At 38.0% G+C, this 57,671-nt stretch carries 61 protein-coding genes, 1 tRNA gene and 1 riboswitch (2 of these 63 only partly in view); of the genes, 50 read left to right on the forward strand and 12 right to left on the reverse strand.

Annotated features, from left to right (window positions below; genetic code table 11):
* From recA to phoU, 10 genes are all read left to right on the forward strand, one after another.
* Window positions 1-159 carry the 3' portion of a recombinase RecA gene (gene recA, locus RHP64_RS02880; RefSeq protein ID WP_011679405.1) on the forward strand. 999 nt of this gene lie to the left of the window's left edge, so only the last 159 of its 1,158 coding nucleotides appear in the window; its start codon lies off the left edge, out of view; its stop codon occupies window positions 157-159.
* Window positions 160-241: 82 nt separating this feature from the next.
* On the forward strand, window positions 242-934 hold the full coding sequence (locus tag RHP64_RS02885) for a response regulator transcription factor (protein ID WP_011679406.1): 693 nt from the start codon (window positions 242-244) through the stop codon (window positions 932-934).
* Between the two features lie 239 nt (window positions 935-1,173).
* Window positions 1,174-2,082, forward strand: coding sequence for a phosphate ABC transporter substrate-binding protein (locus tag RHP64_RS02890; RefSeq protein ID WP_025267870.1), 909 nt, complete (start codon window positions 1,174-1,176; stop codon window positions 2,080-2,082).
* Between the two features lie 83 nt (window positions 2,083-2,165).
* On the forward strand, window positions 2,166-3,506 hold the full coding sequence (locus RHP64_RS02895; protein WP_025267871.1) for a sensor histidine kinase: 1,341 nt from the start codon (window positions 2,166-2,168) through the stop codon (window positions 3,504-3,506).
* Window positions 3,507-3,647: 141 nt separating this feature from the next.
* Entirely contained in the window at window positions 3,648-4,529 is an 882-nt protein-coding gene (locus tag RHP64_RS02900; protein WP_014324427.1) for a phosphate ABC transporter substrate-binding protein PstS family protein, read from the forward strand.
* A 52-nt stretch (window positions 4,530-4,581) separates the two neighbouring features.
* A complete protein-coding gene (gene pstC, locus RHP64_RS02905; protein WP_011679411.1) occupies window positions 4,582-5,505 on the forward strand; it encodes a phosphate ABC transporter permease subunit PstC in 924 nt (307 codons plus the stop codon).
* A complete protein-coding gene (gene pstA / locus RHP64_RS02910) occupies window positions 5,505-6,389 on the forward strand; it encodes a phosphate ABC transporter permease PstA (protein ID WP_010291776.1) in 885 nt (294 codons plus the stop codon). The genes pstC and pstA overlap by 1 nt, the downstream gene beginning before the upstream one ends.
* Before the next feature lie 7 nt (window positions 6,390-6,396).
* A complete protein-coding gene (gene pstB, locus RHP64_RS02915) occupies window positions 6,397-7,239 on the forward strand; it encodes a phosphate ABC transporter ATP-binding protein PstB (RefSeq protein ID WP_011679412.1) in 843 nt (280 codons plus the stop codon).
* Entirely contained in the window at window positions 7,236-8,006 is a 771-nt protein-coding gene (gene pstB / locus RHP64_RS02920; RefSeq protein ID WP_011679413.1) for a phosphate ABC transporter ATP-binding protein PstB, read from the forward strand. Before pstB (RHP64_RS02915) ends, pstB (RHP64_RS02920) begins: the two co-directional genes overlap by 4 nt.
* A 58-nt stretch (window positions 8,007-8,064) precedes the next feature.
* Window positions 8,065-8,739, forward strand: a complete 675-nt coding sequence (phoU, locus tag RHP64_RS02925; protein ID WP_004164468.1) for a phosphate signaling complex protein PhoU — start codon at window positions 8,065-8,067, stop codon at window positions 8,737-8,739.
* Window positions 8,740-8,826: 87 nt separating this feature from the next.
* Here phoU and RHP64_RS02930 read toward each other — a convergent pair whose 3' ends face one another.
* Window positions 8,827-9,927: an SLC13 family permease gene (locus RHP64_RS02930; protein ID WP_025267872.1), complete on the reverse strand. Its 1,101-nt coding sequence runs from the start codon at window positions 9,925-9,927 to the stop codon at window positions 8,827-8,829.
* Window positions 9,928-10,307: 380 nt separating this feature from the next.
* On the opposite strand from RHP64_RS02930, the gene RHP64_RS02935 reads away from it, so the two are divergent.
* From RHP64_RS02935 to trxB, 5 genes are all read left to right on the forward strand, one after another.
* Window positions 10,308-10,664: a phage holin family protein gene (locus RHP64_RS02935; protein WP_004164465.1), complete on the forward strand. Its 357-nt coding sequence runs from the start codon at window positions 10,308-10,310 to the stop codon at window positions 10,662-10,664.
* A gap of 1 nt (window position 10,665) precedes the next feature.
* On the forward strand, window positions 10,666-11,631 hold the full coding sequence (gene hprK / locus RHP64_RS02940; protein WP_004164464.1) for an HPr(Ser) kinase/phosphatase: 966 nt from the start codon (window positions 10,666-10,668) through the stop codon (window positions 11,629-11,631).
* Window positions 11,624-12,634, forward strand: coding sequence for an NAD(P)H-dependent glycerol-3-phosphate dehydrogenase (locus RHP64_RS02945; RefSeq protein WP_011679415.1), 1,011 nt, complete (start codon window positions 11,624-11,626; stop codon window positions 12,632-12,634). Before hprK ends, RHP64_RS02945 begins: the two co-directional genes overlap by 8 nt.
* A gap of 23 nt (window positions 12,635-12,657) precedes the next feature.
* Window positions 12,658-13,533 carry a UTP--glucose-1-phosphate uridylyltransferase GalU gene (galU, locus tag RHP64_RS02950; RefSeq protein WP_010285820.1) on the forward strand — a complete coding sequence of 292 codons (876 nt, stop codon included), beginning with the start codon at window positions 12,658-12,660 and terminating at the stop codon, window positions 13,531-13,533.
* 113 nt (window positions 13,534-13,646) lie between these two features.
* Window positions 13,647-14,600: a thioredoxin-disulfide reductase gene (trxB, locus tag RHP64_RS02955; RefSeq protein ID WP_011679416.1), complete on the forward strand. Its 954-nt coding sequence runs from the start codon at window positions 13,647-13,649 to the stop codon at window positions 14,598-14,600.
* Window positions 14,601-14,649: 49 nt separating this feature from the next.
* On the opposite strand, the gene RHP64_RS02960 is transcribed toward trxB, so the two are convergent.
* The 3 genes from RHP64_RS02960 to RHP64_RS02970 are packed head-to-tail and all read right to left on the reverse strand — an operon-like array spanning window position 14,650 to window position 16,840.
* Entirely contained in the window at window positions 14,650-15,033 is a 384-nt protein-coding gene (locus RHP64_RS02960; RefSeq protein WP_011679417.1) for a VOC family protein, read from the reverse strand.
* 50 nt (window positions 15,034-15,083) lie between these two features.
* The gene (locus tag RHP64_RS02965) at window positions 15,084-15,821 is read right to left on the reverse strand and encodes a DUF6198 family protein (protein WP_011679418.1); all 738 of its coding nucleotides are present in this window, start codon (window positions 15,819-15,821) and stop codon (window positions 15,084-15,086) included.
* A gap of 2 nt (window positions 15,822-15,823) precedes the next feature.
* Entirely contained in the window at window positions 15,824-16,840 is a 1,017-nt protein-coding gene (locus tag RHP64_RS02970) for a zinc-dependent alcohol dehydrogenase family protein (protein ID WP_011679419.1), read from the reverse strand.
* 146 nt (window positions 16,841-16,986) lie between these two features.
* Between RHP64_RS02970 and RHP64_RS02975 the strand changes: the two genes are divergently transcribed.
* The 4 genes from RHP64_RS02975 to rplS all read left to right on the forward strand — a co-directional run bounded on the left by RHP64_RS02975 (window position 16,987) and on the right by rplS (window position 20,902).
* Window positions 16,987-17,967: a LacI family DNA-binding transcriptional regulator gene (locus tag RHP64_RS02975; RefSeq protein WP_462785061.1), complete on the forward strand. Its 981-nt coding sequence runs from the start codon at window positions 16,987-16,989 to the stop codon at window positions 17,965-17,967.
* Window positions 17,968-18,016: 49 nt separating this feature from the next.
* Window positions 18,017-18,676 carry a DedA family protein gene (locus RHP64_RS02980; protein ID WP_025267874.1) on the forward strand — a complete coding sequence of 220 codons (660 nt, stop codon included), beginning with the start codon at window positions 18,017-18,019 and terminating at the stop codon, window positions 18,674-18,676.
* A gap of 42 nt (window positions 18,677-18,718) precedes the next feature.
* Window positions 18,719-20,419, forward strand: coding sequence for a phospho-sugar mutase (locus RHP64_RS02985; protein WP_014324435.1), 1,701 nt, complete (start codon window positions 18,719-18,721; stop codon window positions 20,417-20,419).
* A 123-nt stretch (window positions 20,420-20,542) separates the two neighbouring features.
* Window positions 20,543-20,902, forward strand: a complete 360-nt coding sequence (gene rplS / locus RHP64_RS02990) for a 50S ribosomal protein L19 (RefSeq protein ID WP_004164446.1) — start codon at window positions 20,543-20,545, stop codon at window positions 20,900-20,902.
* Window positions 20,903-21,250: 348 nt separating this feature from the next.
* On the opposite strand, the gene RHP64_RS02995 is transcribed toward rplS, so the two are convergent.
* On the reverse strand, window positions 21,251-21,964 hold the full coding sequence (locus RHP64_RS02995) for a YslB family protein (protein ID WP_011679423.1): 714 nt from the start codon (window positions 21,962-21,964) through the stop codon (window positions 21,251-21,253).
* Window positions 21,965-22,012: 48 nt separating this feature from the next.
* Between RHP64_RS02995 and racE the strand changes: the two genes are divergently transcribed.
* From racE to RHP64_RS03040, 9 genes are all read left to right on the forward strand, one after another.
* A complete protein-coding gene (gene racE, locus RHP64_RS03000) occupies window positions 22,013-22,888 on the forward strand; it encodes a glutamate racemase (protein WP_011679424.1) in 876 nt (291 codons plus the stop codon).
* Window positions 22,885-23,490: an XTP/dITP diphosphatase gene (locus RHP64_RS03005; RefSeq protein ID WP_025267875.1), complete on the forward strand. Its 606-nt coding sequence runs from the start codon at window positions 22,885-22,887 to the stop codon at window positions 23,488-23,490. Before racE ends, RHP64_RS03005 begins: the two co-directional genes overlap by 4 nt.
* Window positions 23,490-24,026, forward strand: coding sequence for a YfcE family phosphodiesterase (locus RHP64_RS03010; protein WP_014324436.1), 537 nt, complete (start codon window positions 23,490-23,492; stop codon window positions 24,024-24,026). The genes RHP64_RS03005 and RHP64_RS03010 overlap by 1 nt, the downstream gene beginning before the upstream one ends.
* Window positions 24,027-24,161: 135 nt before the next feature.
* Window positions 24,162-25,217, forward strand: coding sequence for a Holliday junction branch migration DNA helicase RuvB (ruvB, locus tag RHP64_RS03015; RefSeq protein WP_011679427.1), 1,056 nt, complete (start codon window positions 24,162-24,164; stop codon window positions 25,215-25,217).
* A complete protein-coding gene (locus RHP64_RS03020) occupies window positions 25,214-26,071 on the forward strand; it encodes a metallophosphoesterase family protein (RefSeq protein WP_014324437.1) in 858 nt (285 codons plus the stop codon). The genes ruvB and RHP64_RS03020 overlap by 4 nt, the downstream gene beginning before the upstream one ends.
* 109 nt (window positions 26,072-26,180) lie before the next feature.
* A complete protein-coding gene (queA, locus tag RHP64_RS03025) occupies window positions 26,181-27,242 on the forward strand; it encodes a tRNA preQ1(34) S-adenosylmethionine ribosyltransferase-isomerase QueA (RefSeq protein ID WP_025267876.1) in 1,062 nt (353 codons plus the stop codon).
* 109 nt (window positions 27,243-27,351) lie between these two features.
* Complete coding sequence (locus RHP64_RS03030; RefSeq protein WP_223317043.1) at window positions 27,352-28,470, forward strand: glycerophosphodiester phosphodiesterase; 1,119 nt, start codon at window positions 27,352-27,354, stop codon at window positions 28,468-28,470.
* Window positions 28,471-28,545: 75 nt separating this feature from the next.
* Window positions 28,546-29,136 carry a Holliday junction branch migration protein RuvA gene (gene ruvA, locus RHP64_RS03035; protein ID WP_011679431.1) on the forward strand — a complete coding sequence of 197 codons (591 nt, stop codon included), beginning with the start codon at window positions 28,546-28,548 and terminating at the stop codon, window positions 29,134-29,136.
* Between the two features lie 240 nt (window positions 29,137-29,376).
* Window positions 29,377-30,009, forward strand: coding sequence for a deoxynucleoside kinase (locus tag RHP64_RS03040; RefSeq protein ID WP_004164424.1), 633 nt, complete (start codon window positions 29,377-29,379; stop codon window positions 30,007-30,009).
* A gap of 34 nt (window positions 30,010-30,043) precedes the next feature.
* Here the strand turns inward: RHP64_RS03040 and mscL are convergent, their stop codons facing one another.
* Window positions 30,044-30,427: a large-conductance mechanosensitive channel protein MscL gene (gene mscL / locus RHP64_RS03045; protein WP_011679432.1), complete on the reverse strand. Its 384-nt coding sequence runs from the start codon at window positions 30,425-30,427 to the stop codon at window positions 30,044-30,046.
* A 171-nt stretch (window positions 30,428-30,598) separates the two neighbouring features.
* On the opposite strand from mscL, the gene RHP64_RS03050 reads away from it, so the two are divergent.
* From RHP64_RS03050 to RHP64_RS03060, 3 genes are all read left to right on the forward strand, one after another.
* Window positions 30,599-32,074, forward strand: coding sequence for an ABC transporter permease (locus RHP64_RS03050; protein ID WP_014324441.1), 1,476 nt, complete (start codon window positions 30,599-30,601; stop codon window positions 32,072-32,074).
* Window positions 32,075-32,134: 60 nt separating this feature from the next.
* Window positions 32,135-32,797, forward strand: a complete 663-nt coding sequence (locus RHP64_RS03055) for an ABC transporter ATP-binding protein (protein ID WP_011679434.1) — start codon at window positions 32,135-32,137, stop codon at window positions 32,795-32,797.
* A gap of 105 nt (window positions 32,798-32,902) precedes the next feature.
* The gene (locus RHP64_RS03060) at window positions 32,903-33,517 is read left to right on the forward strand and encodes an ECF transporter S component (RefSeq protein ID WP_011679435.1); all 615 of its coding nucleotides are present in this window, start codon (window positions 32,903-32,905) and stop codon (window positions 33,515-33,517) included.
* A 32-nt stretch (window positions 33,518-33,549) separates the two neighbouring features.
* Here the strand turns inward: RHP64_RS03060 and RHP64_RS03065 are convergent.
* Window positions 33,550-33,622, reverse strand: a tRNA-Arg gene (locus RHP64_RS03065).
* A gap of 106 nt (window positions 33,623-33,728) precedes the next feature.
* Here RHP64_RS03065 and RHP64_RS03070 point away from each other — a divergent pair.
* The gene (locus RHP64_RS03070; protein WP_004164419.1) at window positions 33,729-34,343 is read left to right on the forward strand and encodes an ECF transporter S component; all 615 of its coding nucleotides are present in this window, start codon (window positions 33,729-33,731) and stop codon (window positions 34,341-34,343) included.
* Window positions 34,344-34,380: 37 nt separating this feature from the next.
* Here the strand turns inward: RHP64_RS03070 and RHP64_RS03075 are convergent, their stop codons facing one another.
* Window positions 34,381-35,058 carry a cell wall anchor protein gene (locus RHP64_RS03075; protein ID WP_102753142.1) on the reverse strand — a complete coding sequence of 226 codons (678 nt, stop codon included), beginning with the start codon at window positions 35,056-35,058 and terminating at the stop codon, window positions 34,381-34,383.
* A gap of 264 nt (window positions 35,059-35,322) precedes the next feature.
* On the opposite strand from RHP64_RS03075, the gene RHP64_RS03080 reads away from it, so the two are divergent.
* From RHP64_RS03080 to tuf, 3 genes are all read left to right on the forward strand, one after another.
* Complete coding sequence (locus RHP64_RS03080; RefSeq protein WP_025267878.1) at window positions 35,323-37,152, forward strand: ribonuclease J; 1,830 nt, start codon at window positions 35,323-35,325, stop codon at window positions 37,150-37,152.
* 105 nt (window positions 37,153-37,257) lie between these two features.
* Entirely contained in the window at window positions 37,258-38,181 is a 924-nt protein-coding gene (locus tag RHP64_RS03085; protein ID WP_025267879.1) for a hypothetical protein, read from the forward strand.
* A gap of 163 nt (window positions 38,182-38,344) precedes the next feature.
* Window positions 38,345-39,532 carry an elongation factor Tu gene (gene tuf, locus RHP64_RS03090; RefSeq protein WP_014324446.1) on the forward strand — a complete coding sequence of 396 codons (1,188 nt, stop codon included), beginning with the start codon at window positions 38,345-38,347 and terminating at the stop codon, window positions 39,530-39,532.
* A 45-nt stretch (window positions 39,533-39,577) separates the two neighbouring features.
* Here the strand turns inward: tuf and RHP64_RS03095 are convergent, their stop codons facing one another.
* A complete protein-coding gene (locus tag RHP64_RS03095; protein WP_014324447.1) occupies window positions 39,578-39,712 on the reverse strand; it encodes a hypothetical protein in 135 nt (44 codons plus the stop codon).
* A 137-nt stretch (window positions 39,713-39,849) separates the two neighbouring features.
* Between RHP64_RS03095 and RHP64_RS03100 the strand changes: the two genes are divergently transcribed.
* The 3 genes from RHP64_RS03100 (at window position 39,850) to RHP64_RS03110 (ending at window position 41,798) form a co-directional block, all read left to right on the forward strand.
* Window positions 39,850-40,584 carry an amino acid ABC transporter ATP-binding protein gene (locus tag RHP64_RS03100; protein ID WP_014324448.1) on the forward strand — a complete coding sequence of 245 codons (735 nt, stop codon included), beginning with the start codon at window positions 39,850-39,852 and terminating at the stop codon, window positions 40,582-40,584.
* Window positions 40,585-40,593: 9 nt separating this feature from the next.
* Window positions 40,594-41,283 carry a ribose-5-phosphate isomerase RpiA gene (rpiA, locus tag RHP64_RS03105; protein ID WP_025267880.1) on the forward strand — a complete coding sequence of 230 codons (690 nt, stop codon included), beginning with the start codon at window positions 40,594-40,596 and terminating at the stop codon, window positions 41,281-41,283.
* Between the two features lie 74 nt (window positions 41,284-41,357).
* Window positions 41,358-41,798: a universal stress protein gene (locus RHP64_RS03110; RefSeq protein ID WP_011679442.1), complete on the forward strand. Its 441-nt coding sequence runs from the start codon at window positions 41,358-41,360 to the stop codon at window positions 41,796-41,798.
* 36 nt (window positions 41,799-41,834) lie between these two features.
* On the opposite strand, the gene RHP64_RS03115 is transcribed toward RHP64_RS03110, so the two are convergent.
* The 3 genes from RHP64_RS03115 to RHP64_RS03125 are packed head-to-tail and all read right to left on the reverse strand — an operon-like array spanning window position 41,835 to window position 43,745.
* The gene (locus tag RHP64_RS03115) at window positions 41,835-42,584 is read right to left on the reverse strand and encodes a peptidylprolyl isomerase (RefSeq protein WP_025267881.1); all 750 of its coding nucleotides are present in this window, start codon (window positions 42,582-42,584) and stop codon (window positions 41,835-41,837) included.
* Between the two features lie 2 nt (window positions 42,585-42,586).
* Entirely contained in the window at window positions 42,587-43,108 is a 522-nt protein-coding gene (locus RHP64_RS03120; RefSeq protein ID WP_025267882.1) for a hypothetical protein, read from the reverse strand.
* On the reverse strand, window positions 43,092-43,745 hold the full coding sequence (locus tag RHP64_RS03125; RefSeq protein WP_025267883.1) for a phosphatase PAP2 family protein: 654 nt from the start codon (window positions 43,743-43,745) through the stop codon (window positions 43,092-43,094). Before RHP64_RS03125 ends, RHP64_RS03120 begins: the two co-directional genes overlap by 17 nt.
* 340 nt (window positions 43,746-44,085) lie before the next feature.
* Here RHP64_RS03125 and leuS point away from each other — a divergent pair, with 340 nt between their 5' ends.
* The 12 genes from leuS to RHP64_RS03185 form a co-directional block, all read left to right on the forward strand.
* Window positions 44,086-46,512: a leucine--tRNA ligase gene (gene leuS, locus RHP64_RS03130; RefSeq protein WP_014324452.1), complete on the forward strand. Its 2,427-nt coding sequence runs from the start codon at window positions 44,086-44,088 to the stop codon at window positions 46,510-46,512.
* A 95-nt stretch (window positions 46,513-46,607) separates the two neighbouring features.
* Window positions 46,608-48,551 carry a putative polysaccharide biosynthesis protein gene (locus tag RHP64_RS03135; protein ID WP_025267884.1) on the forward strand — a complete coding sequence of 648 codons (1,944 nt, stop codon included), beginning with the start codon at window positions 46,608-46,610 and terminating at the stop codon, window positions 48,549-48,551.
* Window positions 48,552-48,684: 133 nt separating this feature from the next.
* On the forward strand, window positions 48,685-49,533 hold the full coding sequence (locus RHP64_RS03140) for a hypothetical protein (protein WP_011679447.1): 849 nt from the start codon (window positions 48,685-48,687) through the stop codon (window positions 49,531-49,533).
* 1 nt (window position 49,534) lies between these two features.
* A complete protein-coding gene (locus RHP64_RS03145) occupies window positions 49,535-50,449 on the forward strand; it encodes a hypothetical protein (RefSeq protein ID WP_014324454.1) in 915 nt (304 codons plus the stop codon).
* Between the two features lie 36 nt (window positions 50,450-50,485).
* Window positions 50,486-51,034 carry a LemA family protein gene (locus RHP64_RS03150; RefSeq protein WP_011679449.1) on the forward strand — a complete coding sequence of 183 codons (549 nt, stop codon included), beginning with the start codon at window positions 50,486-50,488 and terminating at the stop codon, window positions 51,032-51,034.
* Window positions 51,034-51,927, forward strand: a complete 894-nt coding sequence (gene htpX, locus RHP64_RS03155) for a zinc metalloprotease HtpX (protein WP_011679450.1) — start codon at window positions 51,034-51,036, stop codon at window positions 51,925-51,927. Before RHP64_RS03150 ends, htpX begins: the two co-directional genes overlap by 1 nt.
* A gap of 111 nt (window positions 51,928-52,038) precedes the next feature.
* Window positions 52,039-53,016, forward strand: coding sequence for a YitT family protein (locus RHP64_RS03160; protein ID WP_011679451.1), 978 nt, complete (start codon window positions 52,039-52,041; stop codon window positions 53,014-53,016).
* Between the two features lie 27 nt (window positions 53,017-53,043).
* A complete protein-coding gene (locus tag RHP64_RS03165; protein WP_004164395.1) occupies window positions 53,044-53,229 on the forward strand; it encodes a 2-hydroxymuconate tautomerase in 186 nt (61 codons plus the stop codon).
* Between the two features lie 201 nt (window positions 53,230-53,430).
* On the forward strand, window positions 53,431-54,888 hold the full coding sequence (locus RHP64_RS03170; protein WP_025267885.1) for an NlpC/P60 family protein: 1,458 nt from the start codon (window positions 53,431-53,433) through the stop codon (window positions 54,886-54,888).
* A 533-nt stretch (window positions 54,889-55,421) separates the two neighbouring features.
* Window positions 55,422-55,652, forward strand: coding sequence for a CsbD family protein (locus RHP64_RS03175; RefSeq protein WP_011679453.1), 231 nt, complete (start codon window positions 55,422-55,424; stop codon window positions 55,650-55,652).
* 183 nt (window positions 55,653-55,835) lie between these two features.
* Window positions 55,836-55,932, forward strand: a riboswitch (purine riboswitch).
* Window positions 55,933-56,155: 223 nt separating this feature from the next.
* Window positions 56,156-57,298 (forward strand): IMP dehydrogenase, encoded by a 1,143-nt coding sequence (gene guaB / locus RHP64_RS03180; protein ID WP_025267887.1) that lies wholly within the window; start codon window positions 56,156-56,158, stop codon window positions 57,296-57,298.
* Between the two features lie 42 nt (window positions 57,299-57,340).
* Window positions 57,341-57,671: the start of an IMP dehydrogenase gene (locus tag RHP64_RS03185; protein WP_025267888.1), read on the forward strand. It continues 656 nt past the right edge of the window; the window shows 331 of its 987 coding nt (coding positions 1-331); the start codon lies at window positions 57,341-57,343; the stop codon falls past the right edge of the window.

The following is a 57,671-nucleotide window of genomic DNA, read 5'->3' on the forward strand; positions in this document are numbered from 1 at the left end:
TATGTCAAGGTGCGTCAAGCATATGGTATTGATTCTAATGCGAATGGTACTGCCGTTTCAAATACGGAGGCTCAAGCAGAAAAATCTGATGAGCAAATTAATCTGCCGGATTTGGATACAACGACTGATGATTCTTTAACGGACGAACCAATTGTATAAATTACGTAAATATTGAGAAAAACGTTAGGTCGTTTTTCTTTTTTTTGTTACAATGCAAGTATAGAAACGCATGGAGATAGACATGACTAAGATACTTGTTGTTGATGATGAAACGGCAATTGCAACGCTGCTGCAATACAATTTGCAACAGAATGGTTACGAAGTAACAGTTGCATCGGATGGTTTATCCGCTTATCAAAAGGCAAAAGAGCAACAATTCAATGCAATATTGTTGGATCTAATGCTGCCAGAAATGGATGGCATGACCGTTTTAAAGCAGTTACGTCAAGATAAAGTTAGCACACCAATAATTTTGGTGACTGCAAAAGGGGATGAGTTTGATCGTGTGCTTGGCTTAGAATTAGGTGCAGATGATTATATCACTAAGCCTTTCAGCCCTCGAGAAGTTGTAGCAAGACTAAAAGCTGTATTACGTCGTTCACAAGTTAGTACAGATACCAACAAAACGGACGAAATGGTTATTTCTATACAAGATTTGCTCATCAATGATAGCAAAAAAACAGTTATGAAAGAAAATATTGTTTTGTCCTTAACGCCACGGGAATATGATTTATTATTATATTTTGCACAGCGATTGGGACGTGTAATTGATCGTGAAACAATTTTGACGGCTGTGTGGGGATATGAATATACTGGCGAAAGCCGTATGGTAGATATGCATATCAGTAACTTACGAGATAAGATTGAGTCAAATCCAAAGGCGCCTAAAATATTGAAAACAGTTCGCGGATTTGGATATACTATGACGAATTAGTGTTTTCATAAGACATATGTGGCGTTATTATAGTAAATGGCAAACTGTAGACATAGCGTCGAAGGTGAGCCATTTTTGTTTTGTAAATTTTTCTTTACACGCATTTACAAGAATGCGACCAAATTGTGGCGTGTTTCATAACATAACTCCCGTAATATATAAGTTGTAAACAAGGAGCGGCACCCAAGAGCCTCTACTACAACCTTGTTTCACTACATATTTCTAAGGGAGAAATCTTCATGAACAAAAAGATTGTAGGAATTATTGGTGGTATAGTGGTCATTGCGGCTGGAATAGCCTTGTATACTTCTGCTAATGATAAGTCCAGCGATAATAAAACAAGTACGACGTCATCTTCTAATGTTAGTGGAAAAGTGTTATCGTTAGGATCAACAGCATTACAGCCTTTAGCAGAGCAAGTTGCTAAGTCATTCCAAGAGAAAAATCCTAATGTAACAATTACAGTGCAAGGTGGTGGATCGGGTGCCGGGTTAAGTCAAGTATCTGATGGATCAGCACAAATTGGTAACTCAGATGTGTTTGCTGAAGAAAAAGATGGTATTGACGCCACTAAACTAGTGGATCATAAAGTAGCTGTGGTTGGTATTGCGCCAGTTGTGAATAGTGATGTGCAGATCACGAGTTTAACAAAAGAACAGTTGCGTAATATTTTTACTGGTAAGGTAACAAATTGGAAAGAAGTTGGTGGTAACGATGAAAAAATTGTCGTTATCAATCGTGCAACTGGGTCAGGAACACGGGCTGTTTTTGAAAAAAGTATCTTGGACGGTCAGGATGCTGTACAAGCGACCGAACAAGATTCCAATGGCACGGTGCAAAAGATTGTCAAAACAACACCAGGATCGATTTCGTACCTGGCATTTGCTTACCTCGACTCTGACGGTATTAAGGCACTGGACTTAAATAAAGTTCATCCTAATAAACAAAATGTTGAAGATAATTCATGGCCAATTTGGGCTTACGAACACATGTACACTAAGGGGAAGCCAACTGGGGCTACTAAGTCATTCTTAGAGTACTTCACGACCAAAGAGGTTCAAAAAAATATTGTACCTAAGCTAGGATACATTGGATTAACAGATATGAAAGTCACTCGCGATGCAAGTGGTAAAGTGACAGATAAATAAGTATATTTGATAAGGACAAGCAGAGTGCTTGTTTTTTTGTGCGTTACCGTTATGCAAATTCAAAACCATGATAGAATAAACTTATGAAGAAAAGAATTGGCAAAATAACCAGTATATATAGTCTAAATATTTTATTATTATTTATAGTAACTCGAGTGATACACGTGTCTCATAATCAGATCTACATATTAGTTATTATATTTTTTGTTGTAGCTAATTTTGAAGTATGGTTTTTAAATTTTTGGCAAAACAAAGAAACAGCAGAATTAACAATTATGAAGAATAGAATGATTGCTACTTCAGCTGGAGAAACACCACGGGGTGTTTTAGCAGAACCAACATCTCCATACTACGAATTATTAGAACAATTCAATGAATTACAAAGTTATGTTCGCCATTCGCAATATAGTGCCAATCGTGAAATAAATAATTATCAGACATTATTGGCCAGCTTACCAGTTGGGGTCATTAATGTTAGTCGTCATCATATGATAGATGTTTTCAATCAAACCGCTGCCGATATGCTTGGTGTAGAGATGCCAGAAGTACCAATTTTAGACAGTTTAGTGATTCGTCAGTTTACTTTGTCAGAAATCATTAATCATACCTTTAATACTAATCAAAGGCAGCATTCCATTTTGAACTTGATGATTGATGGCGAGGCGCGACAATATGATGTTAGCACATTATTTCATCAATCTGGATCAAATGCAGAAGTGATGGTTATGTTGTATGATTTGACAGAGGTATTGAAATTAGAGCGCATGCAAGCCGATTTTTTGGCAAATGCTTCGCATGAGTTTAAAACACCGTTGACTGCAATAACAGGATTTGTTGAGACGTTACAGGGTGACGCAGGGGCGGATGAAGAAACGAGAACCCAATTTTTGCAAATTGTGGCGGATGAGGCAAAACGTTTGTCAGCACTGGTTAATGACATATTGTCTTTGTCACGTATGCAACACAAAGTGGATGAAAAAATATCTAATTTGCAAATTTCAGCCATTGTTGAACAACAATTAGAAAAAATTGATACTAAAACGGTTACGGTACACAATGATATTGCACCGGACTTCAGTGTGTCAGGTATTGCTAGCGATGTGTCTACTATCGTCCAAAATTTATTAACTAATTCGGTTAAGTATAATAAAACAGACGGTGAAGTTTGGATATCAGCATATAAAGACACGCAACAATGGCAAATAAAAGTTAGTGATTCGGGTATTGGTATTCCGTTAAACCAGCAGTCTCGTATATTTGAGCGCTTCTATCGTGGTGACGAATCAAGACAACGTAAAATAGCAAGTGGTACTGGATTGGGGCTCGCTATTGTCAATGAGATTGTGAACCAACATAATGGGGAAATCAATATTAAATCACAGGTAGGTGTCGGTACGACAATCAGTGTTATTCTACCCTTGTAGAAACGCGTCAAAACATTAAAATTGATGTTTTTTTGTATGAAAACATCATGCTCTTTACACAATCTTTACATAAAAGCGTTTTGACATTTACATAAGTTTAAGATAATAAATATGTAGTAGTAAATCTTGGGAGGCATTAACATGTCGAAATCATATCGCGGTTCAATCGTATTCACGATTGTAGCCGTGGCAGTTGCTGCAGCGCTTGGAACAGCGTATGCAATGCGCGATAAAAGTGCGTCAAATACGTCGATCACTGCAGTTGGGTCAACGGCTTTACAACCGCTGGTTGAAGCTGCTGGCGAGGAATACGCTAAAGACAATCTTGGTACCTTCATCAACGTTCAAGGCGGTGGAACAGGTACAGGGTTAAGTCAGGTGTCGCAAGGCGCTGTTGACATTGGTAATTCTGATGTATTTGCTGAAGAAAAAGACGGTATTGATGCCAAAGAGTTAGTAGATCATCAAGTCGCAGTTGTCGGCATTGCGCCACTATTGAACAAACACAATGGTGTCAAAAATTTGACAACTAAACAACTCATTGCTGTTTTTACTGGAAAGGTAACGAATTGGAAAGAGGTTGGTGGTAATGATCAAAAAATTGTCATCATTAACCGTGCGGCCGGATCAGGGACACGAGCCACTTTTGAACAATGGGGATTGAATGGCGCACAAAGTACTGAGGCACAGGAACAAGATTCTTCAGGAATGGTTCGTTCAATTGTCAGCACGACACCAGGGGCTATCTCATATGCAGCCTTTGGTTATATTGATGACAGTGTGGTAGCGGCTAAAGTTAATGGTGTAAAACCTACTAAACAGAATGTCGTTTCTGGAAAATATGCTATTTGGTCATATGAACATGTTTACACCAAAGGAAAACCATCCGAACCTGTAGCTAAGTTTTTAAAGTATTTAACTTCCAAAAAGGTTCAATCAACACTTGTATCGAAACTAGGATACATATCAATTCATGACATGAAGATTAGTCGTGACGTAAATGGTCAAGTGACTAGAAAATAAACATATTTCTTGTTCGAAAATATCATATTTCGACATGCACCTTGGAGAAAAAATGGATAACATTACAAAAAAACTTATGCAGAGATCTGAATCCACGCATAAGGACACGTTTGGACGTGCTGTTAGTTTAACGGCATTAGCCTTGATTGGTATTGTGGTCGTGGCAATTTTCGCCTTTGTTCTGAGTCGCGGACTTTCAACATTCTTTAGAGATGGCGTTAATGTTAAAGACTTTCTATTTGGAACAACTTGGAATCCGTCTGTAACCAACCCGGCAACAAAGCAGCCTTATATTGGTGCATTACCAATGATCATTGGTTCATTTTTAGTAACCTTTTTAGCTGCGGTAGTTGCTACGCCATTTGCGATTGGAACATCTTTGTTTATGACTGAAATAGCGCAAAAACGCGGGGCAAAAATTATGCAACCAATTATTGAATTGCTGGTTGGTATTCCCTCAGTTGTCTATGGGTTCATTGGTTTAACTGTCGTCGTTCCTTTTATACGAAATATAACTGGTGGCTCTGGTTTTGGTATTTTATCTGGAACAATAGTTTTGTTTGTTATGATATTACCAACTATCACCTCGATGACCGTGGACACATTAAAATCAGTTCCGCGTTATTACCGAGAATCTGCTTTAGCAATTGGTGCTACACGTTGGCAAATGATTTATAAAGTTGTTTTGCGTTCAGCAACACCTGGTATTATGACAGCGATTGTGTTTGGCATGGCACGTGCATTTGGTGAAGCCCTAGCTGTTCAAATGGTTATTGGTAATGCTGCATTAATGCCTACAGGCTTAACTACTCCAGCATCTACCTTAACGTCTGTTTTGACCATGGGTATTGGAAACACGGTTATGGGCTCACTACAAAATGATGTTTTGTGGACTCTGGCAATGATTCTATTACTGATGTCATTGGTATTTAATTTGATTGTTCGTGCAATTGGACGTAGAGGAGCGATGAAATAATGAATGCAAAAACTGCTGATAAAATTGCAACAGGCGTTATTTACGCTATTTCTGGCATTGTCGCTTTAATTTTGTTTGCGATGCTAGCTTTTATTCTTGTACAAGGCGTACCACATTTATCATGGCACTTCTTAACTTCTCCAGCACGTGCATTTGAAGCAGGCGGTGGTATTGGAATACAACTTTTTAATTCTTTCTACTTGTTAATTTTAGCCATGTTGATTAGCTTTCCCATTGCGTTGGGTGCAGCAATTTATCTTAATGAATATGCGCAAAAAAATCATTTTACAGCAATTATACGTACAGCTATCGAAATATTAAGTTCTTTGCCTTCTGTTGTTGTTGGTTTGTTTGGATTCTTACTTTTTGTTGTACAATTTAAATTAGGTTTTTCTATTTTGTCTGGTGCAATTGCATTAACATTGTTTAATCTACCTCTTTTGACACGTTCAATCGAAACGAGTTTAGCACAAATTCCTGATTTACAGCGTGAAGCAGGTGCGGCACTTGGCTTGTCACGATGGGAAACGGTTTTGCATGTTATTTTGCCTGCAGCCGTTCCATCAATTGTGACGGGTGTTGTTCTATCGGCTGGACGAGTATTTGGTGAAGCTGCAGCCTTAATTTATACTGCAGGACAATCTGCTCCAGCTTTGAATTTTGCCGACTGGAATCCATTCAACATTTCGAGCCCTTTGAATCCAATGCGACCAGCAGAGACACTAGCTGTACATATTTGGAAAATTAATTCTGAAGGTATTATGCCTGATGTTAGTGCCGTGTCAGCAGGAGCTTCTGCTGTTTTGATTATTGTTGTGTTGCTATTCAACTTTAGCGCACGAAAATTAGGTATGAAGCTTTACAAGAAGTTAACGAGTGCGTGAGGCCATTATGATAAATTCAAATACAGATCTTAAACCAGCTAGTGAGTTCATTAGAGAAAATGCACCAGAGCGGTTTATTTATAAAATGGATACCGAAAAACATGAAATTGCTCTGTCCACACATGACTTGCAAGTGTTTTATGGTGATAATCTTGCCTTGAGCGAAGGCGACCTGCAGTTTGAGCGTTATAAAATTACGAGCTTGGTTGGCGCTTCAGGATCCGGGAAATCAACATTTTTACGTTCACTAAACCGTATGAATGATGGTGTTGCTACCGTTAATGGGAACATTATGTATCGCGGTTTGGACATTAATACCAAGAAAATTGATGTTTATGAAATGCGTCGACATATCGGCATGGTATTTCAACGTCCCAATCCTTTTGCCAAGTCAATTTATGACAATATAACTTTTGCACTAACTAGCCGAGGTAATTACACTAAGCAGCAACTAGATGAAGTAGTTGAAACCAGCTTGAAACAAGCTGCTTTATGGGATCAAGTTAAGGATGAACTAAATAAATCCGCATTAGCATTATCCGGTGGTCAAGCACAGCGATTGGTGATCGCTCGTGCGTTGGCATTGAAGCCTGATATTTTGTTGTTAGATGAGCCTTCGAGTGCGCTAGATCCTATATCATCCGCTCAGGTTGAAGACACGCTACTTAAATTAAAAGATCAATATACAATTATTATTGTTACTCACAACATGCAACAGGCAGCCCGAATTAGTGACTATACAGCATTCTTTCATATGGGCAAGGTCATTGAATACGATCTAACACGAAAAATATTTACGCGACCAAAAGTAGCACTTACAAACGATTACATATCAGGTAACTTTGGATGACAGATAATAAAGAAAAAACAATTTTATCAACCCGCGATGTACATCTGTGGTACGGTAAAAAAGAGGCGTTGCATGGTATTGACTTAGATTTTCCAGAGAAGGGCATTACTGCGTTAATCGGCCCTTCGGGATCAGGAAAGTCAACATACTTACGTGCAATTAATCGTATGCATGATTTAGAAGATAATGTGACGGTGACAGGGTCTTTCAAATTCAAAGATACGGATATTTATGCACCCACAACCGATACGGTTGACCTACGCAAACGTATTGGTATGGTCTTTCAACAGCCTAATCCATTTCCGTTTTCAACTTATGAAAATGTGGCATTTGGCTTGCGACTTGCTGGGGTCAAAGATAAAGCTGTTTTAGATGAAGCGGTAGAAAAAGCTTTGAAGCAATCTTCTGTTTGGGATGAAGTGAAAGATAATTTGCACAAGTCAGCTCTTGGATTATCCGGTGGTCAACAGCAACGTGTCTCCATTGCACGTGTTTTGGCTACATCCCCAGAACTTTTATTGTTAGACGAACCTACATCTGCGTTAGATCCAGTGTCTAGTCACAACATTGAAGAAACTTTGTTAAAATTGCGCGACGATTATGCAATGATTATTGTGACACATTCGATGTCACAAGCATCACGAATTTCTGATCGTACTGCATTTTTCTTGAGTGGTGACTTAATTGAAGTTGATGAGACAAAGCATATCTTCTTGGATCCAGCAAAAAAAGAAACACAAGATTACGTTTCAGGTCGTTTTGGCTAATTTACACAATTTGGATACAGAACAGTTATAATATAATAAAGTTAAAGGAGGTTTCACTATGCGTCGATTATTTGATGAAGAATTAGCAGATTTAGATAGCTCATTTACAGAAATGGGTATGCTGGTTTCACAAACTATTCAAAAAGCTGTGCAATCATTCGTGGACCACGATCGTGAAGGGGCTCGTAAGATCCTAGAAAATGACCACCAAATTAATGAGCGCGAGGCAGCTATTGAAAAGAAAACTTTCGAAATGATAGCTTTGTATCAGCCAGTAACCACTGATTTACGTGAAATTGTTACTATCTTAAAGGCTGTATCAGTGCTTGAACGTATGGGAGACCAAGCACGTAATATTGCAAATTCAACAATACGTGTTAAAGGCACGAAGCACATTGCTAGTGTTGAACAAGAACTGGGCGAAATGGGCGAGATGGTTGCTACTATGGTTTCAGAGGTCATGGATTACTATGTGAAAAATGATGCTCTTGGTGCTGAAGCGATTGCTGATAAAAACAGTGTGCTTACGCAAAGTGCTGCTAAAGTTCGAACAGATTCTGTTAATGGTATGAAAGAGGACGCCGAATTGGTAGACTCAGCAGCAGATTACTTAGTAATTGCAGGATACTTGAAGCGAATTGGTGATTACACGACAGATATTGCTGAGTGGATCGTGTACAAGAGAACAGGAAAAATTATTGAATTAAATCCTGGCTATAATTTCTTTATATAAAATTTGTTTAGTTAAAAGGCACGACAACTATGTCATGCCTTTTAATTTGCTATTAATTTGAGAAAAAAATAAAGTTTTGAATCATAGTTATAGCAAAACGATTCCCACCACAATGAATAGGACTAGAAAAATCATATTGACTAGGGTAAAGGTTTTGAAGAATTGAAAGTTTGAACGATTTTGCGAATAGCCAGCGTATTGCCTTAAGGCCAGTAAGTTAGCTAAGGAGGCAATAATAGTGCCTAGACCACCAACGCTGACACCTAAAAATAATGCATAGACATGGTTTGTGAATTTGGATAATAATACAGCAGCAGGGACATTACTAATCAATTGACTTGTGACGATAGCCGATATAAAAGTTGATAAAGCATTATTTGTATGGTTAGTGATCAGCCCGCTAACAAAGTTAATACGACTAATCGCGCCAACAATTATGAAAAAATTAATGAACGTCAGTATGACTGCATAATCAACGCGCTTAAATATTTTTTTACTAAGCGTCAACCCACTTAGGAGGCTAATAAGCAGAGATATTATTACAGGAATGACTGATAGTATACCCAATAACACCACTATACTTGCTAGTAGTAGCCACACTGTTTTTGTTCGGTTTATGGATATTATATTTGAACTTTGTTTTTCAATCTGTTTATTTTTAATAAACAAAACAGAGAAAAGCAAAGTGATCAGTGAGATTAAACCAAAAGGAATGCTCATTCCTAAAAAATCAATGACACTTAACTTATAAAAAGAAACAATATATATGTTTTGTGGATTACCAAAAGGTGTGAATGAACTGCCAAGGTTAGCGTAGATGGTTAACAAGCTAATAGCGAATATTTTAGGAAATGGGATGCGTTTACTAATATTAAAGAAAATGGGGATAAGCGTCAGAATAGCTACATCGTTTGTAAATAACATCGAACCAAAGAACGAACAGAGTAAAAGGACTAGAAAAACTAAGCGTGTAGAATGGCACTTTGAAACGATGTAATTGGCAATAAATTTTAAAATTCCTAAATCTTGATAGATGGCAATAATAATTAACAAGGATGATAAGGAAATAATGGTTTTAAAGTCGATGTCTGTTGATTTCACCTGACCAAAGCATAAAGATAAGATGGACAATATGAGCGTTATGAAAAATGTTTTATCAGTTAAAATGCGTTTCAATGTGTTAATCATAGATTATTGTGCCCCGATGTAACAAGGAAATAAGTTAGTCGTTTCATAAGGAGTTCTCCGTATGCTTTCAAGTGATGTCGTTATTTCATGCCACTGCTAGTTTTACGTCATCACAATGTGATAGTCAAAAAGTGGATTGATAGCACGACTAATTACAATAGTACCAAATCTGCAAGAGCATAAACACAGTTAGGCTAAATTTAATTAAATACTAAGTATCACAGATGATTATTAGATAACAAAGTAAGTAAGTATTTTGGATAGTTACTTTCAAGTACATTTGACAAACTATCTAGGATATTTGTTATAATGGAATTATTGAAAGCTTACCATATCAATATGGTAAACGTTTTCAAAAATTATAAGTAATGGAGAATTTAATGCGATTTATTGTTCGTTTAGCGATAAACATGCTGACCTTTCTACTTTTATCAATGATTTTTCCATCAGGATTCAGAGTAGATAGCTGGGGTGCAGCTTTGTTGGCAGCATTTGTATTATCGATATTGAATGCTATCATTAAACCAATTTTAACAATTTTAACGTTACCATTAACAATTTTGACATTTGGCTTTTTTGCTATTGTTGTTAATGCAATGTTATTGGAAGTGACTGCTGATCTTGTTGGCGGATTTGAATTTTCAAGTTTTGGCTGGGCAATGATTATTGCACTTATTGTTTCCATTATTAACACGTTTTTGACAAAAGATTTGCATGTGCAAGTAGAAAGACATTAAAATGGCACAAAATTCAGTAACAGTAAAACAATTAGTAGAAAATACCCGACTAAAGATTGTTGCCGGTGAACAGTATCTAGACCGAGAAATTACTACTGCAGATATTTCTCGCCCTGGATTAGAAATGACAGGTTATTTCAATTACTATGCGCCAGAAAGAATTCAGTTGCTTGGTATTACTGAAACATCGTTTTCTGAGCGTATGAGTCATGATGAATTACTATTAGTATTTCGTCGCATGGCGGATGAAAAAACGCCGGCATTCGTTATTTCAACTGGATTACCAATAAGTGATGAATTAAATCAAGCAGCTGATGAAGCACATATTCCGATTTTGTCATCAACCTTAACATCCTCACGAATTTTATCCAACATGACATATTATTTGGGTGGTGAACTCGCGCCACGTAAAAATGTGCACGGTGTTTTGATTGATGTTCATGGATTAGGCGTTTTAATTACTGGCGACGCGGGAATTGGTAAGACAGAATCAGCCTTGGAATTAATTCAACAAGGGAAAGCACGTTTGGTCGCTGATGATCGTGTCGATATTTATCAAGAAGATGAAGAGAGGCTGATTGGAGAGCCAAACGGTGTATTACGTAACATGATGGAAGTGCGTGGTGTCGGAATAATTGATGTTCAGCAAGTTTATGGTGCTGTATCTGTTCGATCACATGCTACAATTGCGTTAAACATCCATTTATCTAATGGTAAAATTGGTGAAGCTAATTTTGACCGCTTAGGTGACGATAATGACTCCTTAGAAATTTTGGGTGTTAAGATTAAGCGAATGGTTGTGCCGGTGACGCCTGGTAGAAATACTGCAAGTGTGATTGATGCAGCCTCGGTCAAGTTCCGTACGGCGAATATGGGCATTGATGCGCTGAAAACATTGGAAGAGCGTATGACTGCTGAAATGGAAAAGAATGAAAAAATTGATGCAGGGGACGAAAAAAATGACTAAAATAGCCGTATTGGGCGGTGGCTCTTGGGGCACTGCGTTGGCAAACGTTGCTGCAGAAAATAATAATGATGTGCGTCTGTGGACACGTACTGCGACACAAGCGGATGAAATAAACAGTCAACATACCAACCAAAAGTATTTGCCAGACGCAAAGTTATCATCTGAGTTAATGGCAACCAGTAACATGGCCTTGGCAGTGATGGATGCTGAAATTGTTTTGACAGTTGTTCCTACTAAAGTTGTACGAGAAGTTGCACGTCAGCTAGCTGACGTGTTAAATAAGCAAGATCACCAGGTGATTTTGGCGCATGCTACTAAAGGACTAGAGCAAGTAACCTATAAGCGTGTGTCGGAAATGCTTGCCGAAGAAGTACCTGCAAAGTACCGTTCCACGTTGGCAATGATTTCTGGCCCATCGCATGCAGAAGATGTTATCAAGCATGACTTGACATCTGTATCGATTGCTTCTGAAAATGAAGAGGCTGCCAAATTACTACAGCAGGTATTTGCCAATAGTTCATTTAGACCTTATACGAATCATGATTTGTTAGGATCAGAATTGGCAGCGGCTTTAAAGAATATTATCGCCATCGGATCAGGTGCGTTAATAGGATTAGGTTATGGCGCTAATGCACAGGCTGCTTTGCTGACACGTGGTTTATCGGAAATGCGCGCCCTAGGTCAAGCAATGGGCGCCCAACCAGAAACGTTTTTAGGACTTGCAGGCATTGGTGATTTGATTGTTACTGGCATGTCACCAAACTCCAGAAATTACCGTGCTGGGAAACAGTTAGGTGAAGGAAAGAGTTTGCAAGAGATTCAAGATGACATGGGCATGGTTATTGAGGGTGTTAGCACTACAAAAGCAGTATATGAATTTTCGCAACATCATCATGTGGAAATGCCTATAACAGCCGGTATTTATCGCATATTATATGAAAATGAGCCATTACGCGATGTAATTAGCGACCTAATGAGTCGTCCGTTGCGCAGTGAAGATTAGAAAAAATAAAGAGGAAAAAAATCATGAAACCAGTACGTAAAGCTATTATTCCAGCAGCAGGATTGGGCACACGTTTTTTGCCAGCAACTAAGGCATTAGCTAAAGAAATGTTGCCAATCGTTGACACACCAACGATTGAATACATCGTGCGTGAAGCGATTGAATCTGGCATTGAAGATATCGTTATTGTTGATGGTAAATCAAAGCGTTCCATCGAGGATCATTTTGATTCTAACCCAGAATTAGAGAATAATTTACGTGAAAAAGGAAAGGATGAATTATTAAAGCTTGTTGAGGAAACAACAGATATTAATATGTATTTCATCCGTCAATCACATCCCAAGGGTCTCGGTGATGCTGTACTGACTGCTAAAGCGTTTATCGGTGACGAACCGTTTGTGGTTTTGCTGGGTGATGACTTGATGCAAGATGAAGTACCGTTGACAAAACAATTGATCCAACGTTATGAGGAAACTGGTGAATCAACGTTAGCTGTTATGAAAGTACCTCACGATCAAGTATCAGAATACGGTGTAATAGATCCAGCCGCGCAAGTTGATAAAGGTGGACTATATCGTGTAAAGAGCTTCGTTGAAAAGCCAAAGCCTGAAGATGCACCTTCAGACCTAGCGATTATTGGCCGGTACCTTTTGACACCTGAAATTTTCGAAGAACTAGAAAATACAAAACCTGGTAAAGGAAATGAAATTCAATTGACTGACGCTATTGATTCATTGAACAACCGTCAACACGTATATGCTCATGAATTTAAGGGTAGCCGTTATGATATTGGTTCAAAAATTGGCTTCTTGGAAACAAACATTGAATTTGGTTTAAAGCATCCGCAAACAAAAGATGCATTACGTGCTTATATTAAAGAATTGGCATCAAAGTTGTAATTTAAAAACAGGAGAAATACTTCCTGTTTTTTTAAATAAGATGGTTATGCTCGACAAGGGGTACATAATCGAGTACAATTAGTGTTAACAAAAAGTAAGTAAAGGGGTAAAATATGTCAGAAGAACTCAAGGAATATGATGTGGTCGTTATTGGGGCTGGACCAGCGGGAATGACTGCAGCCACATATGCTTCAAGAGCTAATTTATCAGTATTAATGTTGGATCGTGGTATTTATGGCGGCCAAATGAATAATACAGCTGAGGTGGAAAATTACCCTGGGTTTGATTCGATTTTGGGACCAGATTTAGCTGAAAAGATGTATTCTTCGTCAACACAATTTGGTGCTGAATATGGTTTTGGATCAGTAGAAAGTATTGAAGTTGAAGATTATAGAAAAATAATTCACACAGACATGGGGACTTATGCTGCTAAAGCAATAATTATCGCAACTGGGTCAGAGCATATCCACTTAGATGTAACGGGTGAAGATAAGTATCAGGGTCGTGGTGTAAGTTATTGTGCGGTGTGTGATGGTGCATTTTTCCGAGACGAGGATGTTCTAGTTATTGGTGGTGGTGATTCGGCTATCGAAGAAGGTTTATACCTAACTAATTTAGCAAAATCAGTGACAGTACTTCATCGTCGTGACAAATTACGCGCGCAACAAATTATCCAAAATCGTGCATTTGATAACTCTAAAATGAAATTTGAGTGGCATACTGAAGTGGTGGCTATTACTGGTGACGATGACAAAGTTACAGGCGTTGACGTTATCAATAACCAGACAAATGAAAAGCGTCATATTGATGCTTCAGGTGTGTTCATTTATGTAGGATTAAAGGCAAATACGCAAGGCTTTGAAAATCTCAATATTACTGATCCAGAAGGATGGATTGTAACAGACGATAAGATGCAAACGAGTATTCCCGGTGTTTTTGCTGTCGGCGATGTTCGTGTAAAAGATTTGAGGCAAATAACTACTGCTGTCGGCGATGGTAGTTTGGCTGGTCAGGGTGTATACGATTATATAAGCAGCTTGCCCGCTACTGAAAAGATTGCAGAATAAGCTAAAAAAAAAAACGATGACCAAGAGTCATCGTTTTTTTTTATTTTAATTATTTAACGATTTCACAGAATTCTACGATAACGCCATCAGGTCCTTGAAGATTAAAGAACTTGATTCCTTTATCCCAAAATGGTAAATGTTGTACTTCTGAATCAATCAGAGTGAAGCCTTCAGCCTTAGCGGCATCAAAAGCGGCATCTGCATCAGTAGTGTCCATTGAAATATGGTTAATAGCTCCTGGCTTACCAGCAACTTCGTCACCGCTCCATGTTTCGATCACTAGATTTTCACGTTGCATAAAGATGACATTTCCGGCAGGAAAATCACCAGTCTTTTTAAAACCTAATTTGGTCCAAAATGCTTCAGATTGTTCTAGTGAAGATGATGGAATACCAACGTGTTGTAAACCTGAGTAATAATCAGCAAAAGCCATAATTTTTTCCTCCAAAATTAATATTTTTCATACCAAACAATGAGTTTATCTTATTCACCAACATCAACAGCTTGGTGATCTAAATTACGAAATACTAGTTTGTCAGCAATTCCAGTTATTCCGCCTTGGAAAAGAAAGGCGAAGAGCGTTCCTAAGCCAAAATTATACAGATTTGGGAAAGTAATAATAAACGCAATAATGGCAAAAATTGTTGGTGGAATGTATGAGGCCCACATTGCTTTGAAAGCAGAGCCCTTAAAATACTTAAAACGCAAAATTTGCATCAAATCATCTGCTGGATGCAAAACCAAATTCACACGTTGATATATTGAAATAGCAGTACCAATAAGGGCAACTCCTACGAAGTTAATCACGATGTACAAAATGACCATTGGCAATGACTTTGCATCAGGCATAATTTGATTAAAAATGTTTGAAAACCATTGAATGAAAATTGAAAAAGGTAGCATGAATATAAAGTTACCTAAAATTCTTTTCCAATCAAGCTTCTTCATCAAAAATGCATTTAAGAAGGAGATTAACATACCAAGAACTAGAAAAGCCCAGAATAATGCTAGAGAATTATTTCCTAGAATCGCGTGACCTAAGTTAGCTTCTGCTGCTGTCCAGTATGCAGAACCAAGAAAGGCAGGGTGAATATGATCAGAGGTAACTAATGTTAAGACATTACCCATGGCATTGATAACTAGCGAAATAGTAAAGTAGGTAATCGACAAACTCATTGAAATAGTTCTAGAGCTTTTCGTCTTTGTCTCGTTTTGAGTCATAATTATGCCTCTTCGCCGCCAACCTTCACAACAGCCTTAGATACGACACCTAACTTACCGTTAACAAAGTCGTCAACAGTCTTATAGTCTAATTCGTGTGACATCAATGCTTCAACATTCAACTTACCAGATGATAGCAGAGCCAATGAATCTTCAAATGCGTTAGGGTTGATAAATGAACCTTGAATAGTTAACTGCTTTTGGAATACTTCATAAGTGTTCATTTGGAACTTGGCGTCAGGACCACCAACACCAAACATCAATACTTGAGCGCCACGAGCTGATGCTTCAATAGCAGCTTCTTGTGTTTGTGGTAGACCAACGGCTTCAATAATGACATCATATTCACCTTCAGGGATCTTGTCACCCTTCATTGTGTTGTATGTGTTCTTTACGCCAAACTTTTCCTTGTTCATTGCCAACTTTTCGTCAACAATACCAGCCAAGTCAACTTGGTGAATACCATATGCTTGCAAGATTTGAACGAATAATTCGCCCATGAATCCATCCCCAATTACCAAAGCCTTTTGGTAAGGGGTAACCTTCAACAATTGAATACCGTGAACGGCACATGAAATTGGTTCAACAACAGCAGCTGACTTTAATGAAACGTTATCAGGAATTGGATAAACAACAGATGCAGGTGCAGTGAAGAATTCTTCAAAGCCACCATCACGTGTCACACCAACAGCTGACAAGTTTTCGCATAATTCAGGGCGTGCAGTACGGCAGTACTTGCATTGTCCACAATAAATGTTAGGGTCAACAGTTACGCGGTCACCAACTTTAACGTTAGTAACAGCAGAACCGATTTCTGCAACAACACCTGAGTTCTCATGACCAAGAACGATTGGAGGAACAGCATCAGCTGAACCTGGCAAACCAGCGTATAGTGCGTGATCAGTTCCACAAATACCAGCAAACGCTGTGTGAATCAAAACTTCATTTGGCAAAACCTTTGGACGGTCAATGTCCTTTACTTCTAATTTCTTAGTTCCGGTTAGAACAAGTGCTTCCATGATTAATTCTCCTTTTTTGTGACAAAAGTAACTTACGGTGACTATGCTAAACCTTTGGCATTATAAAGTCAAGTCTCAGGCCAAATTAATTTTCGATTATAAGGCTGTTGGTGTGATAAAATAATATAAGACTATGGAGGTATGTAATGGTTGCAAAATTAAGTGATGTCGCAGCGCTAGCTGGTGTTTCTGTGACAACAGTATCACGTGTTATTAACAGCTATGGTTCTTTGAGCCAAAAAACAATTGATAAGGTCCATGCTGCAATGCGTGAACTACATTATCAACCAAATGCAATGGCACGTTCATTACAAGGTAAATCATCACAATTTATAGGTTTGATTCTACCTAATATGGAAAACCCATTTTTTACTGCACTAGCCAATGAAATCGAACAGTTATTGTTCTTAAAAGGTTATAAAGTTATTATTGCAGCATCAGCAAATAATGTTGAAAAAGAGCAGCAATACTTGCAAATGCTCGCTGCTAATCAAGTTGAAGGTATAATAACTTCTTCACACAATCTAGATATTGAAGAGTATCAGAATACTTATTTACCGATTGTCTCTTATGATCGATATCTATCAGATGATATTCCTATCGTTTCTGAAGACAATGAGGAAGGAGGCTACCTTGCTGGTAAGTACTTGCTTTCAACAGGTGCTCGACGCCTATTAATACTGAGCGATGATGATGGCTCGAAATCACCTACACATATTCGCTATGATGGTTTTTTGAGAGCGACAAAAGACTCTTCAGCCAAGGTGTTCCAAGAAAACTTTAACTTGGAAGGGTTTGCTTCCAAAGAAGATCTCGATAAAATGATTAACTACGTTATAAAAGACAATATTGATGGTGTTTTTGCTTACAATGATGTTGGTGCAATTCAATTACAAAACGCACTTAGAAAAATCGGCAAACGTGTTCCAGAAGATGTAAAAATTATAGGTTACGATGGTACACCAATCGTTCGTCAGCTACACCCTGATTTGCCAACAGTCGTACAACCAGTGAAGCAGGCGGCGAAAGTTTTGATTGACGTATTGTTTGCGGTAATAGAAAATCCTGGAGAAAAGCCACAAAATAATGAATTACTTGGTGTTGAGTTATTTCAACCCGAGCAATAAGTGATTTTGTTACACTTTTTTCAAAAGAATATGACATTTTGGAGGGGAAATGTTTATAAATACATTAGCAACGATACCGGGGTGGATTACCCATCTAATTGGTAGCGACACTGAATTTTCTATATCAACTTTCATTGTGATGTTTTTACTAATTTTTGTTGAGACGGCTGGTATTCTGACAGGATTTATTCCCGGAGATGCTATTTTGATTACGGTCGGTGGCTTGGCAGGGACACATCACAATATTTTTGAATTAGGACTAGTTATTTTAGTTTTCGCCTTTGCATCCTTTTTGGGGGATGGTGTTAATTACTGGTTTGGCGCCTATATCACAAAGCAATTTGGTAAAATTCCAATTATTAAAAAACATGTACATGGTGAGTTAGTTGAACAAATCGCAGGCAATTTTCATCCAAAACGCTGGTTGTTATTTATTGTCTTGGGACGTTTTTTACCTTTTATTCGTGTTGCGGTGCCACTATTAGCTCACCGTTTAGGGTTAGCATTTTTAAATTACTTAAGGATGTCAGCCTTTGCTAGTTTTCTGTGGTCACTAGTCATGGTTTCAATAGGTTATTTTATTGGTCATCTTGAAATTCCAAGACGAATTTCAATTGCCTTAATCATTATAATGGCTGTAGTATTTATAGTGATTTTACGCAGTCCTAAATGTCGGCAACGCATTATTCAATTGTTTATTCGAAAATAAATTTGTTATAATTTAAGAAATTACGAAAGAAGAAGGTAAATCATGAGTTATAAAGAAGCACTTACAAAATGGCAAGAAGCGACTTTACCAGATTATTTGGCTGCTGATTTAGAAAAATACACACCAGACCAGCAGGAAGACGCTTTTTATCAAAATCTAAGTTTTGGTACAGCTGGAATGCGCGGTGTATTGGGTGCAGGGACAAACCGCATGAATGTTTTCACAGTTCGTCAAGTAACTGAAGCTTTGGCGCGTTACATTGATGAGCAAGGATCAGATGCAAAAAAGCGTGGCGTAGCAATCAGTTTTGATTCGCGTCATTTTTCTCCTGAATTTGCTTCAAATGCGGCACAAGTATTGTCGGCACACGGAATTAAGAGTTTCCTTTTTAGTTCGTTGCGTCCAACACCAGAATTGTCATTTACTGTACGTGAATTACACGCTTTCGCCGGCATTATGATCACTGCATCACATAATCCTAAAGAATATAACGGTTACAAGGTTTATGGAGAAGATGGTGGTCAAATGGTTCCAGAAGCAGTTGATGCTGTGGTTAATGAACTGGCGAACATTACTGATATTTTTAATATTGCATTAGATGAAGACAACAAAAATGTACAAATTATTGATGATGAAATTGATAATAAATATTTGAAGAAGATGGAAACAGTGACGGTTAACGCTGACCTTGTTGCCAAAGAGGGTGCTTCGCTAAAGTTTGTTTATTCACCGCTACACGGAACAGGGCAATACATTGGTGAAAAAGCATTGCAGCAGGCAGGTTTCACAAATTACACAATTGTAAAAGAACAAGCTGTTATTGATGGTGATTTTCCAACGGTTAAAAAACCTAATCCGGAAGATGCTGCCGCGTTATCATTAGCTATTGAATATGCTAAGCGTGATGGGGCAGATGCTGTTGTAGCAACAGATCCTGACGCTGATCGTATGGGGGCTGCTGTTAAACTAGCGGATGGTACATTCCAAATTTTGACAGGAAATCAAATTGCCGCTGTGTTGGTTAACTACTTATTAACAGCTAAAAAAGACACAAACACTTTGCCAACTAATGGGTCGATTGTGACATCAATTGTATCGTCACGCTTTGCGTCAAAGGTTGCTGAAAGCTTTGGTGTTGAAACAGCTGATGTGTTAACTGGGTTTAAATATATTGCAGCTACAATTGATCAATTTGAGGAAACAAAATCCAATACATTTCTGTTTGGTTTTGAAGAAAGTTTTGGCTACTTGGTCAAGCCATTCTCTCATGATAAAGATGCCATTCAAGCATTGGTATTATTTGCAGAGGTAGCTGCATACTACAAGTCACAAGGGAAGACTTTCGCAGATGGATTGTATGAATTATTTGAGAAATTTGGATACTTTGAAGAGAAAACAATTAGCTTAGATTTCCCAGGAATTCATGGCAATGATGAAATGGCGGCAATTATAGCTGGCTTTCGTGATAACCAACCCGCTGAAATTGGCGGAGTAAAAGTTGCACGCGTGCAAGACTTTTCAACCTCAGTCGAAACAAACAAAGATGGATCAACGGCTAAGTTATCTCAACCAAAAGCAAATGTGTTAAAGTATTGGTTGGATGATGGTTCTTGGGTGGCCTTACGACCATCAGGCACAGAACCTAAGCTAAAGTTCTACATTGGGGTTGAATCTGACTCACAACAAGAATCACAAGCTAAAATTGATATTATTTCCGCCGATTTAATGAAGCGCGCAAAATAATACTAGACATAAAAATTATAATTTGCTATAATTACTGTTGGCTATCAAAGCCCACATTAACGATAATCCGCTGTGCGTTTAGCCTAAGGGCAAGTGTATGATTGTCGATCAGGAGAATGACCAATGCGTCAAAATACTATTTTAGAAAACGTTACATCAGCACAATTACGTACTGACATTCCTGCTTTCCGTGCAGGAGACACTGTTAAGGTGTATGCCAAGATCGTTGAAGGTTCACGTGAACGTGTTCAGTTGTTTGAAGGTGTTGTTATTAAGCGCAAGGGCGCTGGCATCCAAGCAACTTATACAGTTCGTAAGATTTCTTCAGGTGTTGGTGTGGAACGTACATTCCCATTACACTCACCACGTGTTGAAAAGATTGAAGTTACTCGCTTTGGTCAAGTACGCCGTGCAAAGTTGTACTACTTGCGTGCTTTGCAAGGTAAGGCAGCTCGTATTAAAGAACGTCGCCGCGACGTTTAAGGTATGTAAAAGGTATTTCTTCGGAGATGCTTTTTTTGTTAATTATTCCTTAAAAAGTTATTTACTTCACTAAATATTATGTCATTGTCGCGTAATACTTTTGTCAAAATCAAGACACATTATTACGAATGAATTAGTCTATAATAGACATATACTCAAATAACATTTGAGTTTCATTACTTCCCCCAGTAATGCATCAATCAGCTCCCCCAATTGTTGATTGATACACCGATAACTTATGTTATCAACCCCCTGACCAACCCCCCTCTTCGGTCAGGGGTTTTTTGTTTGCAAAAAAGTATCGAAATGTAATAAAAAACCGCTAACGCTGTCGTTAACGGTTTTTTATTATTTAAAAGGGGACTGTGAGTTTTCTGTAGATGTTGGCACATTAAATGGATCAATTTCTTCACCAGATAAAGCACTTAACCCAGAACTTTCTTCTGTAGGCATGACGGTTTCATCAAACTTAAAAGCTAACAAGGAGTCTGTGATAGACTGTTCACGTGAAATATCGTCGTTATCGCGTACTTCCACAACGGTAGCTTTTTCTGTTGTAGCATGTGTTCGATCTAAGAAAGAATCTCGTGCAGCTGCACGTTGCCTAAGATCATCAACATTAACTGTTTCAGATAGGTCAGTGATTACTTCAAAAGAAACGCCTTCGTTTTTCTTCAAATACTTGAAATTGGCTTCTGCAATGGCACCAGTTTGTACTTCAAGCTGTTGTGCTAAAAAGCCGGCCTCTAAACTAAAATCAGCATTTTTATTTAACGCAAGACGTTGTCGCACTAAATCGCCAGTTAATTCCCAACGTTGGTTCTTGCTATTTTGTGATTTAATTTCTAAATCACCAAAGGCAGCGTTGGCAAAAAACTCTTTTACTGTCGACAGTGTGTCAGTTGGAAACTGACGTGCAATTTCTTTACCGGCCCAGTATAAAATATGCGGATAGTCTTCTTGAAGTAAATTCTTTAAGAGACCGTCCCGTAGCAAACTGAGTGCAAAACTGTTTACTTGAAAGTTTGTTTGTAAAATTTTATCGTAATCGTTGATATCCATGGTTGACGAAAATCCTTTCATTTCATTATACACAAAATTAGTGCTCAAATGCTTGCATTTTTTATTATCCTCGTCATAATTAATTATATGATAAAAAATAATCCTATTGGGCTAGTTGACTCTGGTATTGGTGGCCTAACTGTTGTCAAAGAATCCCAGAAGCAATTACCGAACGAACAATTAATTTATATTGGTGATACGGCACGTATGCCATATGGACCGCGCTCCGAAAAAGAAGTTATTGACTATACTTTTCAAATGGCTCATTATCTGGTAAATGAGCAAAATATCAAAATGTTGGTCATTGCTTGTAATACTGCCACTGCTAGAGCTTTATCACAATTACGAGAACAATTATGTATTCCAGTCATTGGTGTCATTCAACCAGGCGCAGAAGCGGCCGTTTCAATTAGTCAAAATAAAAAAATTGGATTGATTGCAACTCAAGGCACTGTCGAATCGCAAGTCTACAATGAAAAAATGTTAGCAATTGACAATAATGTTCAGATTACTTCGCAAGCTGAGCCTGAATTTGTTACTTTAGTGGAAAATAATCTCTATCAGAGTGATGAAGCCCGCGAGGTAATTGCCCATCATTTGAGTGCCTTCAAAGAGGCAAATATTGACACGCTAATCTTGGGGTGTACTCATTTTCCATTACTGACGCCTTTTATTCAAGAAGCAGTCGGATCGGATGTTACACTAGTTGATTCTGGCGCCAAGACGGTTGCGGTGATGAAACAATATTTGGATGAACTCGACATTCATTCAGAAGTGAAACACAATCATAGCGATGATATTTATAACACGACAGGTGATAAACTAAAATTCAAAACGATTGCTAGTAGTTGGTTAGCACGAAATCATGAGTTAGATGTGCGCCACCTTAATATTGTTGGGGACCATTTGGAGGAAGAAAAGTGAAGCTAATTATAGCGAGCAATAATGCTCATAAAATAACTGAAATTGAAGCCTTACTGGCGTCAATAAGTATTGACTTACCTGTCGTTTCACTTCAAGAAATAGGGGATGTTCCCGAAATTGTTGAAGATGGGACAACATTTGAAGAAAACGCTGTGAAGAAAGTTGAAACGATTGCTAAAATTGCCCCTAATGATTACATTTTGGCTGATGACTCTGGTATGTCAGTGGATGCTTTAAATGGTGAACCTGGAGTTTATTCAGCACGTTATGCTGGCGATCACGATGATCAAGCAAATATTGATAAAGTTTTGCAAAAGTTAGCTAAGGTTCCTAACGAGCAGCGAACAGCACACTTCAATAGCGTTATCGCTTTACATAGTCCTAAGGGGTCAAACCTAATAGTTAACGGACAAGTAGATGGCTATATAACAGAAAGTGAACGCGGACAAGATGGATTTGGATATGATCCAATATTTTTTGTACCCAGCATGAACAAAACCTTTGCAGAAATGTCTGCAAGTGAAAAAAATACAATTAGTCATCGTGGTTTAGCACTGCAAGAACTCGGTAAAAAATTACCAGTTTGGTTGAAAGGAGAATAATGGTTAAATTTTTAATTGTTTCAGATATACACAGTGATCGAAAAATTTTAGTAGATATTTTGGCTCAGTGGCGAGATAAAGTTGATGGCATTTTTTACAATGGTGATTCTGAATTGAACGCTGATGATGACATTTTTGCGGGTGTTTCTACGGTAATCGGTAACATGGATGATGATCCTGATTTTGCTGAAGCACGTTCAACGGTTATTGATGGTATAACTTTTTTTCAAACCCACGGTCACCTTTACAATGCGACGGCAATATTAAAATGGGCTAATTTGGATTCGATGAACGAAGCTGCAAATGATGCCCATGCACAAGTTGTTTTGTTTGGTCATACACACAAAGAAGGGGCTGTTTCATATGATCATAAGTTATTTATCAATCCAGGTTCAACAACTCTGCCAAAGGGGTCACGTGCGGACCTTGGTGGAACTTATGCGGTTCTAGAAGTAACAGATGATAAGTATATCGTAACGTTTTACACACGTCAGCATCAGGCCGTTCCTGATTTAACTGTGACAGTAAATCGATAAAATTTTTTAAAACATAAAAACTCCTTTTGTTATAATTTACTTATAAGCTTAGGGAGTTTTTATTACGTCATATTAAACAGTATGATGTTCAAAAACATAACCACATCATCGAACGTGTATAATATAGGACTAGCTATGACAGAAGATAACCCACAATTTAATCAATGGTATGAACAAGACACCGAAGTAGATCATTTATTACGTGACGCAGCTGCCAATGATGAAGAACAGCGTAGTGAATTATCATTACGTCCGCAATTTTTGCGTGAGTATATTGGGCAAGAGGCGTTAAAAGAAGAGTTAAATGTCTATATTTCGGCAGCAAAGCAACGTGAAGAAGCATTGGATCATGTATTGCTTTTTGGACCACCAGGATTAGGTAAAACAACGCTAGCGATGATTATTGCTAATGAGATGAATGTTAATATTAAAACAACATCGGGTCCTGCTATTGAAAAGCCAGGTGATTTGGTAGCATTACTGAATGAACTGGAGCCGGGGGATATCTTGTTTATTGATGAAATACATCGAATTCCTACTAATATTGAGGAAATAATGTATTCAGCAATGGAAGATTATTTTGTTGATATTATGGTTGGTCAGGGGCCAACGGCGCGTCCAGTTCATTTTCCGTTGCCGCCATTTACTTTAATCGGGGCAACCACGCGTCCTGGTATGTTATCCAAGCCACTTCGTGATCGATTTGGCATTATTAACTCGCTACAATACTATACTCCAGAAGAATTACAGCAAATAGTCGTTCGTACGGCAGACATCTTTAATGCACCAATTAAATCGGAAGGTGCATATGAAATATCGCTGCGCTCTCGTGGCACACCTCGTATCGCCAATCGTTTGTTGAAACGCGTCCGTGATTTTGCTCAGGTCGAGGGAAAAGATGCAATTGACAAGAATATTGTGACTATTGGTTTGGATAAATTGCGCGTTGACAATAGAGGTCTTGACGAAACCGATCATAAGCTTTTAGAAACAATGATCGAATATTATAAAGGTGGGCCGGTTGGGTTAAATACAATAGCTGCTAATATTGGTGAAGAGTCAGAAACATTAGAGGCAATGGTTGAACCATATTTATTGCAGATTGGTTTTTTGCAGCGCACACCGCGTGGACGTGTTGTCACTGAAGCGGGGTACACTCATTTAGGGCACGCCTATCAAAGGAAATTATGACAAATTTTATTATTTCAGACACACATTTCAATCATGAAAAAATTCTATATTTTGATAAATCACGGGCAGTATCACTGCAAGCATTAAATATAGAGCCAACGATTGAAAATATGGATCGATATCTGGAGGATACTTGGAACGAAACTGTAACGGATGAGGACACAGTTTATTTTCTTGGCGATTTGGGCATGTTTCGCAAGAAACAGGATTTTGTAGCACAACTTAGTCGTCTAAAAGGTAAAAAAGTGTTTTTTAAAGGGAATCACGATCATTCAGATCAAATTAAAGCAGCAATAAAGACACCTGAAACAAACATTATTGAATATATTGAAACTGCTAAAGCTATAAAAATCAATGGTATTAATGTATGGATGAGCCATTATGCAATTGATTTGCCATACCCCGTTTTATCTGTTCACGGACATATTCATGAAGCAGAATACAAACAAGCTAGTATGGTGAATTTATCGCTTGATTCCTCGTTTATGCAAAAAAGACGTTTCGGCCAACCGCTTACTTTTGATGAACTAACCGAAGAATTGACGGACAGATTGGACAAAATTCAAAATGAATATGCAATTGAGTCCGATAACAAGCGTTATGATCGGTCTGTTGAGCGAGCTTTCGATGAAACGATAACAATTAATAAACCGACTGCTACACAGCGTCATGAATTAGCTTTATTAGTTGATCATTTGAATCAACATGATTTGACATATGCTGATGTCTTGGAGCAACTTGAAATTCCAAATGTAAATAAAGTGTTGACTGCCGATGAACTTGAAAAAGTAGCGCAAACTGGCTTTGAATTCGAAAAGAAAACAGGTCTCAGTGGTAACACCGGCAGTGTATAAAGTGTTTTCTAATTTTTTCATTTGTTAAGCCATTGCAATGGCTTTTTTCTTTGCAAACAAGTATGTTACAATGGAAATTAGATTATTTTTAAAGGGATTCGATATCATTATGGCAGAAGAAAAAAAATATACATTATCAGATTTTGATTATGATTTACCAGAGGCGTTAATTGCACAAACACCGTTGAAGCAACGTGATGCTTCGAGATTATTAGCATTGAACGCTAAAACTGGTGGCTATGAGGATAAACATTTCTATGACATATTAGATTATTTGAATCCTGGGGATGCTATTGTCATGAATAATTCACGTGTTTTACCAGCACGTTTACACGGCGCACGTCCGGAAACTGGTGGACATGCTGAAGTCTTACTACTTCGTCAAGATCATGGTGATGTATGGGAGACGTTAGTTAAACCAGCGAAAAAATCACCCGTTGGGTCAACCATTGTTTTTGGTGATGATATTGAAAATCCGATTATGACCGCAACAGTTGTTGGTGAATTAGAACATGGTGGTCGATATATTGAATTTCATTATGATGGCATTTTCATGGAGCTACTTGATCAGTTGGGCGAAATGCCATTACCACCTTATATTAAAGAAAAGCTTGACGATCAAGAACGTTATCAAACGGTCTATTCAAAGGTTGATGGTTCAGCAGCAGCACCAACAGCAGGGCTACATTGGACACCTGAGTTGTTAGATAGGGTTCGTGCCAAAGGTGTCAAAACGGTTGAATTAACGCTTCATGTAGGTCTTGGAACGTTCCGGCCTGTCGATGAAGAAAATATTGAAGATCATAAAATGCATTCGGAATTTTACCAACTCAGCCAAGAAGCTGCGGATGAATTGAATTCGGTTAGAAAACACGGTGGGCGTATCATTGCTACCGGTACGACGTCAATACGTACCCTTGAAACTATTGGTACTAAGTTTAATGGTGACCTGACCGCTGATTCAGGTTGGACGGATATTTTTATTAAACCAGGATACAATTGGACAGTTGTAGATGCCTTTATAACTAACTTCCATTTGCCTAAATCAACATTGGTCATGTTAGTCGCTGCTTTTACTGGGCGTGATAATATTTTGAATGCTTATAAACATGCGGTTGATGATCAGTATCGTTTCTTCAGTTTTGGAGACGCGATGTTTATTCATAAATAATAAAGACGAACAAAACGAAAAAAAAATACATCTGACTCTCAGACGTATTTTTTATTTGTGTATTTGTTTATCAAAGTAGAATGCTATAAAGAGTAACAACGGGGGTAACATGAGATTTATTTTAGGTTTGTGTGCATTGATATCGGGCATGCTTTTTACCAAAATTGTGAATTCGGAAGCGGGCTCTGTGGAGCCACCTTCAATGTTAGAAAAAGTAGTGCTAACACAAATTGAAAATGGTTCGGTAGGCCAAACGCCGCACTCTGGCTATGTGAATGGCAGTTATTATAAGACGGCTGAACCGGCTAACGGTTATTTAGATGATGGAACTGGAAAGTATTTTTTTAAAGATGGCAAACGTCAAAGTGGTTTACAAACGATTGGATCAAAAACTTATTATTTTGATTCAGTAACAAACCTTGCTGTTAAAAATCAATTGAAGTCCGTTGATAAGCATACATATTACCTTGCTTCTGATGGGAGCGTTCAATACCGTGTTAATGGTAATTTTCAAACAAAGCTAATTGCTCACCGTGGGGCGTCAAATTTAGCACCTGAAAATTCAATACCAGCGTTTCAATTGGCTAAAGGTAGTTATGGTGCGGAGACAGATATTTGGCTTACAAAAGACAAGCAGTGGGTTGTGAGCCATGATGGTACTATTGATCGTATGACTAACGGTCATGGTGCTATTAAAGACTTAACCTTAGCTCAGATTAAACAATATCATATTGATTCTGGTGTTAATGTTGGAAAATACCAATCACTAACTTTGCCAACCTTAAAAGAGTATTTAACTGAGATGTCTAATAATAATTTACGGCCAATTATTGAAATTAAACAGCCGGCTAGTCAAATGAGCGATGGTGATGTTCAAAATTTAATTGCTGCAGTTAAAAATGCAGGATTGTATAACAACAGTACGATAATTAGCCTGCAGTGTGAAGCCTTAAAACACGTATATGCACTAGACAAAAAGATTTCGCTCGAACTTTTATGGGATTCGGCTAGTGATCCAGTGCAGTTGTCTGAAAAATTAAACGAATTAGGGCCCAAAGCAGGGCTGGATATTAACGGGAAAAAATTAACGAGTCAAACAATTCAAGCGCTCAGACAGCAAGGGCGACGACTAAATGTTTGGACAATATCACCGTCAGAGTTCCCTTATTATATTGGACTAGGTGTTGATGAAATTACGACGGATGCTAACAGTTTTAGTTTAAACTGATTTATTTTAGGGTGAGTGCTATGTGCGTTTTATGCTAAACTAAAAGAAACCATTTGAAAGAGAGTTATTGCGTAAATGTATGAGTATATTAATGGGCTAATCACAAATATCACACCATCGTATATTGTGATTGCATCCCGAAGTGGCGTGGGATATCGCCTGTACAGTGCTAATCCTTATCGTTTTGAGGAGAATGTGGAATCGCATGTCTATGTACAGCAAATTGTTCGTGAAAATGACATCAGCTTATATGGATTTATTGATGCTGATGAGAAAGCCTTGTTTAATAAACTATTAAATGTGTCAGGGATTGGGCCTAAAAGTGCCTTAGCCATTTTGGCAAACGGGGACGCCGAGGGTCTTATTAGTGCAGTTGAAAATGATAATGTGGCTTATTTGACACAATTCCCTGGTGTCGGAAAGAAAACGGCGCAGCAAATTGTTTTGGATTTGAAAGGGAAGTTAGATGAGTTAGCATCTAAAACAGGTATGGTTGATTCTTCAAGCAATCCAGAACAATCGCAAGCCTTGGATGATGCGCTTGAAGCACTATTAGCACTTGGCTACACAGCTAAAGATGTGAAAGCGGTCGCCCAGATTATTGGTCGTAATAGCGATACTACAGATGGATATATTCGCTCAGCTTTAAAGCTGTTGGTTAAATAAAAACATCCGCGAGGATGTTTTTTTGTAGAATAAATTGATAGGCATTTGAAGTAGTCTGCATTTATTTTGAAGGATGTATTTGATATAATAAACATTGTCTGAAATACTGAAAATGCCTCTGAATATTTTGCGAGGATTAATCAGATATGACAAAAATCGCGCACCAGCGATTACTTGAAAATGGCTGATTTAAACTAATTTTCAAGTCAAAATAATGAAAACATCAGGAAGAAGGTTGTCATGGTGATTATTACTGCGGGTATGATCGGTGTTGGTAAAACAACACTCACAAGTTTGATTGCAAAGCATATGAACACGAAAGCATTTTATGAACCGGTAGGCGATAATCCCGTTTTACCGCTTTATTACTCTGATCCAAAGCAATATGGTTTCTTGTTGCAAATATACTTTTTAAATCGTCGTTTCGACATGATTAAGCAAGCGTTGGCGGACGATAATAATGTGCTTGATCGTTCAATTTATGAAGATGCTTTGTTTACAGAAGAAAACCACAAAGATGGTAATATCTCTGACTCTGAGATGGACGTTTATACCAGCCTATTAGATAATATGATGGTTGAACTACAAAAAATGCCTAAAAAAGCTCCTGATTTGATGGTATACGCTGAAACTGATTTTGAAACCATTTTATACCGTATTAAAAAGCGTGGTCGTGATTATGAACAATTTGATAATAATGAAGGTTTAAGAGCCTATTATTATAAAATGTGGTCAGCCTATCGTGATTGGTTCGATGCTTATGATGCATCTCCAAAAATTAAAATCGATTTGCAGACTTATGATCTTGAGCAAGCAGATAACCAAAAGATTATTTTGGAACAAATTGATGATGCACTAAAGGCTATTCGATAAATAAAAAAAGAAGTTCAAATTTGAACTTCTTTTTTTATTGAGCCTTTTTCTCAGCATCTAACAAGTCACGGATTTCTGTTAAAATCTCTAATTCAGGATTAGCTTTTGCTTCTTCTTGTTTGTTAGCTTTAAACAAGCGGTTAATAAACTTAACAATCAGGAATACAACGAAAGCAGTAATCAAAAAATTAATTACGTCATTTAAGAAAGCACCATATTTAAATGTTAACGTTTTTGTAATGACAAGCTGCAACTGGTCTAAGTCTGTTGTTCCGCCAGTTGCAAATGCAATGATTGGACCGATTAAGTTAGTTGTTAATGATTTAACCAATCCAGTAAAGGCGCCACCAATAATGACACCAACTGCCAAGTCAAGTACATTTCCTCGCATAATAAAAGCTTTGAATTCCGATAACATTAAGTTTGCTCCTCTATTCTCTTTAAAATTATTCTTGATTAAATTATACAATAAATGCAGATTTTTGCCAAAAAAAAGAATACTATGATACTTTAATTTTCGTTTAATTGATTTGAATTTAATTTAGAAGTGCTAAATTACCAATATTAAGAAATGTTAAGGAGCATTATTATGGATTTTATCAAACGGGCTGGGCTCTATTTACGGCAAAAAATAGGGCGTACAGCGTTGATTACACTGGTAATGAGTGCCATTATGATATTTGTATTGGCAGGTATCATCATACAAAGCGCTGCTATTCAAGCAACGAATAGCGCTAAAAATTCGGCAGGTACGACGGTTACTTTAAGTGCAGACCGTGAAAAAGCTTTTGCCTCAATGCGCAAAAGTCAAAGCAGTTCGTCTTCATCAAGTAGCTCATCGTCTAATGCAGCACCGGCTGCCATTACAATGCCAAGTGTAAAAATTAAAACGGCTGAAAAAATTGCTGCTTTGAGTAATGTGGCTGGTTATCAATATAGTAATAGTGCTTCAGTAAACGCTAGTGGCTTTTCAGCGGTTACAACATCCTCATCAAGTGGCGGCGGTGGTCAAGGTGGATTCGGTGGTTCATCAAACAGCGGTGATATAACAATTAGTGGTGTGTCAACAACAGCTGCCGAAACTAACTTCAAATCAAAAAGTTATAAAATCACATCAGGTCGCGGTATTACCGCCGCCGATAAAAATACTAATAATGTTGTGATCGAAAGTGAATTGGCAACAAGCAACAGCTTAAAAGTTGGTAGCACCATTAAGGTTAAAACAACAGACGATGATGCAAAAACTTATACATTAAATGTTGTGGGTATTTACAAAGCAAAGACATCATCATCAAGTCAAGGTGGACCAAATATGAGTGATCCATCAAATACAATCTATACAAGTTATACATTTGCAGGAACAGTTAATGGTGACACAACATCTGTAACAAGTGTTGTTTACACATTAACAGATTCATCTAAAGAAAAGGCATTTACAAAGCAAGCTAAAAAGCTAATTTCAAGCAGTTTCAGTTTGACATCTAGCTCGGAAACTTATGCTTTGTTGATGAAGCCTATGAAGAATGTTCAAAGTTTTGCCAATAAGATTGTTTGGATTGTTGGTATTGCTGGTACGATTATTTTGGCATTAATTACCGTTTTGATGATTCGTGAACGTCGTCATGAGATTGGTGTCTTGATGGCATTAGGAGAAAGTAAATTTAAAATTGTGCTTCAACTTTTCTCAGAATTATTTGCGGTATTAGTATTGTCTCTAGTGATTGCAGGAGTTGCTGGAAACTTTGTAGGAAGTGCGGTAGGGAAGCAACTTGTTTCACAACAAACTACTGCTACGCAATCAACTAGCACCGGCGCTGGGTTTGGTGGCGGTGGTGGACAACAATCAGGTGGCGGCGGTGGATCAGCACCTTCTGGCGCTGGTAGAAGTGGTCAAACTAGTATGACAGCTAGTGGCAGTCAAGTAAGCAACCTAAAAACAAAGATTAGCGCAAAGTCAATGGCTGAACTTGGTGGCTTAGGTTTGGGAATCATTGCGATTGCTGTCGTCGCTGGATCAACACCAATTTTCCGCTTAAAGCCAAAAAAGATTTTGTCAAATGAATAAAGTAAAACTATTGCAAAATTATTCATGCGCCTTAATGGCTAATCAGAAGGAGAATTATTAATGACATTGGCAATAAAAGATTTAACACATCAATATAATGCACAGGAAAAGCCACTATATGAACATATTAATATGTCATTTGAACCGAAAACATTGTACAGTATAGTCGGACAATCTGGTTCTGGTAAAACAACCCTGCTTAGTTTTTTAGCAGGTTTAGACACACCATCAGAAGGGACGATTACGCTAGATGGTGAGAACATTAGTAAGTATGGATTAACCAAATACCGGAATCAAAAGGTTGCAATCATTTTCCAATCATATAATCTCTTAAATTATATGACGGCCGCACAAAATGTATCATCAGCGTTGTCGATGACCAAATCAAAGCATACTGGCGACAAGGATTATATTTATGCAACCTTAGAGAAGCTTGGTATTAATCGTACGTTGGCAGATAAAAATGTTCAGCAGTTGTCAGGTGGTCAGCAACAACGAGTTGCCATTGCACGAGCTTTGGCTGTGGATGCTAAAATAGTTATTGCTGATGAGCCAACAGGTAATCTGGATGAGGAAAATACACAAGAAGTTATCAAAATTTTCCAAGAACTGGCACATGAAGTTGGTAAAACAGTTATTTTGGTTACACACGAACCCAATGTGGCTCAAGCAGCCGATGTGCAAATTAGTTTAAAAAATCGTCAGTTCACAATTGTAGAATAACAATCAACAAAGAGCGCTATCATCAAAAGTTAGTGCTTTTTTTATTGACAAATTAATGATGTATCTATATAGTTTAGGGCATATGCAATTATTGGGGAGTCTATAATGATCAATCAAAAAACACGTTATTTCGTAATAACGACACTTTTTATCGCAATTGTATTTTTACAAATTTTTGTTCCTTGGCTTGGGTTATTACCCCTTGGGGCATTTATTGTTGGCGCTTCAGTGACGATTATTCAATTTACCGTTGCCATTGCTAGCATTATTTTAGGTCCAAAATATGGCGCAATTGTTGGCTGCTGGTGGGGATTATTATCATTTGCAAATGCCATCACTCATCCAGGAACGATAGGTTCTTTAATGTTTCAAAATCCTTTGACTGCCATTATTCCTCGTGTTTTAGTTGGTTTGATTATTGGCTATCTCTTTAATAAGCTACTACGAAACCAGTCTACAGCGATTCGGACGGTTGGGTTAGGGGTATTAGGTACAACCGCAGCTTTAATCAACACAGTAGGGGTTGTTTTGCTAACCACGTTAGGTTTTACCATTATGCATACTAACTTCACGGGTGTACCAACGCACAATATCTTAGCTTGGCTGATTAGCATTGTATCATTTAATGCCTTGTTTGAAATGATTGTAGGATTTATTCTAGTCAGTATAATTGGTAGTGTATTATTACCAATAGCCGAACGAGCGAATATAATAGGATAGAAAAAGGGTGCCAAATCGGCACCCTTTTCTGATGCGTCCACCCAGACTCGAACTGGGAGCTAAAACTTAGGAGGTTCTTGTTCTATCCCGTTGAACTATAGACGCAGTACTCATAAATTATACCGATATTTGGTGACAAAAACAAATGTTAAATGAATAATGTTGCTCTATGATATGATATAGGCGTGGAATACACATAGGAGTAAATATAATGAGCAACAATAAGACGAAATATTTGGTGATTACAACCTTCTTTATGGCAATTATCTTATTACAAGTACTGATTCCTTGGCTTGGATATATACCGCTCGGTGCTGTTATTGTGGGCGCACAACCAACAATCATACAGTTTACCGTAGCTATCGCTGCAATTCTTCTAGGAGCACGTCGGGGTGCCTTTATTGGTGGCTTTTGGGGATTGTTAACTTTATGGCAAGCTTGGTCGACACCGGGGTCTATCGGTTCATTAATGTTTCAAAATCCTTTTACGGCGTTTATACCTCGTATTTTGGTAGGTCTAATAATTGGTATGGCGTTTAATAAGTGGTTGCGCAACAAAAATTTTGGTTTCCGTACGCTTGGATTGGGATTCTTGGGCGGACTAGCCGCTTTGATTAATACAGTTGGAGTGGTCTTGCTTACTGTCATCGGTTTTACGGTGATGCGCACGAATTTTACCGGCATACCTAATCATAATTTACTAGGCTGGCTCATAGGCATCGTGTCGTTTAACAGCATTTTTGAAATTATTACTGGAATCATTTTAGTAGCTGCCATTGGTAATGTTTTGGTTCCCATTGCTGAAAGAGCTGGGATAAAAGGGTAGCAGCATAATAAAAAAGACATCAGTTAAGATGTCTTTTTTATTGTAAACCTGATTGGGTTTTGTTACTTGCAATGAGTTGAACATTATTGCTGTCACCGCTAGGTGTAAAGACGATAGAGACTTTTGTACCACTTTGGCTTTGCCAAGTAGCATAAGCATATTTTTGATCTGCGGTTAAGTAAGTAGGGTTACCGTAAGTAGCACGAATTTGATCATAGGTGGCTGAACCAAGGGCAACTTCATTATAAGTTGCTAAAGACCAGTTCCCAAATGTAGTTGTACTTGAAGAAGCGGCACTTGATGAGGAAGAACTATCGCTAACACTAGATGTATTGCTGTTATCTTGTACTGGTGTCTGCGTCGCATCTTGGGTAGCACTGCTTAAGACTTGGGAAACTTCGCTACTAGCAACAGATGGAGCTGCAGCCACACTTGTGGAAGAACTTATAACTGAAGTGGATTCTTCTGCTGAAGTACTGTTTGATGTATCTGAAGAGGTACTTGCTTTTTTTGCCTTCTTTTTGCTTGAAGATGTCGATGAGCTATGAGAAACTTTGCTTGAAGAAGTTGCTTTTTTGTTGTCAGATTGGTGACCAACAATTACAAATCCCATCACCACTACTGCAACAAAAATAATAATTATTATAATGGCATTGCGAACTTTGTGTGATGGTTTGAATGGATGACGTTGCATGAGGTATCTTGTTCCTTTCATCTATAGACATGCTGTTTATTAATTTTTATCTGTCATCTTAACAGATACTATTCTATTATTAACACGCTGTTTCAATAATACCAGAAAAGAGTTGAAAAGTATGCTAAAATAGAAACATTACGTATCGAGACAAGCAACAAGGAAGACCTCAGTGTTTTAGACCAGCAGGCTCCTGTTATTCATAAATATACGAATAAAAAAGTGTGTAGACTATGGTGATACCTAAAACATCTAGTTAATCGCACGTTTATAAAGGAAAGATTAATGACAGATTTAAGTATTATTCCCTTTGGCGGAGTCCGCGAAAATGGGAAAAACATGTATGCCGTCACAGTTAATGACGAGATTTTTATATTGGACGCAGGATTAAAGTATCCAGAAACAGACCAGCTTGGTGTAGATGTAGTGGTGCCGGATTTTGAATATTTGATTAAGAATACTGAAAAAATTGCTGGCGTTTTCTTGTCACACGGACACGCGGATGCAATTGGTGCTTTACCGTATTTTTTGCAGCAAGTCAATGTACCGATTTTTGGATCCGAACTAACAATTGAATTAGCTAAGCTAGCAATAAAAGATCAGCCGGCACTAAAAGATTATAATGATTACCACATTATTAATGAAAAAAGTGAAATTGACTTTGGTAATGTTAAAGTATCCTTCTTTAATACCACACATTCAATTCCAGAATCACTAGGTATTGTAATTGGTACTGAATATGGCCAAGTTGTGTATACTGGCGATTTTAAGTTTGATCAAACAGCAGAAAGTTACTATCGTACTGATATTCCTCGTTTAGTAGAAGTTGGTCAGGGGAGAGTATTGGCTTTGTTGGCTGATGCTGCTGGTACAGAGGGTGGAGCTGATTCAGTTAATGAATCAAAGATTGGCGATTATATATTAGAAACGTTCCGTGACAACAAAAAAAAGCGCATTATTGTAGCGGCCGTTGCTTCGAATATTCAAAGAATTCAGCAAATTATTGATGCCACTGCTGCGACAAAACGTAAGCTTGTCTTATCAGGAAATGATATCGAAAATGTTGTACGGACAGCTATCAAATTAAAAAAGTTGCAGTTACCTTTGCCAGAAAGTCAACTATTCGTCAGTTTAAAAAATATGAAGAGTTTAGTTGCCCATGAAACGGTTATTTTAGAAACAGGCCGCATGGGGGAACCAATTAAGCATTTGAACCGCATGGCAAATGGTGAAGACGCTCACATTAAGATTGGCTCAGATGATCTTGTGTTTATTACCACAACACCTTCTACAGCCATGGAAAGTGTTGTAGCAAAAACACGCGATATGATTTTCAAGCAAGGTGCTGATGTGAAGCAGATTAGCACTGATATGCGTTCGAGTGGTCATGCATCACGAAATGATTTACAAATGATGCTTAACATCATGCAACCAGCGTACTTTATGCCTATTCAAGGAGAGTATCGTGTGATGTCAGCAGCTAAAGATGCTGCTGAAGAGGTTAATTTACCTGAAGATCATATTTTGATGGCAATGAAGGGGGATCAATTTAAGTTAATTGACGGCCAATTTGAGTTAAAAGATTCGTTTGCTATTGGTGAAACGTTGATTGATGGATCCGGTATTGGCGATATTGGTAACGTGGTCTTGCGTGATCGTCGTATTTTGTCTGAAGATGGTGTTTTTGTTTCTGTTGTGACAATTGATCGTAAAAAACGTCAAGTTGTATCAAAACCAAAGTTAACATCACGTGGATTTGTTTATGTTAAAGCAAATCGTGATTTAATGAAAGAAGCTTCTGATTTAACCGTTAAACAGATTGAAGATTATTTAACTAACAATAAAAGTTTTGATTGGAATGAGCTAAAAGCCGGTGTTCGCGATGTATTGTCACGTTTCTTATTTGAGCAAACAAGACGCCGGCCTATGGTTATGCCTGTAGTTATGGAAGTTAACCAAAATCGCAGACCAAATAACCATAAAACAACGGCGACACAATCTGGTGCTCAAGCAAGCAAAAAACCAGCACAAAAGAAACTGGCAACACCTAGTAGCAATAAAAAAAAGGTTCGCCGTCCAGCAAAAAAGAACGTACAAAGTAAAACTACTGAATAATAAAAGTCCCAACTCGATTGAGTTGGGCTTTTGAATATTTGAAAGGAGGGCATGTGTTTTAATGATATACTGCATGATTTGGATATTGTTTGAGCACAATAAATTATGGATGAAAATATAACACCAGAAAATCAAGAATTAATTGATCGAGCCAATATTGAGACAAAACAAAAAAATTGGCATGATGCTGCTGAAACGTTAGCCACACTTTACGAAAAGATGCAAACATTCAAAGTTAATTATCGTCTAGTAACGGCGTTATTTATGGATGAGCAATATCAACTTGCTTCATCTTATGCGGATGACTTTCTATTAGAATATTTAGATGATGAATCTAATTTTCGAATGATTGTAGCGCTTGCAGTTCAAAATCAAAATTTTGTTTATGCACAACAATTGGCTGTACTTTGGGATGATTTAGACGTCGTTGATGAAGTTCTAGAGGAAATTAGACAGGCTGAAGAACGGGCGCAAGAGAATATGAAAGCAACACTTGATACTGTTGCGCGTCAGTTTTATCATATGAGTGATTATGATTTACTAGCACAACGTGATCGCTACGAATCTGCGCGACATTTACCAGTAGCACAGTTTGTTGTTGGTGCTAAATTTCTCCTTGTGGATCCGTACGCATTACCCATTATCCGCGCAACTTTATTAGAAGATCTGCAAAAACTACAGATTGATGGGGTAGTTAAGTACCGCTGGCTTGATGATGAAATTTATACGATACAGCTCAGCGATGTAATGCCATTAACTAGTTCAGCAGTTTTTGAAGCTGCAGCAGCAACACTTGAAAGCAGATTAGGGCAAGAAGACCCCATTGCCTTAGAAATGTTGGCTCATCAAATGCGCATTGAGCTAACATTGCTATACCCACGAGTTGATATCGCAATAACTGATATTGAAAAATGGGTTGATAACAGTATCGCACATTATTATGGTCGCTCTAAACCAGATGAGCCAGAAAATCAACGACAATGGCATGAAAAAATAAATGCGTTGACTGAAAGCTTTTTTGAAAATTAAGTTCAAAACGGTTTACATTTTCTTAATAAGTCGGTATAATAATTTCTGGCTTCAAAAGCCGGAAAAATGCAAGTTATTTGTTGTCTTTTGACGGCTTGCGTTGTAAAATATATTTATAAACATTTTTCATAATATTGAAAAATGAATTTTGGAGGAAACTACATTGGCTAAGGAAACTTACGTTCGCACTAAGCCCCACGTTAACATTGGTACTATTGGACACGTCGATCACGGAAAGACGACTTTGACTGCCGCTATCTCAAAGGTATTGGCTGAAAAGCAAGGTGTTGATGCTACTGATTTTGCTGAAATCGATAACGCGCCTGAAGAAAAAGAACGTGGTATCACAATTAACACTTCTCATATCGAATATGAAACAGAGAAGCGTCACTATGCCCACATCGATGCCCCAGGTCACGCGGATTACGTTAAAAACATGATCACTGGTGCTGCCCAAATGGATGGTGCTATCTTGGTTGTTGCTGCAACTGATGGTCCTATGCCACAAACACGTGAACACATCTTGTTGGCACGTCAAGTTGGTGTTGACTACTTGGTTGTCTTCTTGAACAAGACTGATTTGGTTGATGATGAAGAATTAGTTGAATTGGTTGAAATGGAAGTTCGTGAATTGTTGTCAGAATATGACTTCCCAGGTGACGATATTCCTGTACTTAAGGGTTCAGCTTTGAAGGCTTTGGAAGGTGATCCTGAACAAGTTAAGGTTATCGAAGAATTGATGGATACTGTTGATTCATACATTCCAGAACCAGCACGTGAAACAGACAAGCCATTCTTGATGCCTGTCGAAGACGTCTTCACAATCACTGGTCGTGGTACAGTTGCTTCTGGTCGTGTTGACCGTGGTGTATTGACTACAGGAACTGAAGTTGAAATCGTTGGTTTGAAGGACGAAGTTCAAAAGACTACTGTTACAGGTATCGAAATGTTCCGTAAGACTTTGGAAGAAGCTCAAGCGGGTGATAACATTGGTGCATTGTTGCGTGGTGTTGATCGTAGCAACATTGAACGTGGTCAAGTTTTGGCAAAGCCAGGTTCAATTAAGACACACAAGAAGTTCAAGGCTGAAGTTTATGTCTTGACAAAGGAAGAAGGTGGTCGTCATACACCATTCTTCACTAACTACCGTCCACAATTCTACTTCCACACAACTGATGTTACAGGTGTTGTTGAATTGCCAGCCGGTGTTGAAATGGTTATGCCTGGTGACCAAGTGACATTCGAAATCGAATTGATCTCACCAGTTGCCATCGAACAAGGGTTGAAGTTTACTGTTCGTGAAGGTGGCCACACTGTTGGTGCCGGAACAGTTACTGATATCGAAGACTAATAATTTTATTAGTATTCAAAAAAACACGCGTAGGCGTGTTTTTTTTTATTTCTTCTTTTCGTCTTTATCATGACCTAGTGCTGCTTTTCGAGTTTCTTCATTACTTTCACTAGTTGGTAATGAAATGAGATCTTCGAATGAATTTGATACTTTTTCTTCACGATTTACAATTTTAGCCATTAGTAGTCTCCATATATAGTTTATTAAAGTTAGTTTTATGCAATATTATACAATGTATTCAGTTTAATACGAATAACAGATGCATATAAATTATAACACTGTATAATAGTAATTAACATTAGAAATGGAGATTAATAATGACTGAGTTATTGAATATAAAAAACTTGAAAAAACAATTTGGTGAAAAAATAATTTTTGATAATGTAAATGTCGCTGTGCAAAAAGGAGAGGTTATCTCTGTTATTGGTCCTTCTGGCGCAGGTAAATCTACTTTTTTGCGCGCCATTAATATGTTAGATGCACCAACTAGTGGTAAGGTGAATTTTGAGGATCAGGATTTAACAAATCTGTCTGAAAAAGAGTTGGATCAGTTACGTGAAAAAATGGGTATGGTGTTTCAAAGCTTTAATTTGTTTCCAAATTTGTCTGTGATTGAGAACATTAAATTAGCACCGGTAAAAGTTAAAAATATTAGCGACAAGGAAGCAACAGAAACTGCTGAAAAGCTACTTGCTCAAGTTGGCCTAGCCGATAAAGGAACTGTTTATCCAGACAGTCTCTCAGGAGGGCAGAAACAACGTGTAGCGATCGCACGTGCTCTGGCAATGTCTCCTGATGTATTGCTCTTTGATGAGCCAACAAGTGCCTTAGATCCAGAAATGGTAGGTGAGGTATTAGGCGTGATGAAGCAGTTGGCAGAAGATGGAATGACCATGATTGTTGTAACGCATGAGATGGGGTTTGCACGTGAAGTAGCGGATACTGTATGGTTTATGGCTGACGGTGGTATACAAGAGATTGCTACACCACAATCATTCTTTGATAAGCCAAAGACAAAGCGGGCACAAGAATTCTTAGAAAAAGTGTTGTAAAACAAAAAGATGAACAAGCAAAAGAAACATGCCGGTGAATTTGCCGCCACACTAATAGAAGATGGAATGGTTGTTGGTCTTGGAACAGGTTCTACGATAGCATACTTTTTAGATGCATTAGCTAAACGTATTCAAGATGAACAAATGACTATTATTGGCGTGACCACCTCAACAAAGACTGCCAGACGTGCGGAAGAACTTGGTATTCCGATTCGTGATATTGACTTAGTACCAATGATAGATTTAACAATTGATGGTGCGGATGAGGTTGATCAGCATTTAAATGGCATCAAAGGTGGTGGAGCAGCTTTCTTAATGGAGAAAATTGTCGCGAGATATTCTAGACGTGTGATTTGGATTATTGACGAACAGAAGCTGCATAGTAAACTGGGACAATTTCCTTTGCCAGTAGAAGTAGTAGCATTTGGCAGTGGTAAACTAATAGCTGAACTAAAAAAGCGTCATTTGCACCCCAAATTACGTCTAGACAACCATCAGCAACCGCTAGTAACGGACTTAGGACACTATATTGTTGATCTAGATTTAGAACAAATTGATCAGCCGTTTGAACTAGGGCGTTATTTAGATGGACAGATTGGTATCGTTGAGCATGGGTTATTTCTAAATGTTGCGGATCAAGTTATTATTGGACAGGACGAAGGCTATCGGATCATGAATAACTTACAGAAAGAAATGTAATCTATTAAAAGCGCTTACATTATTTTTTTAATAGCGCTATAATGTAGTTATTAAGAAATAAGAGGGATAGGCGTATGGCATATAATAACATTTTGGTTGCAATTGATGGTTCAGAAGTTTCAAACACATTGATAAAAAAAGTTGTTGCGTTTGCTCCTGATTCACACATTGATATTTTGACAGTAGTGGATACCACAGGTGGTGGTTATTTTGGTTCGATCGCAATGAATGAAGACGTGGTTTACCAAATGGAACAAACTGCAGAAAAGGCTATTAATGAATCTTTTGATTACGCTAAGTCATTGGGGCATAATGATGTCGATATTCATGTACGTTTTGGTTCACCAAAGCGCGTGATTGCGCGTGATTTCCCGAAGGACCACCATAATGATTTAATTGTGATTGGTGAAACCGGGCTGAGCCGTTTACAAAGAGCGATGGCAGGTACGGTACCATCCTTCGTAACACAGGTTTCTAAAGTAGATGTTTTGATTATGCGGACGTTTGAAAAATGAAGCTCAAAAAAACAGGTAGCGTATGCTACCTGTTTTTTATTGTGCTTCTTTTATAATTTCAATATTTGTAATCTTTACGGGATTAGCTGGCTTTGATTTTTCACCACTTGAAGTTGCGCTAACTTTAGCGTTGGCTATTTTATCTACTACCGCCATGCCATCAATGACTTGGCCAAATACAGTGTAATTACCATCCAAACTAGGATAGCCGCCTTTTTTATAAGCATTGACAATTTTTGTCGGGTAAATATTGGGGTTGACGCCACTTGAAACATCTTCTGGGTTTTGGACAATGAAGAACTGACTAGCATTAGTGTCTGTACCTGCATTTGCCATTGAAACAGCGCCACGAATATTGTATAGTGAGGTACTAATTTCATTTTTAAATCCGTTACCACTATCGATATTCTTGTCTTTACCTTTCCAAATTGATTGCCCACCACTACCTGTACCTGTTGGATCACCACCTTGAATCATAAAATTATTAATAACACGATGAAATGATGTGTTGTTATAGTAACCATCTTTGGCGTGAGTAATGAAATTTTCAACAGCTAGTGGTGTGTATTTATTGAAGAGTTTTATGGTGATGTCACCATAAGTTGTCTTCATGATGAGCTTACTCTCGTTTTTAGCAATTTTAGTTGTTAGTTGAGGGAGGGCAACTTTATCTAGTTTAGGATCTTTTTTTGTACTAGCTGTTTTTTGCTGTGTCATCAGTAAAATGCCAACAATGCTAATGATTAATATGATTCCCATAATAATATGCGGCAAAAATTTTTTCATCATTAAATCCTTTCAATAACATCCGTTTGGACGAACCTTGTAATATAACTGACTTGTGAATAGTCGGCCTCAAGTAGATTATTTTTATATTCATGCCATGCTTCAGGGACTTGCTCAAATTTAATAATGAGTAAACCCCCGTGGGTTAGCCGCGGTAAGACGTATGAAATTTGTTGTAGGTAATCGGCTGGTCGATCGTTAACATTTTTAGCGTCATCAGAATAATCGAAAATGGCGACACTAATTTGGTTTTGTGAACCAAGTTCATTGATGAATTGGTCATCCAATGTTTTCCCCAGCAAGGTTACACGATCTGACAAGCCACTCATGAAAAGCGAAGCAGCGGCAGCATTGGCATTGTCCTTGGTTGTCGCATAGCTAAGCACTTTTCCAGCATTCCCAACTCTCGTAGCTAAAAATCTGGTATTGATACCATTTGCCGTCGTGCCATCGAGAACTATATCGTTAATTTTGACTGTTTGTTCAATTAATTGATGTGTGAAAGTATTACTTGTGAGAATCATGAAGAACTCCTGTAGCTGATTTAAGATCAAAAATAAAATACTTCGAAATAAAAAGTAACACGTAACCAAGTGATAAACCAGCAAGAATATCACTTGGATAATGCACGTTAACATACACTCTGCTGATTGGAATAATGATAATTAAACTGGTTAGAACAATTACACTGGCAGTTTTGAATAAACTTGGCTTTAGGTGATAATTGATCAAAATAATTAATGAACCATATAATAAAATTGCGGCCATAGAATGACCAGAGGGAAAGCTGTAGCCACTCTCTTGAATAAGTTGTGGTTGTGGCCTGACACGAGTAATCATGTGTTTGAGCACTTGTGTAATGATTCCAGCTGAGAATATGATATTAACGGACAAAAATAAAAGTTCGCGATAACAATGTTTATAGGCCAGAAAAATACTAACAATTACTGATACTACAATAATTGCAGTCATATTGCCAGCCTGTGTAATATAAGTAAAAAATAAAGTAGTAAAGGTACCACGATGTTGGATCAACTGTTGGAAAAATATATCAAATTGGCGAAACCAGTTGGGACTCATCAGAACGCCAAACGTCATTATACCAAAGAGTATAGTCGCCAATACTGTACTTAATCTTTGTTTCTTTTGTTGAATAGTCATGCATTCAATTATACCTGATTATAGTAATTTGTGTTATAATAATAGCATTATTGTTCAACACTATTACGTATGGCGGGGTATCAGAGAGTAAGTGGCGCTGGAAACTTACCAAACAAAGTTCGGAACTCAGTTGATTAAATTGCTAGTGAAACTAAGTAGCTGGCAACGTTTTGTCGCGTTAAGATAAATGAGACGTAGCAATACGTGAACATGGGTGGTACCGCGAAAATTAAGTTTCGCCCCGTGTCATGCCTTTTTGGTGTGATATGGGGCTTTTTTGTTTCAACGGAGCGTCCATGCATCACTAAAGAGAATAAATAAATGATAAAAGGAAAAATTTATGGCATACGATCACAAATCTATTGAAGCCAAGTGGCAAAAATATTGGGATGAACACGAGACGTTTAGGGCTCCTGATAAATCAGAAAAAGAAAAGTACTACGTTATGGATATGTTCCCCTATCCTTCTGGACAAGGATTACATGTTGGGCATCCCGAGGGGTATACAGCGACTGATATTATGAGTCGTTATAAGCGTGCTAAAGGTTTCAATGTTTTGCATCCAATGGGATGGGACGCATTTGGATTACCTGCGGAACAATACGCAATTAAAACAGGTAATAATCCAGCAGGCTTCACCAACAAAAATGTCCAAGTGTTTAAAAATCAAATTAAGTCACTTGGCTTTTCAATTGATTGGTCGCGTGAAATCAATACAACTGATCCTGAATATTATAAGTGGTCACAATGGATTTTTGAAAAGTTATACGAAAAAGGCTTAGCCTACGAAGATGAAATCATGGTTAACTGGGCTCCAGATTTTCCAGGTGGTGGTATTGTTGTTGCCAACGAAGAAGTCATCGATGGTAAGACAGAACGTGGTGGTTATCCAGTTTACCGCAAGCCAATGAAACAATGGGTTTTGCGCATTACAGCTTATGCCGATCGTTTACTTGAAGATTTGGAAGATTTAGATTGGCCAGAAGCTATTAAGGAACAACAACGTCACTGGATTGGGAAGTCAATTGGTGCTTCTGTATTCTTCAATATTGCAGATTCAGACAAACAAATTGAAGTTTATACCACACGACCAGATACGTTGTTTGGTGCCCAGTATATGGTTCTATCACCAGAACATGAACTGGTAGATGAAATCACTACGCTAGAGCAAAAAGAAGCCATTGCCAACTATAAAAAAGAGGTAGAAACTAAATCTGATTTGGAACGAACAGATTTGAACAAAGATAAGACCGGAGCCTTTACAGGTGCTTATGCTACTAATCCAATCAATGGTGAGAAGTTACCTATTTGGATTGCTGACTATGTTTTGTCTTCTTACGGTACTGGTGCTATCATGGCTGTTCCAGCACATGATGATCGTGATTGGGAATTTGCTAAAAAGTTCAATTTGCCAATTAAAGCTGTTATTGAAGGTGGCGATGTTGAAGAAGCTGCTTACACTGACGATGGTACGCATATTAATTCTGGCTTCTTAGATGGGTTAAATAAGCAAGAAGCCATCGATAAAGCTATTAGTTGGTTGGAAGAACATAATGCTGGTCATCAACAAATTAACTATCGCTTGCGTGATTGGATCTTTTCACGTCAACGTTATTGGGGTGAACCTATTCCAGTTATTCATTGGGAAGATGGTACACAAACCCTCGTTCCTGAATCAGAATTGCCATTGCGTCTACCAGAAATGACACAAGAACAATTAAAACCTTCTGGAACGGGAGAATCACCATTAGCTAATGCTACTGATTGGCTAAATGTTACTCGTGAAGATGGTGTTAAGGGGCGTCGTGAGACCAATACCATGCCGCAGTGGGCTGGTTCATCATGGTATTTCCTACGTTATGTTGATCCGCACAATTCAGAGGCGTTGGCTGATCCTGAAAAGTTAAAGTACTGGATGAATGTTGATTTGTACGTAGGTGGTGCAGAACACGCTGTTTTGCATTTATTGTATGCACGTTTTTGGCACAAGTTCTTATATGACTTAGGTGTTGTACCAACTAAAGAGCCATTCCAAAAATTAGTTAACCAAGGCATGATCTTAGGTGAAAACCACGAGAAAATGTCTAAATCTAAGGGGAATGTTGTTAATCCTGATGAAATTGTTAACAATTATGGCGCAGATACATTACGTGTATATGAAATGTTCATGGGGCCATTGACACAAAGCAAGCCTTGGTCTGAAGATGGCGTTGCCGGATCGCGTCGTTGGTTGGATCGTGTATGGCGTCTGCTAGTTGATGAGGAAGATAAGTTACGTGACCATGTAACAACGGTCAACAAAGGGGACTTAGATAAAATCTATCATCAAACAGTTAAAAAAGTTTCGGAAGATTTGGAGAATATGCGATTTAACACAGCTATTTCTCAATTAATGGTTTTTGTTAATGAAGCATATAAATCAGAAGCCTTACCTGTCCAGTATATGGATGGTTTTGTTCAAATGTTGGCGCCGATTGCACCACACTTAGCTGAAGAACTATGGTCAAAACTTGGACATGAAGAGGATATTAGTTACGTTTCATGGCCAACTTATGACGAAAGTCAGCTTGTTGAAGATAGTGTGGAAATTATTTTCCAAGTGAATGGTAAAGTGCGTGGTAAAGCCACTGTTGCTCGTAACATTGATAAAGATGCTATGCTCGACTATGCTAAGGCTGATGAAAATGTCCAGAACTTTATTTCTGGTAAGGAAATTCGCAAAATAATTGCGATTCCTGGTAAGTTTGTTAATATTGTGGTAGGTTAAGATATCGAGTTAACAAATTTATACTTTATTGCTAGTTGAAGAAAAGCAATAATCCCGTTTTTGCGGGGTACATAATTAAAAATGAGGTCTCAAACATGACGAATGATCAACGTCCAGAAAAATTCAACGGTAATAGTCGCGTTGATAAAACAGATGTTGACGGTAAAACGTTAACGGCTGATGAAATTCTAGCATTGGCAGGACGGCACTTACAAGAAAAACGTAATCTGGGACCAAAAACGACACGGAAGTCACGTAGCCATGCTACTATACCTCAGCCAACAGAACAAGAAATTTTGGCTATTAAAGAGAAAAATATTCGTGCACGGCAAAAAATTATAAAAAAGAAACCTAATTTGCAGGTTCCAGAACAACTATCTACTGCTGATAGCTCTCTAGAGAAACAACCAACGACAAAAGAAAGCAATCAAGCAACATTAATTAAAGGTTCAGCGTGGTTGTCCGTTGGAAACATGGTTTCACGCGTCTTAGGCGTTGTATACTTAATTCCGTGGATGGCCATGCTTGGTAGCTACGGTACAAGAGCGAACGGCTTATTTAACCAAGGATATACCATCTATGCAATCTTTTTAGCGATAGCTACATTTGGTATTCCTGCAGCCATTTCAAAAGTAGTCGCGGAATTGGCAGCTAAAAACGATGTCTACCGATCAAGGCAGTTAACAAGGCAATCTATGGCCTTGGGTATTGTACTAGGCATAGTGTTTGGTTTGATTTTGTACTTTGCTGCTCCCGCCTTATCCAATGACAATGCTGATGTTATTCCAGTACTTCATTCCTTAGCACCGGCGGTAGCTATTTTTCCTTTAATGTCAATGATCCGTGGCTTATTTCAAGGGCATCAATTAATGAGTATATCAGCCATGTCACAGGTTGTAGAACAAATTGCTCGGGTTGTTTACATGCTAGTAATGGCAGTTATTGTGTTAAAAGCTGACCCAGATAATTGGACTGGTGTAGTTGTGCAATCAACTTTTGCAGCATTTATTGGTGCCATTTTTAGTATGTTGGTATTAATGTGGGGATGGGTGAAGTATCGTCATATATTGTCCCGACCAGTGCTTCACTCTGTAAAACACGAAAAGGCTAGAACACTCAGTTTAGTGCTAAATATTTTGAAAGAATCATGGCCATTTATCATTATTGGCTCTGCTATAACACTGTTTCAAGCTGTCGATCAGTATTCATTCTTTAGCATAATGAATCACTTTTTTTCCGTTTCTAAATCGGATTTGTTGGAAAAATTTTCACTCTTTAGTGCAAATCCCAATAAGCTCATAATGATTATTGTGCCATTTTCAACTAGTATAGCGGCGACAGCGTTACCAATGTTATCAGGTAGTAAAGCTGCGTTAACTTATGAAACGATTCAAGATCAATTAAAGCAGGTATTGAAGTTGTTCTCTTTGATTATGTTGCCTAGTGTTTTGGGAATGTATGCAATTGCAGAACCTTTGTATAAAATGTTCTATCCAATTGAGGCCTCAAACCAAGAAGGTATTTACATGCTACAATACTCAACAATCTTGGCATTGGTATTTAGTTTGTTCATGTTGCTTGCATTTGTATTACAAGCTCTTTCAGAAGTTAAAATTGTTATGAAAGCATTCTTTGTTGGCATTATCATTAAAATCGTTTTGCAGATTCCATTGATACGCTATTTTGAAGGTATGGGTGCTTTGATGACGAGCGTGATTGGCATGTTCATTTCAATTCTCTATATGTTGGACTTTTTGCAAAAGGTTTATGGTGTTTCATTTAGTATGATTGGTAAAGAACTATGGCAAATGTTTATGGCTTCAGCCCTAATGGCTATTGTTGCCTATATTATCGTCTTTGCTATGGACAACTTTATTTTCCCAATGGATACAAAGTTCTCGGTTACTGTGACAACTTTTAGTGCGGTCTTGATTGGTGGCGCTTTGTTAATCATAATGTATTTGCGAATGGGCTTGGGAGATGAGTTATTAGGCCGAAGAATGCGTTATATTCCTAAAATACTGCAACCAAAACGATGATTTTTCATCGTTTTTTTTATGATAAATAACACCTATAAAGACAATAAAAAATTCTTAAGATAGTACTTTTTGAGGATTATATAGGGTATGCTAAAATTAGGTTTTAAATTAAGCTTTTAGCGGAGGCAAAACAATGACAGATTCTCAAACTGTGTTGCAGCCAGAATTAATCAATCGGCTCGATAGTAAAATTATGTACCTCGGACAATTACAGTCTGCTGTAATGAACCAACAGGTGCCCCAAGTATATGAATTACTTGACTCCAAAAAATTTAACGAGCAAATTCGCCAACGTCCTCATGCAGATTCTAATGCCTTACTCGCCCAAATGGTTACTGACATTCATGATAATCTGGCAATTTTCTTAGCACCTGAATTATTGAAATATTTAAAACAACAGTTTAGTTTTTTTGATTTTGTGGCAACCAGCGATGAACCATCAATTTATCAAGTGTATATTGGCACTTGGTGGGATCACCGCCAATTTGCAATCTTAGACGTGTTGTCGCTCACGTTAACAATTAATAAAAAAATAGTCAGTGAATGGCAAGAAACAATTAAATTGCCAACTGGTGCAAATATCAATGATATTCAAATTCGTGAAATAAAACAAATTACGAATGGCTTACAAACTTTTTTGGACGATGAAACTAAACGGAATTTAGAAGTGCAAGTTTTAAATGATCAGTTAGCTCAACTAAAAGAAAATAAATCTGGACTGCTAGGACGTACTGATAAAAAGGCTCGGGAAGAATTAGAAAATAAACGTGATTTGTTGTTGGCCTCGCAGCAAAGAGTTCCTGAAGTAAAAGCTAAGTTAGCTGAACACGAATCCGAAATGCTTCAATTGGAAAAAGATGACGCTTTACGTCACCTAGAAATCGAAGAAATATTGTCACATTTTGATGACATTGACGCTTTCATTCAAAAAGTAGATCACCTTTATGTTGACTACTTGAAAACACTATTGCAGAAGAAATGATATGAATTTTGATACTTATAATTATTCACAACAATTGAAGAAAGACTTAGAAGTGTTTCAACGGTGGCAAGTGTTAATTGAAGCACTTTCTGAAGCCAATCAGACTGCTGAAATATTGGATATTACCAAAAAAATATTGGCTTTTGACGTTCATAAATCAGAAATTATGCGTGTAGCGAGTGAACACTGGTACCCCAATACACATTGGATTGCTGTGGCTTTCTCAAACTTAGCTAAAATGACCTCGCTATCGCATACGCAAGTCATTTTACCAAAGATGCAAAAAGTGGCTGAACTCCATTTTGAAGAATTTCCAAACGCGGCTTTCCAATTTACCAAGGCACCTTTAGCTGCAGGAGGTTATTATTTAGAAGAAATATCTCAAAATTTACGCGTTGCATACTGGGATATTGTAAATAAACGTTTTTACTTAGACACTGTGCATTTCATGAAGTTAGTGCAAACAGAAGCCATTCAAATCGCTGGTGTTGAGGCATTAACTATTTTTCAAAAGCGCTTGACAGCAATTAGCTATCTTCTAAAAGATAACGAGTATTCTATTGATATTGTCGGACTTGATATGACAGATACTCAAAATTTGATGATGCAGCAAAAGGATTTGTCAGCTGAAATACTTGATAGTTTGTTTGTTGAGGCGGCAAAGCAAAACTTTGTCTTAACGTTATTACAAAATGATAAAGACGGAGCGGTATTAAAAATAGGATCTGTATCATTAGAGATTATTCAGCACCGTGACCAACAAGAGCACGCGGTCTGGCAATATGATATCATTGATAATAATAAACGTGTTACAATTTATACACTGTTTCAACAATTACCTTTTTTTGCCAACTGGTATGAAAAATGGTTTAATGAAGTTGGTCTGAAGGACAAACGTGCAGTTTTTGTGGATTAAAGCCAAAACTGGCGTCGATTAGAAAGAGGAAACATTATGACAATATTGATTATAATTGCGATCGTTGTAATTATCGCTGTTGCTTGGGTTAGCATTTACAACTCGCTTGTAAAAACACGCATGCAAACAAAAGAATCTTGGAGCCAGATTGACGTTCAATTAAAGCGTCGTAATGATTTGATTCCAAATTTAGTGGAAACTGTTAAGGGGTACGCTAAGCATGAAAGCGGTACGTTAGAAGAAGTAACGAAACTTCGTCAAGAGGTGGAACGGGCCGCAACGCCGGCTGATAAAATGGTTGCCTCAAACCAATTGACTGGTGTTTTATCTGGATTCTTTGCCCGTGCTGAAGCTTATCCTGATTTGAAAGCTAATACAAACTTTACAAAGTTGCAAGAAGAACTAACAAACACGGAAAACAAGATTGCCTATTCACGTCAGTTGTTTAATTCAACAACAGCACTTTACAATACGAAGTTACAACAATTTCCAAGTAATATTGTTGCGGGAATTCATCATTTTGAACCTAGTGAATTTTTGCAAGTCCCAGAAGCTGAGAAAGAAGTCCCTACGGTTAAGTTCTAATGTTGTACCAACAAATACAATCAAATAAACGGCGCACCATTGTATTATTATTTGTATTTTTTATTTTGGTAGCCTTAGTCGGAGCTGCAGTAGGTTACCTATTGCTTAATTCCTTAGAAACTGGCGTAGTTGCGGCCATAGTTATTGGTGCTATTTACACAATTATTATGGTTAGTAATTCAACTAATGTAGTCATGGCGATGAACCATGGTCACGAAATCAAAAATGCTGACCAAGCTCCAGAACTGTGGCACACAGTCGAGGACATGGCGATGGTTGCTCAAGTACCGATGCCACGGGTATTTATTATTGATGACGATAGTCCTAATGCTTTTGCTACCGGAAATAATCCTGAGCATTCGGCAGTTGCCGCCACTACTGGGCTACTGAAGATTATGAACCGAAGCGAGTTAGAGGGTGTTATCGCTCACGAAATGAGCCATGTGCGCAACTACGACATACGAATTTCAACTATTGCTTTAGCCTTAGCCGCTGCTATCACACTATTAACTAATATTGGTGGTAATTGGTGGTTTTGGGGCAGTGGTGATAGGCGACGGAATGATGATCGTAATGGTGGTGGTGGTTTACAAATACTGTTGTTAGTATTTTCGATTTTAATGATGGTTTTAGCACCGTTGGCTGCTGCAGCAATTCAAATGGCGATTTCACGTAACCGTGAATATCTTGCTGATGCTGGTAGTGCGGAGCTAACGAGAAACCCACAAGGATTGATTTCAGCATTACGAAAATTAGGTAACGCACAGCCGATGAAGGATGTGGATTCTTCATCAGCTGCATTGTATATTAGTAATCCTTTGAAGAACAAGGAGCGTTTGTTTGATACGCATCCACCAATTGAAGAACGTATTGATCGTTTAGAAAAAATGTAAAATGCGTAAAGGTTAATATAATTGAGCAAAACAAAAAGTCACGAACATATTCGTGACTTTTTTTGTTATGATAAAGAATGATGTAATTTGAATTTTGTGGAGTGTTGGGCGATGAAAAATATTAAAATTAACTGGCGAAAAGTACTACTTACGATACTCATCTTTTTTGCTAGTTCAGTTGTACAAGTAGTTGGATTAAACGCTTTTTTAATTCCTAATAATGTTTTCTCAGGTGGATTTAACGGTATTGCGCAGCTATTATCTTTGTTCTCCCAAAACTTTTTCCACGTTAGCATGCCTACTGGAACATTTATTATGATATTCAACATTCCAGTTGGAATTGTTGGTTGGAAAATGATTGGTGGTAAATTTACAATATTGAGCTTTGCTAATTCACTATTCGTATCTGCTGTTCAAATTATTGCGCCAACACAAGCCCTAACCACGAATCCGCTGTTAGCAGCCTTATTTGGTGGCTTATTAATTGGTGCTTCGATCGGATTAGCCATGAGATATGGTTTTTCAACAGGTGGCATGGATATTGTCGCGATGGTTGTTCAAAAGCGGACCGGAAAATCGATTGGTGCGCTGATGAACGTGATTAATTTCGGCGTTGTTGTTATTGCTGGTTCATTTATAGGCTGGCAAAATGCCTTATTCACAATCATTGGTATTTATGCAACCGGTCGTGTTGTTGATACGCTATATACTGGTTATCAGAAGTTGACGGCAATGATTGTGACCTCCAAAGGGGATGAAGTCGTTGCAGAGTTGCACAAAGACCTAATCCGAGGAATTACCATTTTACCATCGAAAGGCGCCTATACCAAACGTGATTCGACAACATTAATGATGGTTCTTTCCCGTTACGAATTATTTGAAATGCAAGAGGTCGTCCATCGTGCTGATCCAAAAGCGTTTATCAATTTAATGAACACAGTTAGTGTTTCAGGGGAGTTTCTTGATGCTGACCGTCAGCTGCAGATGAAGCGGGCGGTCGCTGTTCCAAAAGTTGAAACCGTCGAGGCGCAGATTGAAGCTGAACAACGGCTAGAAGAGCAACTTGAAAATTTAGACGATAAAAAGTAAAATATAGGAAATAGAAGGAGAATACTTATGCCAATAGTACAAGTCGAATTGCTTGAAGGTCGTACTCACGAACAACTTGCCAAAATGGTGAAAGACATTACCAATGTTATTGTTGAGGACGCAGGCGCATCACGAGAAGCTGTTCACGTTATTTTACGCGAAATGCCAAAAGACCATTATGCGGTTGGTGGTGTCTTAAAAAGTGATCAATAATTTTATTACAAACGATTAAAAACGGGGTATTTTATTCACCCTGTTTTTTTGTAGAAATAAAATTTCAAGTTAGTAACAATAGTGCATTCCTTATGTTTTTTTAACAATTTCATGATAGAATTAAAATGTTAAGAAAAATTTAAACATTGAGAGTAAAAAATAACACTGATTGTGGTGTTTAGAGTGGAAAGGTAGGGAAATATGGAACGACTGGATAAAAAAGTAGTAGCTTCAGGACTGAGTTTATTAGGTCTGGTAGGCGTTGGCTCGGGTATCGCCCATGCTGATGATGTTAAAAGCACTGTCAACAAGGCTGTTAATTCTGTTGCCGAAGCTGCTGGACTAATTGATAATAAAACGGTTAATCTCACTCAAAAGAGTTTAACAATACCAAAAGATAAAGTAGCTCATATTGAGACACCAGCTGAGAAAAAAGTTTCCCAAAAAGCCACTACTAAATTAACATCATATAAAGTAAAGGCTGGAGATTCTCTTTGGTCGATTGCTCATAATCATAATTTGAATGTAGATGATCTCGTGAGTGAGAATAATAATTCTGATTTGATATCAGTAGGGCAAACATTAAACTTGCCAACTAGTGTTGGCGCCGATACACAAACAACAGTGGCTGATCAATCACCAACAGACATTAATAAAAGTACTGATTCCTACGCTGACTCGTTGCAAACTGCCGCTAGCGCACCTGTTTCAGAGGTGTCAGCAGCTGGTAACGTAGAATCAACGGAATCTTCAGTCACTTCTAGTACTTCCAGTCAAGATTCGTTGGCCTCGAGCTCAGCAGCTGAAAGCTCAGTATCTTCGACTCCATCAAGTGAAGAATCAACGTTGGCAAGCACCACAGATTCTAGTGTGTCAAGTGGAGAATCAGCGCCATCAAGTTCAGAGAGTTCAGTGACAGAGAGTTCGGCAGTCTCGAGCGGATCAGATGAAGAAACAAGTTCAGCGACGGAGGCCACCTCTTCAACAACGTCTAGCACGGCAGATGTAGCGTCAGAAACGCAAAACACATCAGGCAATACTAGTAGTAGTGAGACAACAGCTGCAAGTGACGCTACAGCTTATACGAGTTCTGCAGATTCAACTGCAACAGATGCTTCAGCCAACATCAATAGTTCTTACGGTGCAGCTGCTGTTTCAAGTTCCGAGTCGAGTGCTGGGCAACAGTATAATCAGCTATCTTCAACTACGAACAGCAACGGTAATTTAGTCAATCTTTCTACTGGGTCTGTCAGTCAAATAGTAAATTCTAATACAACACAATCTGCGTCTGGAAATTCTGCCGCAATTATTGCGCTAGCGCAACAATTGGTAGCACAAAATATTCCTTATGTTTGGGGTGGAGGAACGCCTTCAACTGGGTTGGATTGCTCTGGATTAGTGAGTTATGTTTTCAAAAATGCTGCCGGCATCTCATTACCACACTCGTCCGTTGAACAAGAAATGTACACTCAAAAGAAGTCGGTTTCTCAAGCTCAGCCAGGTGACTTACTATTTTGGGGTACGCCAGGCGCTTCATACCATGTGGCTATTTATATTGGCAATAATCAGTATATTGCCGCACCAAAGCCTGGATTGAATGTACGCGTTGAAACGATTTCACCGAACTTTTTGCCATCTTTCGCCGGTTCAATTAAGTGATTTGGTGCATCAAAGCAAGAGACTAATTGTAGTATGAGCACTAATCCATCAAGAGGGATAAGTGCTTTTTATTTTATTTTTAAATAAATAGTAACCATTACTTTTATGTGGTATAATTAATTCATGAGTTACTTTAAGTAAGCTCATTTTACTATTGTAATTACTGACAGTTACTACACATTTCTTCCATGATTAGATAATTGTAACTTACAATTTCATTTATCTGTTTGTCAGCATTGCATTATTTAAGCGCCGTAGCAGGTGCTTTTTCTTTTGAACAATCCTTGTTTTATTGACTATCGTTTTGGCTTGTAACCTGCTTTTAGAGAACTTATAATTAATAATATAGTTTGGTTGATCTTCAATGAGAAAACTTGAACTTTTGCGAAAGCCACTCACCCCCGTGTGGCTTTTTGTTTTGCACTTTTTGAGGTAAATGGACCCATTATTAGAATCAAAATAATTTACAAACATTATGTACTACGATATGATTGATTTGTAACATTGAATAAACCTCAAGGAGAACATGTACGATGACAGTTGAAGAAAAATTTGATAATGCCAAGGACAAGATTGCTGGAAAAGCAAAGGAAGTTGAGGGGAAAGTTACTGGTGACAAACAACGGGAATTACAAGGTAAAACCCAAAACATTTTCGGTAAGGCAAAAGACGCTGTAACTGATATCAAGGATGCAGCAGAGGAAGCCGTTAAAGATACAATTGATGACTACAAGCAAGATAGCAAAAAAAATATTGATAAATAAATATATGAAGAAAAAAGCAACTGATTGTAAATAAAAAAATCAGGTGCTTTTTTTATAAGTTATTGAGTGTTTAATTAGTTGTAAATTACATATTTCTAGGAAAATTTTAAGTCAAGTCAGATGGTTTTTTCCTGCCTAACTAACGGTTGCTTTTTCTCATAAAAGCGGGTAATATGATAACAACAACTAAAGAAGTTATTTGCAGATATATCGTTGGAAAACGGCCAACAGTTTCTACCACGCCCCAAAAGTCGTGACTATCCGCAAATGTTTTTGACGATTCAAAAGCATTTGTGGATCTCTGTGTCCCAGATGCTTTTTTTGTGTTTAAAGATGATGGCGGATCCGTTAACAATTGTGTTAACAAAAAGGCCTGATTAAATTATATAAACTACCGGTGAAGTTCGTGTTAAAAACAAATTGCAATACCTACTGGGGATGGGTTCAATTGTTTATTTGTTTATACGACAAAGGTAGAATGCATGTTTATTTTGGAGGATCTTATGCAGAAGTTTAGTTCAACAAACAAGTTTGTCCCAATGGGATTAACATTTGAAGACGTCAAGTTAGTTGACGACTTACAGTCAACTGTGACACCTGAATCTGTTTCGGTGACCACAAGCTTAACACCTACTTTGAAGCTTAATATTCCATTACTATCAGCTGCGATGGATACAGTGACAGAAGCACGCTTTGCCACAGCTTTAGCTAAGTTAGGTGGCCTTGGTGTCATTCATAAAAATATGACAATTAGTGCACAGGCTGATGAAGTTCGCAAGGTTAAAACGGCAACGTTTGACTCAGCGGACTTTCCTAATGCGGCTGTTGATGCTGAAGGACATCTGCTTGTTGCTGGTGCCGTTGGTGTAACGAATGACACTGTAGATCGTGTGCAAGCTATGGTTGAAGCAGGAGCTGATGCAATTGTACTGGATTCCGCACATGGACATTCTGAGGGCGTTATCCGCAAGGTATCTGAGGTGAGGTCGACTTTCCCTAATTTAAATATTATTGCTGGTAATATTGCAACTCGAGAAGGTGCAGCTGCATTATACGATGCGGGCGCTGATGTTGTTAAAATTGGAATTGGCCCTGGATCAATTTGTACCACACGTGTGGTTGCTGGTATTGGTGTACCACAAGTTTCTGCTATTCGTGATGCCGCCCTTGAAGCGGCTGCACGTGGCAAGAAAATCATTGCTGATGGCGGTGTTAAAACATCATTAGATATTGTTAAAGCAATATCAGCTGGTGGGAATGCGGTTATGCTTGGATCAATGTTTTCTGGGACGGAAGAAACACCCGGTGAAGTGTTTGAGGACAATGGTCAAAAGTACAAAACATATCGAGGTATGGGTTCAATTGCTGCGATGGAAAATGGATCAAAGGATCGTTACTTCCAAGGTGAAGTGAACGAAGCTAAAAAGATGGTACCAGAAGGTATTGAAGCTCGTGTTACATATAAAGGCGATTTGACAACCATTTTAAATGCTATGTTAGTAGATATTCATAAAAAAATGGCACAATTAGGAGAAACGACGATTGATGACTTAGTTAATCATGAGCATATCGCACGTGATAGCGAAGTATTTGATTTCGAAGCAGCAACAGATAAGCAAAAGCCTGTTGTTGCTGCCCAATTCTAATTATCATTGCAAATAATAGTTCAATCATCTTTGGAGAAAATCATGCCTGAAAATACAGAGTTTATAGGTCTTGGCTACGATCAAGTTTTGTTAGTACCAGGAGCCTCAAATGTTTTACCATATAGTGTTACCTTGCGTACACAATTGTCAGAAAATTTTGAATTAAATATTCCGCTTGTTTCAGAGGCTTTTGGTCCGGAAACAGATACACGTGTTGCGCCAACTGCTTTGAATGGTGGGTTAGGCGTTGTTGCTGAGCAAGAAGATTTATCAAAACAAGTAGCCAGTTTGCAACAAGTTAAGGAGACAGTCGTTGATACTGAAAAATATCCTAATGCTTTAGTTGATTCACAGAATCATTTACGTGTAGCAG

The sequence above is a fragment of the Leuconostoc sp. XM4 genome, from assembly GCF_055698815.1.

Coding starts and splice junctions, on each gene's coding strand:
- RHP64_RS02885 (WP_011679406.1), top strand. CDS start 242: ATGACTAAGATACTTGTTGTTGATGATGAAACGGCAATTGCAACGCTG.
- RHP64_RS02890 (WP_025267870.1), top strand. CDS start 1,174: ATGAACAAAAAGATTGTAGGAATTATTGGTGGTATAGTGGTCATTGCG.
- RHP64_RS02895 (WP_025267871.1), top strand. CDS start 2,166: ATGAAGAAAAGAATTGGCAAAATAACCAGTATATATAGTCTAAATATT.
- RHP64_RS02900 (WP_014324427.1), top strand. CDS start 3,648: ATGTCGAAATCATATCGCGGTTCAATCGTATTCACGATTGTAGCCGTG.
- pstC (WP_011679411.1), top strand. CDS start 4,582: ATGGATAACATTACAAAAAAACTTATGCAGAGATCTGAATCCACGCAT.
- pstA (WP_010291776.1), top strand. CDS start 5,505: ATGAATGCAAAAACTGCTGATAAAATTGCAACAGGCGTTATTTACGCT.
- pstB (WP_011679412.1), top strand. CDS start 6,397: ATGATAAATTCAAATACAGATCTTAAACCAGCTAGTGAGTTCATTAGA.
- pstB (WP_011679413.1), top strand. CDS start 7,236: ATGACAGATAATAAAGAAAAAACAATTTTATCAACCCGCGATGTACAT.
- phoU (WP_004164468.1), top strand. CDS start 8,065: ATGCGTCGATTATTTGATGAAGAATTAGCAGATTTAGATAGCTCATTT.
- RHP64_RS02930 (WP_025267872.1), bottom strand. CDS start 9,927: ATGATTAACACATTGAAACGCATTTTAACTGATAAAACATTTTTCATA.
- RHP64_RS02935 (WP_004164465.1), top strand. CDS start 10,308: ATGCGATTTATTGTTCGTTTAGCGATAAACATGCTGACCTTTCTACTT.
- hprK (WP_004164464.1), top strand. CDS start 10,666: ATGGCACAAAATTCAGTAACAGTAAAACAATTAGTAGAAAATACCCGA.
- RHP64_RS02945 (WP_011679415.1), top strand. CDS start 11,624: ATGACTAAAATAGCCGTATTGGGCGGTGGCTCTTGGGGCACTGCGTTG.
- galU (WP_010285820.1), top strand. CDS start 12,658: ATGAAACCAGTACGTAAAGCTATTATTCCAGCAGCAGGATTGGGCACA.
- trxB (WP_011679416.1), top strand. CDS start 13,647: ATGTCAGAAGAACTCAAGGAATATGATGTGGTCGTTATTGGGGCTGGA.
- RHP64_RS02960 (WP_011679417.1), bottom strand. CDS start 15,033: ATGGCTTTTGCTGATTATTACTCAGGTTTACAACACGTTGGTATTCCA.
- RHP64_RS02965 (WP_011679418.1), bottom strand. CDS start 15,821: ATGACTCAAAACGAGACAAAGACGAAAAGCTCTAGAACTATTTCAATG.
- RHP64_RS02970 (WP_011679419.1), bottom strand. CDS start 16,840: ATGGAAGCACTTGTTCTAACCGGAACTAAGAAATTAGAAGTAAAGGAC.
- RHP64_RS02975 (WP_462785061.1), top strand. CDS start 16,987: ATGGTTGCAAAATTAAGTGATGTCGCAGCGCTAGCTGGTGTTTCTGTG.
- RHP64_RS02980 (WP_025267874.1), top strand. CDS start 18,017: ATGTTTATAAATACATTAGCAACGATACCGGGGTGGATTACCCATCTA.
- RHP64_RS02985 (WP_014324435.1), top strand. CDS start 18,719: ATGAGTTATAAAGAAGCACTTACAAAATGGCAAGAAGCGACTTTACCA.
- rplS (WP_004164446.1), top strand. CDS start 20,543: ATGCGTCAAAATACTATTTTAGAAAACGTTACATCAGCACAATTACGT.
- RHP64_RS02995 (WP_011679423.1), bottom strand. CDS start 21,964: ATGGATATCAACGATTACGATAAAATTTTACAAACAAACTTTCAAGTA.
- racE (WP_011679424.1), top strand. CDS start 22,013: ATGCTTGCATTTTTTATTATCCTCGTCATAATTAATTATATGATAAAA.
- RHP64_RS03010 (WP_014324436.1), top strand. CDS start 23,490: ATGGTTAAATTTTTAATTGTTTCAGATATACACAGTGATCGAAAAATT.
- ruvB (WP_011679427.1), top strand. CDS start 24,162: ATGACAGAAGATAACCCACAATTTAATCAATGGTATGAACAAGACACC.
- RHP64_RS03020 (WP_014324437.1), top strand. CDS start 25,214: ATGACAAATTTTATTATTTCAGACACACATTTCAATCATGAAAAAATT.
- queA (WP_025267876.1), top strand. CDS start 26,181: ATGGCAGAAGAAAAAAAATATACATTATCAGATTTTGATTATGATTTA.
- RHP64_RS03030 (WP_223317043.1), top strand. CDS start 27,352: ATGAGATTTATTTTAGGTTTGTGTGCATTGATATCGGGCATGCTTTTT.
- ruvA (WP_011679431.1), top strand. CDS start 28,546: ATGTATGAGTATATTAATGGGCTAATCACAAATATCACACCATCGTAT.
- RHP64_RS03040 (WP_004164424.1), top strand. CDS start 29,377: ATGGTGATTATTACTGCGGGTATGATCGGTGTTGGTAAAACAACACTC.
- mscL (WP_011679432.1), bottom strand. CDS start 30,427: ATGTTATCGGAATTCAAAGCTTTTATTATGCGAGGAAATGTACTTGAC.
- RHP64_RS03050 (WP_014324441.1), top strand. CDS start 30,599: ATGGATTTTATCAAACGGGCTGGGCTCTATTTACGGCAAAAAATAGGG.
- RHP64_RS03055 (WP_011679434.1), top strand. CDS start 32,135: ATGACATTGGCAATAAAAGATTTAACACATCAATATAATGCACAGGAA.
- RHP64_RS03060 (WP_011679435.1), top strand. CDS start 32,903: ATGATCAATCAAAAAACACGTTATTTCGTAATAACGACACTTTTTATC.
- RHP64_RS03070 (WP_004164419.1), top strand. CDS start 33,729: ATGAGCAACAATAAGACGAAATATTTGGTGATTACAACCTTCTTTATG.
- RHP64_RS03075 (WP_102753142.1), bottom strand. CDS start 35,058: ATGAAAGGAACAAGATACCTCATGCAACGTCATCCATTCAAACCATCA.
- RHP64_RS03080 (WP_025267878.1), top strand. CDS start 35,323: ATGACAGATTTAAGTATTATTCCCTTTGGCGGAGTCCGCGAAAATGGG.
- RHP64_RS03085 (WP_025267879.1), top strand. CDS start 37,258: ATGGATGAAAATATAACACCAGAAAATCAAGAATTAATTGATCGAGCC.
- RHP64_RS03095 (WP_014324447.1), bottom strand. CDS start 39,712: ATGGCTAAAATTGTAAATCGTGAAGAAAAAGTATCAAATTCATTCGAA.
- RHP64_RS03100 (WP_014324448.1), top strand. CDS start 39,850: ATGACTGAGTTATTGAATATAAAAAACTTGAAAAAACAATTTGGTGAA.
- rpiA (WP_025267880.1), top strand. CDS start 40,594: ATGAACAAGCAAAAGAAACATGCCGGTGAATTTGCCGCCACACTAATA.
- RHP64_RS03110 (WP_011679442.1), top strand. CDS start 41,358: ATGGCATATAATAACATTTTGGTTGCAATTGATGGTTCAGAAGTTTCA.
- RHP64_RS03115 (WP_025267881.1), bottom strand. CDS start 42,584: ATGAAAAAATTTTTGCCGCATATTATTATGGGAATCATATTAATCATT.
- RHP64_RS03120 (WP_025267882.1), bottom strand. CDS start 43,108: ATGATTCTCACAAGTAATACTTTCACACATCAATTAATTGAACAAACA.
- RHP64_RS03125 (WP_025267883.1), bottom strand. CDS start 43,745: ATGACTATTCAACAAAAGAAACAAAGATTAAGTACAGTATTGGCGACT.
- leuS (WP_014324452.1), top strand. CDS start 44,086: ATGGCATACGATCACAAATCTATTGAAGCCAAGTGGCAAAAATATTGG.
- RHP64_RS03135 (WP_025267884.1), top strand. CDS start 46,608: ATGACGAATGATCAACGTCCAGAAAAATTCAACGGTAATAGTCGCGTT.
- RHP64_RS03140 (WP_011679447.1), top strand. CDS start 48,685: ATGACAGATTCTCAAACTGTGTTGCAGCCAGAATTAATCAATCGGCTC.
- RHP64_RS03145 (WP_014324454.1), top strand. CDS start 49,535: ATGAATTTTGATACTTATAATTATTCACAACAATTGAAGAAAGACTTA.
- RHP64_RS03150 (WP_011679449.1), top strand. CDS start 50,486: ATGACAATATTGATTATAATTGCGATCGTTGTAATTATCGCTGTTGCT.
- htpX (WP_011679450.1), top strand. CDS start 51,034: ATGTTGTACCAACAAATACAATCAAATAAACGGCGCACCATTGTATTA.
- RHP64_RS03160 (WP_011679451.1), top strand. CDS start 52,039: ATGAAAAATATTAAAATTAACTGGCGAAAAGTACTACTTACGATACTC.
- RHP64_RS03165 (WP_004164395.1), top strand. CDS start 53,044: ATGCCAATAGTACAAGTCGAATTGCTTGAAGGTCGTACTCACGAACAA.
- RHP64_RS03170 (WP_025267885.1), top strand. CDS start 53,431: ATGGAACGACTGGATAAAAAAGTAGTAGCTTCAGGACTGAGTTTATTA.
- RHP64_RS03175 (WP_011679453.1), top strand. CDS start 55,422: ATGACAGTTGAAGAAAAATTTGATAATGCCAAGGACAAGATTGCTGGA.
- guaB (WP_025267887.1), top strand. CDS start 56,156: ATGCAGAAGTTTAGTTCAACAAACAAGTTTGTCCCAATGGGATTAACA.